Raw genomic sequence first — 57,671 nt, forward strand, 5'->3', positions numbered from 1 at the left:
CGTGGCACCTACATTCTCCTTTACGCGTGCTCCCATCACACTTTGGATACCTTTTTCAGCGACCTGCTTCTCAAAATCAGACAACAGCGGCTCAGGGTAGTTTTGATGGATGGAAGCTTGAAGCTGGATTTCAGCACTCACGCTGTTAACTTCCTGTTCCAAATCCAGCGTATCGGTGGTTGTATTCAAGTGTAAGCCGTTGGTTCCTTGCAGCAGGATGCTACCTGCCGAAAGACTAAGACTGCCTGTGGCTTGAATTTGTATACGTTGGGTGCTGTTCAGGCTGACACCGTTATGGGTATTCATGGAAATGTACAGTGACCCTTCCTGCGCACTCATCGACAGTTCAGAGTTCCCTAAGGAAATTTCTTTTCCTTGCGGGTTCGCAAAGGATTTGACTCCGGGATCGGCAGTTTTACGCTGGTGGCGTTCTGCTGGTGATTCGACCACAGCACCTTGGGCTGCGTGAGATGAAGGGACGGCAACAGTAGATGGTTTCGTCCGTACCGATTGTATGACCATCGCATCATCTTCGTCTGCACTTGGAAAATACAGCTTCACCTGCGCCCCTTTTTCCGGCATGAGATACCACACCTGATTGCCCTCGGCAGAGTAGGGGAACCACTGAGCATCCTTGGGATTTTGCTGATTATCCATATCCAAATGTAATCGAACCTGATTCCGGCTGACCTCCAGTATTTTTCCTTCAATGGATGCACCGATGATGGTTCGATTGTATATTTTAGGCACCTTTAATCCCTGCGACAACGCGCATTCATACGACCAGGTCATCAGGCCACGAATCAACTGGCCTTCACGTTTAGTGATGACATAGGTTTCGTGATTGCGCTCGACTTCATCTCCCAGTTGCAGCATGTGATCCCATTCAAAGGTATACCGGGTGTAATCTCCAATAGTGGCCGATTTCCAGCCGTTCGCCTCCTGATCTAGATAGGGAGCAATTTTGCGCTGCAACGTAAAAGGAACCTCTTTTAAATGAATATGTTGCCTGCCCTGTGGAATACCGATCCAAATTTGCGCATGGTGGGAAACGATATTAGGAACGAGAAGGGCACCTACATGCGAAGCCAGCCGTTTTAAAAAGGTCCAATCCGTCTCCTGATACTGCATGATGAATTGACCTGTCGCTTTTTTCTCAAAAGCTTCATCAATCTTGTCTGAGCCTTTATAATCGGCTAGTACCGCATCTACAATATCTACATACTTTTGATGGATGTGTTGAAAGGAGCGGTTTTTGAGCTGCGTATCCAGTTTGAAGCTATGAGAAATGACGTCGAGATTCACCACGATCTCTTGATGCAGGTGCTGTACATCTACGCAGTACAATTGCCCCATAAATAAAGGGTGTTTCCGTTCCTTGGCATCCGAATACCAGAGTTCGATTTTATCGTCGCTGCTCGCTTTAGTAATGATCGTGTCTGCCTGATCGGCTTCCAAGCTGCCTGTGATCACCAGTCTGGCATGTTCTCCCAGCTCATGACTCATGTGGACGTGTGAAAGTCGCAGCTTTCCATAGGGCCAGATGACATGTAGATGCTGATAGGTAAAGCGGTCTTTCGCTACGATGCTCATCCCTTACTCTCCTTGCTTGATAAAATCAGCCATCCTGTCCGTCATCTGTAATGGAGATGATGCCTCCACCACCCGATCCCGTAGCGGAATTGTCCGTGCTGCCTCCAGCAAAAAAGGAGGATATCGCGTCTGTTACACCTGTGCAGCTACACATTAAGGTCGAATTACTGAGCAGGGCAGGGGCACCCTCGATCAACACATCCTCTTTTCCGCCTGTCCACTTGGACCCAAACGCAATTTCCGGCTCACAGGGAAGACCCTGCTTCAATTTACACAGACCAAAAGCATTGATTTTGCTAATATTCGCTCCACAAATGGCATCTTCTACGTTCAGGACGGGTTTATCCTTAATGTAGACGCCGTGGCTGTACATCGTATTAAGCACACCCGGGTCTGTACCTTGACTGCACTGTAGCTTGGCTCCTCTGACCACATAGGAATGCTCTCCGCTGAGTGCACCTTGGGCCAGTGCCTTAATAAGTAGGGGTAAAAACATATAAGCACCTCCTTGGATAAAAGGTAAACATTTAAGAAAGCTCCGACCATGTCGCGGTGTGCAGCATGGCATAGGTCAAGGGAACCCATAGGGGGGCATCCTCGAGCTTAAACTGGCAGCTCCCGATCACAGCCTTGCCATGCCAGGAGCGCACAAAGGCAATCTGATAATAAGGGGAGGGGGAAACTAGAAAAATAGCTTCATAGCAGCCCATGATAGTATCTTGAATAGAAAGAGCCTTTTCATCCACAAGCTTCATACTCGGTTGTACACGACTCGTTTGCTCAATCATCTGTTGTTGATAGATTTCTATTTGCGAGGGGTCCAGATCCTGCCCACTTTGGTGCAGTCCGAACAGGATTCCGCCCAGCTTGTCTTGAACGATGTAGCTTTTCGATGGGTCCATCGTCTGCCTGGCACGAGCCTCTGGAATGAGAGAATCCGGCAGGGATAGGGTGAGTTGATCCTCGAAAACAGGAAGGGCTTGAAAACGGATTTCCTGCTGATCCGGAAGGGTTAGTGAGCCCTTCAAAATTCCCTCTATCGCTTCTTCAATAGATACCAGCATCCAGCTTTCATCGTTCTCCGCCCCGCTTAACTGCTCTTTCAACGTTTGTTGATAATGCAGCTTCAAAAAAAATTCATCCCAATGCTCCGTCAAGATTGAACCTCCTTATAAGAGTTCTAGCTTCTGTAGCCGAAAACCACGCAAACTTCGACGAAGTAAGCTTTCAGCAGCCTCCAAGCTAACGATGAAATAAGGTTCCTTTACGTTGGACAGTCGAAAAAAATGATGTCCATTCACCTTTTGACTATCCAGCACAAGGCGTTTCAGCGTTTGATCGTGCGGATAAAATTCAGTCTGCTCTGAAATACCATCCACAGAGGGAACAGATGAAATCCAATATAACTCCTGGCGGCCAGGCTCCCGGTTCACGATATACAGCTGTTTAAAACGGGCTTGTGGATTATATAGCTCCAGAATCCGTTTCATCGGATCGGAAAGCAGCGGCTGTGAGGCTGAAAAAGGCAGCCAGTCCGCATACTCCGCATCTTCTGTCGCATGAACATCTAAAACCTGAGCCGGGGGCATGCCAACAAATGGTGTTTTAAAAAGAACCGTATTTACAGGTTCGATCTGGCGCGAAATACGATGATCGTCGACCAGCACATAATAATGGCGCATACACATTCCTCCTTACTCTGTCCACACGATGGATTGACGCTGAGCTTCATTCAGCTTCCAATGCTGTTGGTACCTTCGCGGGACAAGGGTTCCTTGCATCGAAGCCCCCTCAAAATACGCATGTTCAAACGAATGTACATCCGTAAAATCGGCCCCATCCAGATTGGTGTATTCAAAACGAAGTCCGCATAGCCCCGGCACCCGAGCTCCATATTCCCGATGTGGCTGTCCACTGGCACGGCTGAAGCTAGCACCTCTCAAATCGCTATATCTAAAATCCGTGTCGGTCAGTAGGCACCCCTGAAAGCTGCCTCCTTCCAAATTCGCTCGTTGCCAGATGCTCCCGATCAATATGCAGGTGTGAAACTGGCTTTCCCGTAAGTCACTGTGGCTAAAATCGTTATAGCGCAAATCCTTTCGGGTCAGGTGGAGGTGGGGAAGGGAGAGCCGCTTTAGGTTTTCGTAAACATAGGGCTCTTCTTCACTGGATTGCATCAATTGTTCGCTTACATCATCTGGAACAAGCGCTTTCTGATCTTCGACATATAGATTCTCGCTGATATCCTTGTACTCGCCTGTTCGGATGGCTAAACGATCAGCTTTATGAATGGCGAAATACTCAGGCATTTGAACTGCTTCTGCCATTCCTAAGCGCAGGAGGGAGTTCACAAACTGGTGGAAAAAAGGTGCGGATTCCAGCATCAGTCGTTCAACGTCCACAGAAGTAATCGTCCCCATGTATATTTTTCGTTCCTGCTCCAAGGTTTCCAACATGGTACTCATCGGTGCGTAAGCCCATGATGCGTCATAGGTTAGCTTGCAATCGGAATCATCTTCGTACCATTCAGCAGAATAAGCCTCGACTATGTATAGGTAGGATTGCTCCAGCATCTGAGTGCGCAAGAATGAATAGTGGATATATCCAATGTGTTCTTTTTGACCTTGTTGCTGCATGCTTAGAATGCGTATACACAAATCCCTGAACGAATTGTTGAAGTCCGAAATGAGCTGATCCTGACAACGTTGGAACTTGTTTTCCAGCGTATCCAGCTGTAATTCCAGTAAGGGTGTAAAATGATACTCCTTAAAATGGTGTAACGCCGCTTGTTTATCCATCTGCTAGTTCTCACCTTCCGTTAGTTCATCTTAATTTCCGTGCCGGAGAAGGTGGTTTTGTCATCCAGCGTAATAGTGTTACCTTTACCGGATAGCTCGATTTTTCCGGCGGAAAGCTGGATGTTGCCGGAACTCATAACGATATCGGAGGTCGCGCTAATACTCACATTTTTTCCGCTTACAATATCAATGCCGGTTTTATCGTTAATCACAATGGACATTCCGTTACCTGAGATGACGATTTGATCCGGGGCCAGCATGATTTCTTTGCCGTATTTCGTTCGCAGCGTCTTAATGGCCGGGTCAGCCATTCGATCTGGTGCAGGAGCTGCTGCGGACATTGCCGAAGAAGACTTTGCTCCGGCAGACGAAGCAGCAGCAGTCGCATGTCCAGAAGCGGCAGAGGATTTTCCCGTGGAAGGCTGCGGTTCTCTTTTAACCGAGCTGATCGCGTATCCTTCTTCCTCCTTATAACTGGGGAAATAAATACGAATGCTGTCCCCGTCCTCAGGCATACAATACCAGCCCGTGTTATCCGCAGATGCATAAATGGTAGAGTAGGGGAACCAGTAATCCGTGTTCGGATCTTGCTGATCGTCCATATCGAGCTGGGCGCGGACCTTGTCCCCACGAACGCTCCGTACCTTGCCATGAATGGAAGCACCGATAATGGAGCGATTGTAGTCTTTAATAGGACGTAAGCCGCTTCGTGGCGACAGCTTGGCGGTATGGGTCAGCACGCCATCCTTCATCTCCGTTAGCACCTCAGCTACGATCAGCTTATGGCCTTGGAAGGTCACTTCATACCCAGGCTCCAGCAGCTTCTCTGTCTCGACCTCATATTGGATAAAATCAGCATCGCGTACGCCGGGAATATGGTTTTCGGAGGCGGTTTGAAAATCCGCGACCCGTTTGGTGACTTTATAATTGGTGGATTGTATTTCTCCTTTGCTCAGGCCCATAGGCAGGCCAAAATAAAACTTTGGTACGCCATAGCCCACCGCAGGAATGAGTGGAGAGTAGAAGTGAGAAGCCATCCGTTTCAAAAATTGCCAGTCGGTTTCATCATATTGCATGATAAAGGTGCCGATGGGCTTCTTATGGGACACAACATCCATGGCTTCGGCTTTGGAGTAGTCCGATACGATACTTTCGATCAGACCCGTGTAGGTGAGCTTGGGGTTCTGGAAAGAGCGCTGATGCCGCTTAATATCTAGCTCATAGGTATGAGATATGGCTTCGACGGTCAGGTAATGAACGCCGTGAACGACTTTTTCCTCCACATCCAGGGCAATACCTCGAAAAAGGGGCTGTCGATTGCCATTTTTGTCTGTAACAAAAGCTTTGACCTGAGTTTCTTCATCTGAAGCACGTACATACAGCTCGCGCTTTTTCTCCGAGATGATGCCTGTACAGATCATCCGGGCATGGTCATTGACTGTTTTTAAGATTTTAAGCTCATGAAGGCGAACGAATTCATAAGGCATGATTTCGATATGACCGTACGTCACGATATTTTCCATAGGTGTCTCCTTTCCTAAATCCAGCATATGTATTTATCGGTTAAAAGAGAGAGTTAGTTTATAGAATGGCCCATTCGTTGGGGGATTTTCTATGTGTATTTCTGGAAAGCAGAGGATGTATATTCCTTTTCATCGTCTCGACACGTGGATGGTAGTAATAAATCGGAACGCGAAAGCATTGATATGCAAGAGATGGAAAGCAATTTGAAAATGTCCCACGCTCAAGAAATTGTACGAGGGTTGAGTGCGGGAATAGTGCTGACTTCGACTACCTGCGTCACATGCAAAAGGATGGGCTGCTGTCATGCACTTGCGGAGCAGGAGAACAGGCTTATTTGGTGATTGAATTCTATGGTATGGGAACAACCTAATTCCAGTATTAGGCTATTCCCTATGGGGATTGCAAACGTAAAACAAATGGTGAAGCTCATGAAAAATAAGCAGCCCATCCTCGGTTGAGAATGGACTGCTTATTTTCGCTTCTCTACATCGGTTTTCCAGTTCAGATTGCTTATTTAAATAAAGGCAAGACTTTTGCTTGGATTTTATGCAAGAGGAACGATTTTCACGCTAATATGGATCGAGTATTCCGAAGGAGACTTTTCATAAAATCGGAGTCGGGAGATACATTGCCAACAATTTTAATTCTACGCTTTCTAACATCCAGACTTTTCATTTGATCGGTGAGAGCAACGCCGTTAAAGGGTAATCCGTCCGGTAAAGGAACTTCAAATGCGTAATTTTTAGATTGGTTCGTGATGGGGCACATGACGGCAAAACCAGTCAACTCATTAAAAGGTTTATCAGATAGTGTGATTGCGGGTCGTCGTCCAGCTTGTGGATCAAAATCTAGCCAAACCAAATCTCCGCGTGCAGGAATGATCAAATCAATTCGTCTCCCTCGATACCAAGATCAACTTCTTTGTGACGTGGCGAATCTGTTTTAATTTTTGAAAGTAGCATAGACAAATGGTCGCGCAATTCTTCATTCGTTTCTTGAGGTTTTATGAGAGGCCGAAGGATAATTTCTTTTTCAGATGTTACGATCATTTCAACCTCAGAGCCTTCCTCCAAATCAAGATGTTTAAGTAGCTGATTCGGAATACGGATCGCAATGCTATTTCCCCATTTGCTAAGCGTAGTAGTCGTCATGAGGATCATATCCCTTCTCGTTTTATGTTCCAATTATACCCCATCCTTTGCATGATGTATATACATATGATATACATCCGAAAAGAGTTTGATACATATAACGTGATGAGTTTTGTTAAGTTACTAAAGGAAATTAGTATATCATGCACAGAGGCGTAAACTAACTTTCATATCACGCCTGTTGATTAACCAGAATAAGTAATTTGATTCATAGAATCAGAGACACGCTTAAGAAGAACATGCTGAATCTGGATCAGCCATTCCACCGGTAGATTTTGCAGAAGAAAAAGACGAGAAAATCGAGCAAAGGAAAGAATCACATAGTTAAGCCACTGCGAGCGGCATGATCCACCCCGGAACGATAACTGTCCCATTGTTCTAAGGCAGCTACACACCCGTATTGAAGTAAGTGGGTTACTGTGAATTTACGGGCTTTGTCTTCATAATCTGCTCCCTTGGTAACGCTTTGCACTTCTTCCGGTGTCAGAATGGATGGAAGGATGAATGGGATCGTGATAGACTTTTTCATGGAGTCGTCACCTTTCGGTTAAGTTTGTAGGGGTACAAACATTTTACCGAGTTGACGGCTCTTTTTCTACCATTTAGTGGTTAATCAACAGGTGTGCCCCTTGATATACTTTAGCTCGTTATATTAAGTTTCTTATTTTCCGATAATTTTTGCCCTACATTCCATACTGAAATTGTTCTATTTGCTCTCTCTATTATTCTCTCATTGCTACGTATCCACGTACCACATCCGACATCATCCTTTGCTACACTCCTTATATAAAGGAGATGATAACTTGGATACTCAACGGAAACAGCCTAAGGGGGAGGAACATACGAAGCCTTCCGAAAATACAGCCGAACAATATGAGAGCTTGGTACAGCAGGAAGACGAACACATAGAGAGACTTAAAACTTGCACAAAGCTCATTTTGGATGCGCTGGCTATTATTTCTCAAAAGGCAAGCGTACTGCACATGGAAACGGTCAAAGAAGCAGCAGACCATCTTCATATCATGGAACTGGATTTACGCAGAGAACTGTTTAAAGTACGTTTGAAAAAAAGTATTTTGGCAAATAAAATGAAGCAAATCCAAGCATAGCAGCGGAGGGGACGGAATCGTTCTGAAGAAGCGGAGCGTTCGCCTTTGAATCCGGATTTTTACCATTAGAATATAATAAAACAATCTGGGGGCAACAGCGATCGGAAGAATGATCCGTCCACGTAGCGACCTCACATGCACGTACTTGCTCAATCCAGCCCGTAATCAAAATACTCAAATAACCCGACATGACCCTTCACGGTCTACTCGGGTTTTCTCATTTTATAGCCCTATCCTCACCCATAAAATCTCGATCACCCTCCAAGCACCACCGCTCACGTAGTTACACGCACTCCCAACATCATGTATAGTAAAGTTATGGGAAATGAACATGAACCCGCAGATCACGATGCTTAACCGCACTATTTCTATAATGCAAAAATGCAAAAAACGAGGAGGAACGTGATGAACCATCCAACACAGATTCAAAATATGCTGCAAGCCGCGCTGGAGACGGGCGGAGATTTTGCAGAGGTGTTCGTCGAGGACCGTACCAATGGACAGTTAGGAATGACCGGGGGAATCGTGGATACGGCGCTGTCAGGCCGGGATTTCGGGATTGGTATTCGGATCATGAAGAAGCATTTTTCGGTGTACGCCTACACCAGTGACATGAGCGAGCAGAGCCTGATTCGACTAGCCCAATCGGCCGCCAAGGCCATTCGCGGAGGTGGAGCGCCAGGTACACAACCGATCACACTCCATCCCCACGCGATCCCTAATCATCATCCGATTGCCATCATTCCCGACGGCTCACAGAAACGCGCCAAGATCGACATGATGAGACGTGCGCATGAGGCAGCAAGCCAATACGATCCTTCCATTACGCAAACCTCCATTGGGATTAGCAACTCGATTCAGAACGTGCTGATCGCCAATAGCAACGGACTACTGGTGGAGGATACCCGCACGTATACACGCATGAGAATAAGCGCGATTGCGACAACTGGGGAGCATAGACAATCCGGTTTTCGCGGGCCGGGTGCGTATGCAGGGACTGAATTTCTGGAGAGCCTGAATATCGAGGAAAATGCGAGAGATGCGGCCCGTATTGCGACCACAATGGTAACAGCAGGATACGCGCCTAGCGGCAGACTGCCCGTCGTGATTGAGAACGGCTTCGGCGGGGTTCTTTTCCACGAGGCGTGTGGTCATGGGCTGGAATCTACGGCAGTGGCGCATGGAACGTCCGTGTTTGCGAATAAGATTGGGCAGCAGGTGGCTTCGCCGCTCGTCACGGCTGTGGATGATGGAACCATTCAGAACGCGTGGGGCTCGCTGAATATAGATGATGAAGGAGCGCCGACACAGCGCAACGTACTGATTGAGAACGGTATTTTAAAAGGATATCTGATCGACCGCATGGGCTCGCGCCAGATGGGTGTACCTGCGACGGGGTCAGGACGAAGACAATCCTATAAATTCGCGCCTGCTTCCCGCATGAACAATACGTTTATTGCGAACGGAGATTCGACCCGTGAAGAGATCATTGCGAATACGGAGAACGGGATCTATGCCAAATCGCTGGGCGGTGGTTCGGTGAACACCTCGACAAGCGAGTTCAATTTTGCCGTCGAGGAGGCGTATATGATTCGTAACGGAAAAATTGCCGAGCCGGTCAAAGGCGCAACGCTGATCGGAAAAGGGATTGAAACGCTCCAAAACATAGATATGGTCGGCAACAATCTGGATCATGGTCAAGGGATGTGCGGCTCGGTCAGCGGAAGTCTTCCAGTCAACTGCGGACAGCCCACGATTCGAGTGTCCGAAATGACCGTCGGCGGACGGAAGGGGGAATAGGCGATGGATATTCAGCAATTTCAGGAAGCGTTGTTCACAAAAGGTCGGGAAATCGGCTACACGGATATGGAAATCTACTATGTAAATGGACGATCTACCTCGGTTAAGGTACTGAAGGGAGAAATTGACCAATATACCATCGTTGAAAATGGCGGACTTTCCTTCCGGGGCGTCATGAACGGGAAAATGGGCTATGCCTCTACGGAGAAGCTGGAGCCGGACGTGATCGACTTTTTATTGGAGGAAGCACGCAGCAACGCGGACATATTGGAGAGCGAGGAACAGGATGAACTGTTCGAAGGCTCTGCAAGCTACCCTGAGCAGCCTGCCCATGCCGCAGCGTTAGCTGACACGGCTCCTGAGATTCTTATCGAAGCGGCGCTGGAGATGGAGCGTACAGCGCTTGCCGCAGATCCACGGATTGTAATGGCTCGGCACTGTTCGGTCAGCATTCGTGAAAATGAAGTCCTGATTGTCAACACGAAAGGGCTGCACTGTCATCGCCGCAAAAGTCTGGCGACCGCTTATGTCTACGTGATTGCCCAAGAAAATGACGAGACGGTCACCGGGGGCTGGCATGATTATTCCCTGCGGAGTGTGGAGGAAATCAATATTGCAGATGTGGCGCATAGAGCCGTAAAAGAGGCTGTTTCCAAGCTGGGTGCTCACACGATTCAATCGGATAACTATCCGGTCATTTTCCGTCATGATGCCGCAGCACAATTGCTGGCTGCGTATACGTCGGTATTTTCAGCAGAGTCAGTGGATAAAGGCTTCTCACGTCTAGCAGGGAAATTAGGGGAAAAGGTGGCAAGCTCCAAGCTCACGCTGGTGGATGATCCGCTGATGGAAAATGTTCCGGCAGGCAGCACATTCGATGCTGAAGGTAGTGCTACACGTCGCAACGAGCTGATCAAGGACGGGGTACTACGGACGTACTTCCATAACCGCAAGACTGCTCGCAAGGCTGGGGTGCAAAGCACCTCTAATGCTTCCAAGGGCGGCTATAACGGCAAAATTGGTGTGTCTTATCATAATCTGTATGTGGCTCCCGGTTCTTCTACCTTGGAGGATATGATGCGCAAAATGGATCGCGGGTTGATGATCGTCGAGCTGCAAGGATTGCATGCAGGTACGAATACGGCGTCCGGTAATTTTTCGCTGGCTTGTCTGGGATACTGGATTGAGCAGGGGAAGGTGGTCAGAGCGGTGAATCAGATTACCGTATCCGGTAATCTCTTTGACGTGTTACAGCAGATTGAGGAAGTTGGCAACGATTTGTGTTTTACAGGAAGCTGCACCTCACCTTCGCTCAAGCTGGCTGCACTCACGATTTCAGGGTCATAATCACGGGAGCAACCTCCTTTTTTCCATACTCACAGCCTATTACTAATGATCCGATTGCCTGCGTATTACAGGTGCTTGGGACATCGGGGTATGGTAAAGTAGGAGAAAGTTCTTAAAATATTTAAAAAGGGCTTGGTTACAGCACCGCGACAGGGTATTATAGACAATAATATATTCGAAAATAGGTTTTCGAATTGAATTTTTATTGGGGGATGGATATGAGATATATAAGCACTAGAGGTGGAGTAGAAGCCAAGGGATTTATTGATACCGTGCTCATGGGGTTAGCTGACGATGGTGGCCTGATGGTACCGGAGCAGATTCCGGTGGTGTCGGCGGCAACGCTGGAGCAATGGGCCACATTGAGCTACAGAGAGCTGCTGCTGGAAGTTTTTGCGCTGTATATCAATGATGAAATTCCTCGTGAAGATTTGGAGGGACTGGTGGAGCGCAGTTATGCGAGCTTCCGCCACCCGGAAGTCACGCCAGTGAAGAAGCTCAACGATTCCCTCTATATTTTGGAGCTGTTCCACGGACCGACGTTTGCGTTCAAGGATGTGGCGCTGCAATTTATGGGTGAATTTTATTCCTACGTGTCCAAGAAGCAGCATGAGATCATTCACATTTTGGGTGCAACCTCGGGTGATACCGGGGCGGCAGCGATTCAGGGCGTGCGTGGCAAGGAAGGCATTAAAATCTGTATTTTGCACCCACACCAAAAGGTGAGCAAGGTACAAGAGCTGCAAATGACGACCGTTGACGATAAAAATGTACTGAACCTGTCCGTGAAAGGGAACTTTGACGATTGTCAGAAGGTCATTAAGGACCTGTTTGCCGATCTGGATTTCAAAGGTAAGCATCATCTGCGGGCGATTAACTCGATTAACTTTGTGCGTATTTTGGCGCAAACGGTATATTACTTCTATGCTTATTTCCGGGCACAGGAGACTGCGGGTACGAAGAAGATTAATATCAGCGTGCCATCCGGCAACTTTGGCAACATCTTTTCCGGCTTTCTCGCGAAGAAAATGGGCTTGCCGATTCATAAGCTGATTATTGCGACAAATGAAAATAATATTTTGGAGCGCTTCGTGAAGACAGGTGAATATAAGCCGGGCGGCTTTAAAAGCACGTATAGTCCCTCCATGGACATTCAGGTGGCGAGCAATTTCGAAAGATATCTGTACTATTTCCTTGGAGAAGATGCAGCGAAGGTAACTGAATACATGAATACCCTCAAAACCGAAGGACGGATTCTGATCAGTGCGGAAGATTTAAAACGCGTACAGCAGGATTTTGAAGCCCTGGGCGCTTCGAACGAAAAGTGTCTGGAGCTGATCAGCAAATACAAAGCCGAATATGACTATTTGCTGGACCCGCATACGGCTTGCGGTATTGCCGCGTATGAGGCGTATAATGGCGAGGGAGAAGTGTGTGTGACCTTTGCGACGGCGCATCCGGCCAAATTCGACGAAGCGATTCGTCTGGTGGACATTAAGCAGGAGTTCCCAGCGCAGATTGAGCAATTGTTCTCCAAATCGCAGCATCAGCAGGTGGTAGAGCATGACGAAGCGGAAATTGTGCGTCAGCTTGAAGCCTTCTATGTGTAGAAGACAATCACGCTAAGAACGGGTGCCAGGACATCATGATACGATTGAACCCCAAGAAGGCTATGCTCCGTGTGTAGCCTTCTTTTTAATTATTTTCATACTTTTGGATAAACTAGCCACGTAACCTCATTCTGGATGATGGATATAAACCTTATTTTGTTCACATTATTGTACCTTGTGGAGTAAGGTATAAAAACCTCGTTTCATCGTGAAAATCCCCGTAAAACAAGGGATTTTGGCTTGGTAATATGACAAGGAATGATAGATTCATAGAGATATTTAATGAAGGGGCCAAAATTTTTTTATGAGCAAATTAGATGTATTTTTATAAAAAATCATGTATAGTTAACTAAATTTTATGAATACATAAAACCCTACTCTCAAGAACACGGAATGAATCCGTTCTGTTCTCTGGTAGAGGAGTCAAATATAAAGGAGTGTTTTAGAAAAGTGACCATTATCCGTTCAGAGCAGAGTCAACAGGCAGCAGCCGAATATGTGCAGTCCGTTTTTGAGAAGGTTATCGCGCGCAATCCTCATGAGAATGAATTTCATCAAGCCGTCAAGGAAATATTGGATTCGCTGGTTCCGGTACTGGCCAAGCATCCCAAGTATATGCAGCAGGGGCTTTTGGAACGGCTTGTGGAGCCAGAACGGGTCATTACCTTCCGTGTGCCTTGGGTAGACGACGCAGGGAACGTACAGGTCAATCGTGGCTTCCGGGTACAATTTAATAGTGCCATCGGTCCTTATAAAGGCGGAATCCGTTTTCATCCGTCGGTGTATCTGGGAATCGTTAAATTTTTGGGTTTTGAGCAAATTTTCAAAAACGCACTGACAGGTCTTCCGATTGGCGGCGGCAAAGGCGGCTCCGATTTTGATCCCAAGGGGAAGTCAGATAACGAAGTCATGCGCTTTACACAAAGCTTCATGACCGAGCTGTATAAATATATTGGCCCGGATACCGACGTTCCGGCAGGAGATATTGGTGTAGGCGGGCGTGAGATCGGTTATATGTTCGGGCAATACAAACGGATTCGCGGGGGACATGAAGGTGGCGTCCTCACAGGCAAAGGGATTCATTACGGAGGTAGTCTCACACGTACGGAAGCGACGGGTTACGGTTGCGTGTATTTTGTAAATGAAATGCTGTACGCTCAAGGCTCGTCCTTTGAGGGAAAACGTGTGGTCGTGTCGGGTTCGGGTAACGTATCTATTTATGCGATTGAAAAAGCACAGCAGCTCGGCGCTACAGTCGTTGCCTGTAGTGACTCGAATGGCTACATCTATGATCCGGACGGCATTGATCTGAATCTGGTGAAGCAGCTTAAAGAAGTCAATCGTCTGCGGATTAGCGAGTATACCCAAGAGCGTCCAGGCGCAATATATACAGAGGGCTGTTCCGGTATCTGGTCGATTTCATGCGATATCGCACTGCCATGTGCCACACAGAACGAAATTGACGAACAAGCAGCACAATTGATGGTAAGCAATGGAGTAAAGGCTGTGGGTGAAGGTGCGAATATGCCATCCACGCTACAGGCTATTGAAGTATTTTTGGGCAATGGGGTTCTGTTTGGACCAGCCAAAGCTGCCAATGCAGGCGGGGTTGCAGTTTCTGCGCTCGAAATGTCACAGAACAGCATGCGCCTGTCATGGACCTTCGAGGAAGTGGACACCAAGCTGAATGATATTATGAAGAATATTTATGCGAACAGCGTGAAGGCGGCTGAGGAATACGGCGTGCCTGGGAATCTGGTTGTAGGGGCGAACATCGCCGGATTTGTCCGTGTGGCAGACGCTATGCTGTCTCACGGGATCATTTAATGGATGGGATACAGGCTAGGCTGCTGCGGCTGGAAGAGGGTAAGAGAAGCTGAATAGCGTTGTATGAGCTATCACATAAGTAAGTTATACAAGAGGAAGCTGAGTAGTCCCTTGCGGGGTTGCTCAGCTTTTATTTGATAAGAGTCACTTTATTTTTTCACAGGGACTTGATTTGTTCTCCAAGAGGATGTATATTACATGATAGATCAATTATTGATGGATCAAAGGTTGGATTGTTAAGCCGAGTGACATGCTTGAGGGAGGAGAGATTGCTATCACCCAAACATCACCCGAGGCTAACTATATTTTTGAAGCGCTGTGGCTGTTGAACAAGCAGATTAGCTCCAAGTTTGAGCGATGTGCAGGAATTAGCGCATCCAGATTACAGCTGTTGTGCAAGCTGTATCAGGTGGATGAGATCAGTCAGACCTTGCTGCAAAAAGAGGTTGGCATCGACGGTGCAGCCGTAACCCGCCATTTGAAGCAGCTTGAAGCGACATCCATGGTCACGCGGCGCACCAAGCCAGAGGATAACAGGGTTACACTGGTAAGCCTGACCGATTATGGGCGTGAACGTATTGTTACTCTTAAACAGGAACGCTCACAGTTTGTGGATCGGCTGCTCCAAAGCTTCGACGAGACCCAACGGCACCAGTTAGCCGATATGCTGCAAGTTATGAATGGTCATATGTCCGAGATGGACTGACCCCAATTATATTACACCCCTAGGGGAAATAAGGAGGAATTTACATGCCAGTAATTACTATTGAAGCAGGCAAATTAAATAAAGAACAAAAAAGATCGTTGGTCACTGAACTTACCACATCAGCTTCAACCATAATGAATGTACCCGAATCGGCTTTTATTGTTTTGATTAAGGAAAGCGAAAGAGAAAACATTGGTTTCGGAGGAAAATTATTATCTGATCGCTAATGTCAGAAGAAGATTATACGGCTGGCCGGACTGAATCTCAAAGAGAACAGCCCTGGGAAGAAAAATGGAAAATCCAGTATACCAAACGAGGACGCGCAAGGCTAAGAGCGCTACTGTTTCGGGCCGTGATGCCCATGGTGGCGAAGAATGCGGAGTTTAAAGCACTGCACCAATACTTTACCATTTCCATAAGGGCAAAGACCCCGCGTGACATGGGAGGGTAAGCCGTCAAGAGTCAGGAGTGGATATCCCAGGTTCGATCATAGAAGTCGATCCATAGATTGGGAAAAATGTCCCAACTCTATTCCTGTCATCGGCTCTACAAGAAAATAATGACATACTTATATGACTTTTCCAGTGTTCGATATGTCAATGGCTGAAAACCGAAGAACGAGTGAGAAAACATGAGAAAATATTAATTATAGTGGGAGAGATTTGAATGAGTAATACGAACACATCCAATATTGTCAAAACAAATGATTTTAAAGAAATTGCCCTGGGCCGCCGTTCTGTCAAAGTATACGATCCGTCTGTGAAAATTAGCCTCGAAGAAATGACAGAGATTCTGACTGAAGCGACACGCGCTCCATCGTCCATTAACCTGCAACCTTGGCGTTTTCTTGTGATTGACAGCCCGGAAGGTAAAGCAACCTTGGCACCGCTCGCCAGCTTTAATCAACGTCAAGTCGAGACATCTTCGGCAGTGATTGCCGTGTTCGGGGATTTGAACAACTTTGATAATTTTGATCAAATTTTCGGAGAAGCTGTAGAACTGGGCTATATGCCAAAAGATATTAAGGAAATGCAACAGGAGAAAGTAGGAGCTCATTTTGCAGCGCTTGATCCTGCTATAAACAAAGAAACCGTTCTGATCGACGGTGGTCTGGTATCTATGCAGTTGATGCTGGTGGCACGTGCTCATGGTTACGATACGAATCCAATCGGTGGATATGACAAGAGCAGAATCGCTGAAGCTTTTGGTCTTGAGAAAGATCGTTATGTACCTGTGATGCTCATTTCCATAGGTAAAGGAACCAATGATGGCCATCCATCCACTCGTCTGCCGATTGACCAAGTTGCTCAATGGAAATAAAAGAAACGAGTTATCATCTATACGCAATATAGAAAAAACAGGCGAACAAAGGAAGAATCCTTTGCTTCGCCTGTTTTTGTGCTGCTTGGGTGTATTAACTTTCCGACCCATCAGTAGGGTCAGTGGTGTCAGACTGATGGGGGCGAAGTCGCTTGGGCCATGTAATTCGGTGGGTAGTATGGCTAAGCTCCTCATAAAATAAAGGCCCCTTTCTGAACAGGCGTATAACCAGATGCAAAAAGAACGATCCGTCGATGACCAACAGCATCAGGCTGATCAGAACACCCGCCCATGGAGGGACTTGAGGCCAAAGCACGGGTCCACCCAGTACGTAATTCATGCCAAAATACAACCAATACAAGAGGCTGTAGCGCTTCATGAGCTCCCACAGGGAAATACGTTTTCCTGTCCCCGCAAGATGTATCCGCACCAGCCATTTACCTGGGGTTCGTCCATTCGTCAAGTAAGGAATCAGCATGAAGTATACTCCACTGGATACCCAGAAGGCGGCAGGTACACGGAGGTAATCCATAACACCGAGCAGACCTGTCCAGATCATGGAATCCATGAAAAAGGCTACGCCCCGTCTGGTATAGGATACCCGCTTGGTTGTGATGTCCAAATGCTTGTCCAGATGCTCCAGACGCGGGAGGAAACGCGAAAACCACTCGCCCACAAGAAAGCCCAGCATACCGCCCAATGTATTTGCCATCAGATCGTCCACATCGAACACACGATACGCATGGTCAAAAAATCCGTATAGTCCGGTTAGCTGTGTCACCTCAAAGAAGAGGGAAAGGCCAAAGGACAGGATCAGACACCATCCCCACCGCGCACGAAAATAATAACGTAAGAACATACCGAAAGGAGCAGTCATAAGAACGTTAAAAACGACCTGGAGAAAAGCGCGTTCCTTCAGCAAATGCAGATAGCTGGAGGGTTGGGAGGGAGTAACGGATGTCTCCCTTATAATGTCGTGAATAAACTGTAAGGGCATGAGCTGCAATGCGCCTCCAGTTAACGCCGTATTATGACGCGATGCCGGAAGCGGCAAAATGACCAGAAAGAAAGCATTCATTAAGTATAAAAGCAACAGATAAAGTATCAATGCCCTCGTTTTATGGATATAACCATGTCTGCGGTACTGTACGATTAGAAAAGGCAGCGTAAACAGCAACGCGGCAAAAGGAAAGGCGAGAAAGGCGTAAGAAACAGGAAACAGATACGATTTAATCATGAGCTGCTTACGCCTGCTTTCCCCGGAACTTCACCAAAGACCAGATAATCAGGAACGCCATGAAAGCTACGCATACGCTGATACTGATCCGGTTTTGCGGATCAAGCAAGAACAGGAACGCAATCACCCACAGGCATCCGACGGTTATCGCTGTGACATAAGGAAATCCCCATATTTTGAAGCTTGGCTCTACCGGGTAAGATTTGCGCAGCTTTAGCTGCGACAAGCAAATACAGCTCCAGACGAGCAATACGACAAAGCCCGGTACGGCCATCAGAATACGGAACAGTCCGTCTTGAGCAATATAAGCGACCATCGAACCGACAATCAGGATCACGGCACACCATTTGAGACTATTCACCGGAACCCCATTCGAGGATACCCGGGCGAGTGATTTAGGACCTTCTCCGTTGACTGCCAGCGAATGCAGCATACGTGTAGCCCCGTAAATCCCCGAATTGGCGGCAGACAGTACGGCGGTAATCAAAATGAAGTTCATGACATGGGCCGAGCCTTGAAGTCCTGCCGAAGACAGCACCTGTACGAACGGGCTGGTATTCGCATCCAGTTTATTCCAGGGAATCAAGCCGCAAATGATGAGAATCGGCAGCGTATAGAACAACACTACGCGAAAAATAAAGCTTTTAACCACCTTGGGAAGTACCTTTTCCGGATTCTCTGTTTCTGTTAACGTCAGGCCAATCAGCTCAGACCCTCCGTAGGAAAAAGTAACCACCAGCAGCGCTGAGAAAATAGCCAGCCAGCCATTGGGGAGAAATCCGCCATGCTGTATGTAATTGCTAAGATAAGGCGGAGTTTCAGTTGGGATAATGCCGAACAGGATACAGCCGCCCAATGCAATAAAGATGATAATCATGGTAATTTTAATACCCGCAAGCCAAAATTCCAGTTCCCCGAAACCACCGACACTTAGCATGTTGACCACAATAATGAAGGCTGCACTTGCTAAACTGAGTACCCATAAGGGAACACCCGGTAACCAGTATTGAAGGAAACTTCCCGCTGCGATAACCTCAATGATGCAGACGGCCAGCCACATGAAGCAATACAACCAGCCGATGATGAAGGAAAGCCGTTCTCCAAAAGCTTTGCGAATAAAATCCTTCATATTCATGTTGGGATAGACGGTAGCCATCTCGGCAATCGCGCCCATGACGACCAAGAGCAGAAGTCCCGCGAAGACATAGGATAAAATAACTCCAGGCCCCGCCAAGCTGATCGTTTCGGTACTTCCTTTAAAGATACCGGTCCCGATAACTCCACCCATAGCCATAAAGGTAATATGCCTAGGGAGCAGCTTTTTGTGCAAAGTGGCTTCATTTGATTTCAATCCGAAATCCTCCTTCATCAAGTCGATCTTCAGCAAGCCAAACAGGGTTGCTTTAATTAGATTTATACTACATGAAAATATCCAATTAGGAAATGAAAGAAATAGGATTTGGCAAGGAGTTAATCTTACATCATTCTACTATGACAAAATGGAGAGGAATAATGAAGTTTCGCATTGTAGTGAAGGATTAGCTCCGCAATATTCCTTTGGCCCGCACTTGCTTAAGCCAACCAGGAAATTCGTTTAGTAGACGGTCGTACAATTCTGCGTCTGTCACGGAGTCGATGTCATCCAAGGCGAAAAAATCTGCATTATCCACTGCACGACCGCGCAGATTATCCAACTTTTGAAGGACTCCAAAATCGGCATTACCGAGTCCGACGAATTGCCAGAAAATCGGAGTTTTCGAGTACTTGATCAGCAACTTTGATATTTTTTTCGTTTCATACACGCCGCCATCACTGAAAAAGATAATGTAGGTTGGGATTGTTTCATTAGGTACTTCTTTTGTATATTTTAAAATAATATCCGTCATCACTTCAGGCTCATTGTTACCTACTCCTATTCTCCCATATCCAGGTTCTGGGAAAGTTCGTTTTACGTAATTCTCGTAATCCCGTACCGTGACGCTTGGAGCGCGTTGGGCTTTGTCTGCAAAAAACCATACGTCCATTTCACCGTCATCATCCATGCAGGCGGCTACAGCCAATACACGTTCGAAGGCTTTTTGCACGGTTCCCAGTGAGTACAGCTTCCCCATGGAACCAGAAGCGTCTAATACAACCGCTACTCGTGCTTTTTCATGGTCTATCTGTTTCTTTTTCAGTGAAATTTGCACACTCTGTTTCAGTAAATTGATTTTTCCGCTACCGGGAAAGGAAGCCGCCGCCTCCGCTTTGACATTCACAGTATTCGTCGGTGCTGCTGGCGATTCCATTTCCTCCACGGTGACACCATGCGCCTCGGCAAGCGGTTTCAGGCCTCCGTTGAAGCCACGCCCAACTGCGCGGAGCTTGAAGCCTGACGTATGGCGGTATATTTCAGCGAATACGAGTGACGTTTCTTTGGTGGCCTCGGTAATGCTATAGGCGATATGTACCTGCCTTCCCTGAACGGTCAATGTGCAGCCAATCACATCGGCAAAAGTGCCTGGACCATCCAGAGTGGCGGCAAATACACATTTATCAACCCCAGTTCCTTGCAAATCCCTTAAGGCTACAGTGAATTCAGCGGTTTTGTCATTCGGACGCTGTAACCGTACATGGTCATGCGGATCAGCTGGTTGATTGTAAAAAATGAAATAGTCATCTGAGGAAACCTTTCCGTTGGTTCCTACCATAAAACAGCTAACATCCAGCTCGGCTGGCGCATGCTCCCATGTAATTTTTACCCGCACTATTTCTTCTGAGCCCAAAGGAGCATTAGCTCCTGTACTTAATACCATTTTTGAACCACTCATGCTGTCTACCCCCTATGTATTTCAAAATCATTATATTTATACAAATTGTACCATGGAAATCGTTTATTCGCCTTATTTCGAGCAGGAATTTTTGTTCATGGTAGACATAGTAGAAGATGATATGTACTCTTGAATTGCTGCCTCGTTTTATAAAAAAAGATGCCTGCATATGGCAGACATCTGATTTTTCATTCTAAATTAAGCTTTTGGAGATACCAGGATTTTAACCTGATTTTTTTCTTTCAGCAGACCTTCAAAACCTTGCTCAATCACTTCTTCAAGCTTAATACGTTTGGTAACGAGCTTGTCAGCAGGGAAATATCCTTTTTCCATCAAGCTGATGACAGCCGGGAATACATCACGGTAGCCGATAATGCCGGTCATATTACGTTCCTTCATGACAATATTATTCGGTTTGATCGGAGCTTCTTTTTCAAAAATGCTGACGATCATGATTTGTCCACTAATTTTAGTGGATTCAATAGCTTGAGTCAGCACAGGAGGAACTCCAGTGACTTCATAAGCTACATCTACGCCGCCGTTAGTCCGTTTGTGCAGTTCTTGCACAACATCATATGTCTTAGGATCAATCACGATAGCACCCAGCTCTTCAGCTTTAGCTTTACGTTCCTCGGAAAGCTCTACTGCATAAATCTCAGATGCGCCTGAAGCCTTCAAAGCTTCAATAACTAGCAATCCGATAGGACCAGCCCCAAATACTACGGCTTTGTCGCCGACTTTCAGCTGGCTTTGACGAACAGCATACAAAGCAACGGCCGAAGGCTCTACCAAAGCTCCTTGCTCGAAAGACACGCTTTCTGGAATTTTGTGTACCATATGCTCATCAGCTGCGACATATTCAGAAAATCCACCGCCGCCGCCTGCCAGACCGAGGAAGCCCATTTTATCGCAAAGATTATAGCTACCCTGTCTACATGCATTACATTTTCCACACGCAAAAACCGGCTCTACGACAACACGGTCGCCAACCTGAATCTTGGTTACACCTTCGCCGATTTCGACGACTTGTCCAGAGAATTCATGTCCCATTACGATCGGCGCTTTTTCTCCAGTCAAAGGATGAGTAGCATCTTGGGAAATGAAAATAGGTCCTGCTACATATTCATGAAGATCACTTCCGCAAATACCGCACCATTCTATCTTGATTTTTACTTTTCCTGCCAGAGCGGCAGGCTGCTCAATGTTTTCCAAACGTAAATCCTTTACTCCATGCCATCTCAATGCTTGCATGTCTGTCATCTCCTTGACGAATATATGATCTTTAATTGCTATAAAATCGGATGAATTAGGAAACGTTTCCGAAAGATAATATGTCACAATTTTTACACATTGTCAAACCAAATTCATACAAAAAGCACTTGATTTTTGTGTGAATATAATCACTTGTTACTACAGTGCTATATTTGGCTTACCGCTTTGTACAAAGAGATTTTATAATTTTTAGTGGGGCAGCGATGTAGGAGAAAACTACTTCAATTTTTAGTTACTCATTCTATGGTATAATATCAATATAGAGACTTTAATTATGAAAGTCAGAAAACGATTCCGACCGTGAAAGGATTTTGGGCGTGCCAGATCAAAAAAAAGTAACCATAGAGGATGTAGCCAAGCGAGCAGGGGTCGGTATTGCGACTGTATCGAGGGCTATTAATGATAGTGAGGGCATTAGCCCAAGAACGAAAGCATTGATTTTGCAAGTGATTGAAGAAATGGGCTTTACGCCCAACACCTCGGCTCAGAGCCTGAAGGTGCGTCAGACATTCCAAATTGCGCTGGCTGTGCCGGATATTCGTAATGCGATTATTCCCGAGATCGCTTGGTCTGTGGAGCAGGCCGCCAAGCAGCATGGTTACCGTGTTGTACAAATTAATACCGCCGGGAACGCGAGGATGGAGCTTGAAACGGTGCGTGAGGTCAAGAAGCTGCATGTGGACGGGCTAATTATTATGCCGCTGGCGTATCCCAAAATGCTGGTCGATCTGATCAACAAAGCCAGCGTTCCGGTGTCCATCATTAACTATGGCAAAAAGCTGGGCGAAGACGTCAAAGCCGATATCGTCAGTCTGGCCCGACATGAGGGGCGCCTTGTGATGGAGCATTTGCTTAAAATCGGGAGAACGAGAATTGCTTACGCAGGCGCTGCGAAGGATAAAATCGAGGAAAGGTACTTCGCTTATGAACAGTCTCTCCAGCATGTGGACCCTTCACTTGTTTATTTTGGCGATGATTTCTCTTTTGAGACAGGGCTGCGTGCAGCCGATTATTTTTATAGCTTAAAGCACATGCCAGATGCCATTTATGCGGTTAACGATATGGTAGCGATAGGAATTGTGAATCGGTTTAAGGCTTTGGGTGTAAAGGTGCCGGAGGAAGTTGCTGTGGTCGGCATTGATAACAATTTGTGGGCTACAGTAACGACGCCGCAGATCAGCTCTGTTTCCATTATGGGAGAAGAGGTGGCTCGATTGGCTGCGGAGCTGCTGCTCAAGCGGATTCAGGAGCAGACACCGGGCGATTACGAGCGTGTGCAATTCGAGCCTCGTCTGATCGTCAGGGAATCGAGCGTGTCCGTGATTCGCAAGCCTACGGTTGGACGAGACTGAGTAGAGGGGATTTTAGTTTTTTCTGTGTCCGTTTCTGTAGCTTGCAATTGCGGCTGGAGCCGGAATTGGTGGTGTGGTTGTAGGTCAGGTCTCGCTATCGCCATTGTGGCTACGTATTTGCTTTCACGGAGATCCTCAGTTCAAACGTAAGTGAGTGCTACAGAATAAGGTTTATTGGTAAATAGAAAAGAGGGGACCCGGCCGTGGAGAAGGTTTGGAGGCCCTCTTTGACTTAGCAGTAATTTTACCACCCTCGATAAATCCATATAAACTTAATTGGATGAAGGCTGCTATCGTTAGAGAGAAAGCCTTTTGATCTATCGGGATTTGAACTTCCGCGCTATACGCTTCTTGTTTTTTTGACGCCAAATCCATCTTTCGATAAAGTTTTTTTCTTTTCGTTCCTGAAGTGTTTCCTTCATACCCTTAATGAGAAATTCGGATCTGCGCTTGTCATTTCTGCTAATCTCGCGCAGTTCCTCAATAAATTTAGTGTCCATGTCCGCATCTCCGTTAGTTCAGGATTATACAATGTGCTAAGCTAGATTATACAGAACGTATGTTCCTTTTTCAAGTCTATTCCGTGTTTATGAAATCATAGAACGATTTTGTGAAATGGTAGTTCCCGGCCCAAACCAATCAACGTTTGACGTTGCAGCAAATACATAATATCCGAAGTAGTGGCAGACTTCCACCCAGCTATCGTTTGGTCTAACGACCTCTCTTTCGACTTAAGGAACATTTTACAAGACTGTTTCAGGAGTTTGCAAGTTTTGGACTTCCCGGGCAGTATTTTCCGCTCTAAGCCAGCATTTTTTGAGAAATTCTCATTAGATTCTCCGCATCCTCCGAAGACAGAATGCCGAAAATAATTTCAATTTGCCTAGTGGATTCGAAACAAATAAGATGTCCCGAGAGCATAAGCGCAAGAATGAGGACGAAACCAAGCTGGTCTCTTGATAAAATGAGTTACATCACATATCAGGAGGCTATATTTATGAATAGAATACAGTAATTTAAAGCACTTCATACTTCAGAGGAACTGTTTTTTGGGGAATGCGTGGGACTTGTTATCTGCCGTGGCTTTGGTATGGGGAGGACACAGCAACGATTGTCGAGCATGTTTTAAGGACAGCAGATGTGGGAGTCGCAGGGATTAATATTGAAGATTCATTAAAACAGCAAAAGGGACTTCGAGAAGTGGTTCTGCATAGTAACCTTCTGTCCAAGATTAGAGCAGCACTGGATACTCATGGATTTAACGATTTTTTTATAAATGCAAGAACAGATACATATTTGCAAAAGGATACCCCGCTTTTGGAAACGATAGAACGAGCAAATGCGTATGTGGAGAGTGGAGCGAGCGGAATTTTTGTTCCGGGGTCATATCATGGTTGCTTTGTAAAAGAACGCCGAGCAGCTAATAGAGCTACAAGATACTTCACATTTATATGCGTGAGGATGAACTATAGAAAGGACAGAATATTCGATCATGGCTGAAATCAATCTTTTTTTTGAAGAAATGTGGGAGAAAATTATGGCGTGTGATCGTAAATATGACGGGGTGTTTTTTACCGCAGTGAAAACAACCCGAATATACTGCCGACCTTCCTGTCGATCCAAAAAGCCGAAAAAAATTAATGTTGAGTTTTATGATGACATCGACACTGTGGAAAAGGCGGGGTTTCGGGCCTGTAAAAGATGTCAGCCTCATATTGAACATTCACCGTATATCAGGCTTGTCCAGACTGTGGTTACCTTTCTGATCAATCATTATAAGGAAAGACTGGTATTGCAGGATATTGCGGATGATGCTGGAGTAAGTCCCTTTTATCTGGATCGAATCTTTAAACAGGAAACCTCAGAAACCCCGCGTACCTATCTGGAAAAAATAAGAGTAGATAAAGCAGCATATCTGCTTAAAAGCACGGATTGTACCAATCTTGAAATTTGCTATGAGACGGGCTTTCAAAGTCCTTCGAATTTTTATAAGGCATTTCGCTGTTTGAAGCAGTGTTCCCCCAGTGAATACAGGAAGCTGAACAGGTGAATAGATGCTTTAGATATATAGACACAGGAGGTTGTTATCTTTTTATGAGCAGGCAATATGTATTGAATTATGCGTCCCCGATTGGAGAGATAGAAATAGGGGGTACAGATGAAGCTGTCCGTTCTATCATGTTTTCTGATCGGGATACATCAACTACCACGATGCTGGACGAGACTTCACACCCCGTTTTAGAGGCATGCGCTAGTCAGCTTGATGAGTATTTTAAAGGTACGCGCTATGAGTTTACGTTTCCTTATGCTTTTGAGGCTACAGACTTTCAAAAAAGTGTATGGGATGCTTTGGTAAAAGTAAGCTACGGTGAGACGGCGGCCTATAAAGACATTGCCCTTTCGATTGGAAATGAAAAAGCCATTAGAGCTGTAGGCAGCGCCAATGGGAAAAACAAGCTGAGTATCGTGATTCCATGCCACCGAATTATTGGTTCCAACCAGAAATTAACGGGTTATGCGGGGGGCTTATGGAGAAAGGAATGGCTACTCCGGCATGAGAATCAATTCAGGGAACTACATAAGAATATGGAACAACGGCTTGAAAAAAAGTAAGGTTTCATATCCATAATTATCATCAGATGGAATGAACTTCATTTAACCCTATGCTATGATTTACCAAAAAGAAAGATTCAAAAAGGGGAAATAAGGACGAAGTTCAGAAGGATTATATTTTTATTTATGTTTTCTACGATGCTCATGGGTTTGTTTGCTGTAGAAACAGAAAGAGCACATGCAGACAATTCTATGGTACTAAGAGATGGAAAGAAACCTTAATTATTGACAATTTGCACATGTCGTCCTCTGACTACACAGTTGATTACGTAAACAAAACAATAACAATTGCAGCCCATTGTCGAGTCTAAAGAAGATCAAGCTGTAGATGAATCATCCGAGATTCCTTTGTCTATAAATGGCGTTACTTTTAAAGCGATAGTTCCTGCAATCGAGCGTATACAGCTTCCAAAAGTACAACATGGCTAGCTGGCGTAGGAATAGGGACGTAAAAGAGCTTGAGAATTATAGGAAATCACAAAGAGAATAACAGGTAATGAGGAGGAGCATACATGAACTTACCTGAACATGGGAGTAAGGATGTATCGAGCATTCTTGCATTGGAGTTAGAACAGGAGCCTGTCCAATCTATAAACGGTATCCATAAAGTGGAGTCTGATTCACATACGTATTGGCTGATTGACGTTGAATTCAGTGGGTTTACGATGTCGGCTGAAGAGATTTTGCATGTGCATACCGGAACGGGAACCAGGATTTTTCTGGCTGGATACACTCGCGGAGGATCGGATTGCAGATTTGATTTTCAGTATGGATGTGGTACGAACTGTGCAGCCGCTAACTGTTTTTGAGGCGATGTGGAAAAGTGCTGAATATCACGTACCAGACTTGGAGGAACGTTAGTGAATGAAAATGATCTACCTTCTGTGCCGGAGCATTATCTCCAGCAGATTCAAGAATTGGAAGATAGATTAAGCCAGTTTGGCTTTACACCGGGTGAGGAAGTTGTGCCATTTTCACTCATATGAGCCATTAAGGACGGAGAGAGTTCGTTTTAGGAGATTTGTACATGGTTGAAGGAGAGGCAGTGATGAATAATTGGGAATCGGGAATCATTCAGGTCGATGATGAACATGCGATTTATTCTTCTTTAACGGAAGATCAGATGCTAAAGACCGCTTTTTATTCGAAATATTTTCATTCGGTGAGGGAGCTAAGTAATGACTATATCTGGTATCGCTTTGATCAGGTTCCTTTGCTGCGTCGGCATTTTTTCGTGACGGTATGCTTTAAGGATACAAGCCTAATTGTCGTGGAGATTTCGCTCCAGGGCGATGAATTTCCAACTTCGTGGGATAATTGGTCTGAGCGATCTTACATAAAATGAACTACAGCCCTGTGCTTGGTGTTGGAGGTGGGAATGTTGGATGAGTAAGGGAGATGTGTTGTGGATAAAAAGGAAAAAAAATACTTATGAACACATTCTGGTCCTCCAGCGGCTGGAAGCAGGAGCGGGAATCTTTTTCGGGTGAGGATTTTGAATATGCCAAAAGTAAGGGCTTGATGTTCGATCCGATCACCATTACACATAACGAGATTATAAATAGGTTACATGAGCTGCACCAGCAAAAGGGTGCAAAAGAGCGAGTGGCAGCAGCGTTTTTACACAGTCTTTCCACGAAAAAGGTTCATTTACGAAGCGCTTTATCGAGCTGTGAGGATCTGGTTATACTTCATAACATGCTCGAAGCTGTTCAGAACTGTGATGCTCAGAGCAGTGCACGTCAATTGGAAAAGCGCTGGAAGGATGTGTTTCCATCCAGCAAAAACGAGCGTGATGTAATCATGGAGGTGTGGGGATATGCCGGACTGCTGGTCCCACAGGACACGCCTCGTAAACGACTTTTCCTCTTGTCTATCGGACGCTGAGAATGGGATTGTCTTCTGTTGACCAGGACTTGGAAAACGTGGGACGTTCGATGGGTGCAAGTGACTGTTAGGTTTTCCGATATATCACCTTCCCTTTAATTTTCCCTTCTTTTAAAGCTGCCTTTATACTCGGTTTTGCCCGCGGTCTGGGCGAATTTGGTGCTACGCTGATGATTGCCGGAAATATTCCGGGTAAAACACAAACGATTCCAACGGCCATTTATATTGCAGTGGATTGTGGTCATCTTCCTATGGCCTGGGCCTGGACATGCTCTATCATACTCATTTCTTTTATAAGCTTCCCTTTAGCAGAGGGAGGCTTTTTTGTATCTTTCCATAGAACGAGGGATTTCCTGTAGCGCTATAGGACATTCCCTAATGGGAACAGAGATGAATGAATTACATAATGAGAGTAAGCGAATGAACCTTTCCATGGAACTTGCGTTGGGATGATTCATTCTAAAAAGGAGTGTTGGTCATCGATGAAAAAAAAATACAACCTCAACTTTTTTAAACCGATCGAAAGCTATTCGGGAAATTGGTCAATCCTTGAGGAAAAAAATAGAGAATGGGAAAACGTGTACCGTCAGCGTTGGTCTCACGACAAAGTGATTCGGACGACGCACGGAGTCAACTGCACCGGCTCCTGTAGTTGGAAGGTTTTTGTGAAAAACGGCATCATTACTTGGGAGAATCAGCAGATCGATTATCCTTCCTGCGGTGTTGACATGCCGGAATTTGAGCCGCGTGGATGCCCGCGTGGCGCTACATTTTCCTGGTATGAATACAGTCCATTACGCGTGAAATACCCCTATATGCGCGGTAAGTTATTGCGGCTTTGGTTAGCCGCCATTAAGGAGCATACGAATCCAGTAGACGCATGGGCAAGCATCGTAGAAGACCCTAAGAAAGCCAAGCTCTACAAATCGGCTCGCGGAAAAGGCGGGCATGTCCGCGTCGGATGGGACGATGTCCTGCGTCTGATCTCGGCGCAGCTCATCTATACCATTCGTAAGTATGGTCCCGACCGCATCGCGGGCTTTACGCCAATCCCGGCGATGTCAATGATAAGCTACGCTTCGGGAGCCCGGTTCATTTCGCTACTCGGTGGGCAGATGTTGAGTTTTTATGACTGGTATGCCGACCTTCCGCCTTCATCTCCTCAAATTTGGGGTGAGCAGACGGATGTACCGGAATCTTCTGATTGGTACAATGCGGGTTACCTGATCATGTGGGGATCGAACGTACCACTTACCCGGACGCCAGACGCTCATTTTATGACGGAAGTACGATATAAGGGAACAAAAGTCGTATCAGTGGCTCCCGACTTGGCGGAGAATGTGAAGTTCGCTGACAACTGGCTTGCACCACATCCGGGTACAGATGCTGCCGTAGCTCAGGCTATGACGCATGTTATTTTGGATGAGTTCTACAAAGAGCGCCAAGAACCGATGTTCATTAACTATGCCAAACAATATACGGATATGCCGTTTATGATTCTGCTTGATCCACACGAAGGAGTCTGGAAAGGTGGACGTTTTCTACGGGCGAGTGACCTTGGGGATGTATCGCCGCATGCAGACTGGAAGCCAGTCATATATGACGAAGCGGCGGGGGAAATGCTGGTCCCGAACGGTACGATGGGACAGCGCTGGGAGCAGGATAAGAAGTGGAACCTGATTCTGGAACGGGGAGATGGAACAAAGGTTGAGCCCGCGCTCACTGTGGAAGGTCATGGCGAGCAATGGGAAGAAGTCGTATTCCCTTACTTTGATAACGCCGGTAATGGAACGTTCAAACGTGTAATTCCGGCCAAAAAAGTACGCTTGGCAGATGGCTCGGAACGTTACGTAGCAACCGTGTACGATTTGATGATGAGCCAGTACGGTGTCGCACGCAATGACAGCCCTCATAACGCCAAGAATTATTACGACGAAGCTTCGCATTATACCCCTGCCTGGCAGGAGAAGATCACAGGCGTGAAGGCGTCAGTTGTGGTACAGATTGCTCGGGAATTTGCTCAAAATGCTATCGATACTAAAGGGCGTTCCATGATTATTATGGGTGCGGGTATCAACCACTGGTTCAATAGTGACACGATCTATCGGTCCATCTTGAATCTGGTCGTGTTGACTGCTTCCCAAGGTGTAAACGGTGGAGGCTGGGCGCATTATGTTGGTCAAGAAAAGCTCCGTCCCATCGAAGGCTGGTCATCGATTGCCTTTGCAAAAGACTGGCAAGGGGCGGCTCGACAGCAAAATGCTACATCGTTTTTCTACTTTGCAACAGAGCAGTGGCGTTACGAAGAAAGTGGAACAGACACCTTGAAGTCACCGATTGGCGGGGATGTCAGTTACACACATCCAGCAGACTACAACGTGCTCGCAGCGCGTCTGGGTTGGCTGCCTTCTTATCCACAGTTTAATAAAAACAGTCTGCTGTTCGCCGAAGAGGCTGCGCAATTAGGCAAGAAGTCCAACGAGGACATCATTAATCATTCTGTAGAAGAGATTAAATCACGTAAGACACGCTTCGCTGTAGAAGATCCTGGGGCAGTCGAGAACTTCCCGCGTTCACTCTTTGTTTGGCGGTCAAATCTGATTTCCAGTTCGGCGAAGGGACAAGAGTATTTCATGAAACATTTACTTGGAGCATCTGATGCCCTGCTTGCCCGGCCGAACGAAGAACAGAAACCTGAGGAAATCGTCTGGAGAGAAGATGTAGAAGGAAAGCTTGATCTGATGGTTGCACTTGATTTTCGGATGACAACAACTCCATTGTACGCGGACATCGTGCTTCCGGCGGCAACCTGGCACGAAAAAACAGACTTGTCGTCAACAGACATGCATCCTTTCGTGCACCCGTTTAATCCGGCTGTTAATCCACTGTGGGAATCTCGCGCGGACTGGGATATTTACCGCCAGCTTTCCGAAGTCTTTTCGGATATGGCAAAAGAGTACCTACCAGGAATATATAAAGACCTTGTGACTGCACCGCTCGCACACGATAGTATAGGCGAAATTTCACAGCCGATGGGTCTTGTAAAGGATTGGACGAAGGGCGAGATTGAAGCGACTCCGGGTAAAACCATGCCGAATTTCAGCATCATCGAACGCGATTATACTAAGATTCACGATAAATTTATCTCACTTGGTCCGAATTTGGCTACTGGGAAAACAGGTGCGCATGGCGTCAGCTTCTCCGTAGCGGACGAATATGAGGAATTGAAAAAGTTGAACGGAGTTTATTACGATGAGTCCATTAAAGATGGGCTGCCAAAAATCCAGACAGCTCGCCAAGTGGCCAATACGATTCTTCACCTTTCATCCGCGACCAATGGACGGGTCTCGCAAAAGGCTTATGAGCAGGCAGAAGAGCTTCACGGTGTGGAACTCAAAGACATCTCGGCCGATCGGGCAGCGGAAAAGATAACTTTCCAAAGTATCACGGCACAGCCGCGTGAAGTTATACCGACACCAGTATTCACTGGATCGAACAAGAAGGGACGCCGCTATTCACCATTTACAACGAATATTGAACGTCTCGTTCCGTTTCGTACTTTGACAGGAAGACAGCATTTTTATATTGATCATGAGATTTTCCGACAATTTGGGGAATCATTACCAATCTACAAACCGACTCTGCCGCCGATGGTGTTCGGCCCTCGCGACCGGGAAATAAAAGGCGGGCAAGATTCACTCGTGCTTCGTTATCTGACACCGCACGGTAAATGGAATATTCACTCCACCTACCAGGACAACCAGCACATGCTTACACTGTTTCGCGGAGGTCCTACGGTGTGGATTAACAACGAAGACGCAGAGGCACATGATCTTGCTGACAATGACTGGGTAGAGGTATACAACCGTAACGGCGTCGTAACCGCCCGGACCGTTGTCAGCCACCGGATGCCAAGAGGAACGATGTTCATGTACCATGCTCAGGATAAGCACATTCAAGTTCCAGGCTCCGAAATCACGGATACACGCGGCGGTAGTCATAACGCACCGACAAGAATTCATCTCAAACCAACCCAGATGGTCGGTGGATATGCTCAGCTTAGTTATGGATTCAACTATTATGGTCCCATCGGCAACCAGCGTGATGTGTACGTTGCGGTACGTAAAATGAAGGAGGTTAACTGGCTTGAAGATTAAAGCTCAAATTGCTATGGTCATGAACCTGGATAAATGTATTGGCTGTCATACGTGCAGCGTGACATGCAAAACAACCTGGACGAATCGCAAAGGTGCGGAATATATGTGGTTTAACAATGTGGAAACCAAACCCGGTATCAGTTATCCGAAGCGCTGGGAAGACCAGGAATTATACAAAGGGGGCTGGCAGCTCCGCAAAGGGAAACTGGAACTGAAGTCAGGCAACATGCTGTCCAAGATAGCACTGGGTAAGATTTTTTACAATCCAGACATGCCGGAAATGAAAGATTATTATGAGCCCTGGACTTACAATTACGAGCAACTGACCAACGCCGGTGAACAGAAGCATTCACCTGTGGCACGCGCGCACTCTGCGGTAACGGGTGAAAAAATGGATTTGGAGTGGGGTCCAAACTGGGAAGATGACCTGGCGGGTGCGCATGTAACCGGTCCGCTTGATCCAAATATTCAGAAAATCGAAGAAGAGATTAAATTTAACTTTGAGAAATCGTTTATGGTTTATCTCCCACGCCTTTGCGAACATTGCCTAAATCCAAGCTGTGTCGCGTCATGTCCTTCGGGCGCCATGTACAAACGGGACGAGGACGGAATCGTGCTCGTGGATCAGGAAGCCTGCCGCGGATGGCGGTATTGCATGACGGGCTGTCCTTACAAAAAAGTGTACTTTAACTGGCAGACGAACAAGGCGGAAAAATGTACCTTCTGTTTCCCACGTGTGGAAGCTGGCCTGCCGACAGTCTGCTCCGAGACATGTACAGGACGAATTCGCTACCTCGGCGTTATGCTGTATGACGCGGATCGAGTGCTTGAGGCCGCTTCTACGCAGGATGAGAAAGAACTTTATAAAGCACAGTGCGACCTGTTTATGGATCCAAGTGATCCGGCAGTGATTGCTCAAGCGAGAAAAGACGGTATCTCGGAGGACTGGGTTGAAGCAGCGCAGAACTCGCCGGTCTACAAGCTTGCCATTGAGCACAAGCTGGCATTCCCGCTTCATCCGGAATACCGCACATTACCTATGGTGTGGTATGTGCCACCACTTAGTCCGATCATGAATTACTTTGAAGGGAAAGACTCGATTGAGAATCCCGATATGATCTTTCCGGCTATCGAAGAGATGCGCACCCCCATTCAGTACCTTGCCAATATGCTGACGGCGGGCGACACGCAAACCGTGAAGGAATCCTTGCAGCGAATGGCTATGATGCGTTCCTATATGCGTGCCCAGTCCACAGGACAATCTTTCGATGAAAGCCGTCTTGAGCGCGTCGGCATGACACCGCGGCAGACCGAGCAGATGTATCGACTTCTGGCGATTGCCAAGTATGAGGATCGTTTCGTCATTCCGACATCGCATAAAGAAGGATATTCGAATCCATACCGTGCTCAAGGATCTGCGGGTTACGGCGATATCATGGGGAACATGGGTTCAGGCTCTGGATGTGACGGCTGTAGTCTGGCAAGTTCAATGGGGATGGAAGAGCCTTTGAAAACTGGAAAAGAAATGGTTGAAGAAAATTTCTACGGGGGTATTTGGCGTGATTAATGTAACGAAGCTGTATGAATGCAAGCCATCATTCGGGTTTTTCGCCCAGCAACTTATGTACCCAGAAAAGCTGGATTTTCATCCGGCTTTTCTGGAAGCATCGTTTGATCCAAACCATCCGGCATATACGCATGCGAACACCTACTGGTCCCTTATGCAAGAGTTCAGTATGGAAGAGATTCAGGAAATGTATACAGAAACCTTTGATTTTCAAAAAAATTGTGCACTATATATGACTTACTTCAAATTCGAGGATGCAAAAGAACGGGGACAAATGTTGGTCAAGTTAAAGGTACTATATGAGATGTACGGACTTGAAATGCCAGATGGAGAGCTGCCAGATTACCTTCCGCTCATGTGTGAATTTCTGTATGCCGCCGAATGGGCGCAAGATCCGAAGACGACAGAAAACTTCCGCATGCCAATCGCGATCCTGGAAGACGGCACATATCATTTGCTTAAAGCGCTGGAAAAAATGGAAAGCCCGTATTTTCATTTGGTGAAGGGACTGCGCGAAACGCTTAAAGCTTGCGTAGAACAGGAGGCAGCTGCGCAATGATGATGCTAGAGCAGTTTTTATGGGTCATTTTCCCTTATATGTGCGTGGTCGTTTTTATTGTAGGGCATATTTTCCGCTATAGAAACGACCAGTTCAATTGGACAGCAAAATCAAGTGAGTTTATTGAAAAAAAACAATTGATGATCGGAAGCCTTTTATTCCACCTGGGAATTATCCCGGTTATTATGGGTCATGTATCCGGTCTGGGCATACCAAAAACCTGGATGCATGCACTGGGTGTAAACGATCATCTGTATCATATTGGAGCAGTTTATGTTGGTGGAATATTTGGAGTGATGACATTCCTCGGTATGTTGGTTCTTACCTCTCGTCGTTTTACAATACGCAGTGTGCGCCGTTTAAGTACAGCGTCTGATTTGGTTGTAAACGTATTGCTTTTGGCCATTGTATGCATGGGGATGTTCGCGACTCTCGTAACAAATGCGGTACAGCCGGAATTCGATTATCGGGAGACGATCTCGATCTGGTTCCGCGGTTTATTCATATTCCGTGTCGACCCGACACTGATGAGAGACGTACCGATGTCTTTCAGGCTTCATATACTTATGGGCTTTGCGATTTTTGCATTCTGGCCGTTTACCCGGCTTGTACATGTGTGGAGTGTTCCGTTGAATTATGTGCGCAGAAGTTATATTCTTTACAGAAGACATAAATAGAATTAGGAAAGCGGGCTCTGCCTTCTTTCCTAATTCTATTAGGAGAGAGCGATGAATACTAGGATGGATTATCAAAGGGAGCTTGAGCGAATACGCGAACATTTCGGTTATGATTTCATGGCGCTTGCTCTTGTTGAACCGGCCGAATATCAATACGTAATTAAATGGAAAAATGCAGCCGGTAATTTAAATGATCGCTTTAAGCGGATTGTGCTGCAATCCGGTAAGGGCATAGCAGGAATCGTGTTTAAAACCGGGAAATCCGTTTTCATTCCATCTATTTTTCAATATGTGGGGGCAGACAACCTGTTTAACTATCCGATCGTTCAATCCGGTTTATCCAATTGGATAACAGATCAATATCCAGATATGCCGATCAGATCTGTGCGAATTGCGATAAACGAGGAGTACGCGCTGTCTACGGATGTATTACAGGATGGAGACATTGCAGCCTTCATTCCCCCAGTCAGCGGCGGCTAATGATAACGATGATAAACAACTAGAAAGGAGGGGGCGTATGAATTTTCATCCACTGAAAGACACGTTGCAGCGGCCGATCCGTGACCTGCGTATATCGGTTACGGACCGCTGCAATTTCCGCTGTTCCTACTGCATGCCCAGAGAAATTTTTCGTGACGATTACGCCTTTCTTCCCCAAAATGAATGTCTGTCGTTTGAAGAGATTCACCGGCTGACGAAGCTCTTTGTATCCCTGGGTGTAAAAAAGATCCGACTCACGGGCGGCGAACCATTAATGCGCAGGAATTTACCTGACCTAGTCTCCCAAATCCTGTCCATTGACGGAGTGGAAGATGTCGGCTTGACCACCAACGGTGTACTGCTAGGTCAGCAGACTAAGCCCCTCTATGACGCGGGGCTACGACGGCTTAATGTCAGTCTGGACGCTCTGGACCCCGAGCTGTTTGGGCGGTTGAATGGGCGGGGGATTAAGCCTGATGTTATTTTGAAGCAGATCGAATATGCAAGAGAAATCGGCTTTGAAATCAAGGTCAATATGGTAGTTCAAAAAGGCGTTAATGACTCGGAGCTTTTGCCGATGGCCGCTTATTTTAAGAAGCAGGGAATAACCCTTCGCTTTATCGAGTTTATGGATGTAGGTAATGACAACGGATGGAGCTTGAAAAAGGTACTAACCAAAAAAGAAATCGTTGAACGACTTAAGAATGCGTACGAACTGGAGCCGATGGATCGGGATTACTTTGGAGAAGTGGCAAAGCGTTATCGTTATAAAGACAGCGACGCACAGATAGGTTTTATTACTTCGGTTTCTGAATCGTTTTGTTCGTCTTGCACACGTACCCGCTTATCGTGCGATGGCAAGTTTTATACATGTTTGTTTGCTTCAGGCGGATTCGATCTACGTCAGAGGCTTCGTAATGGAGCGAATGACCAGGAATTACTCGATGTAATTACTTCAGTATGGGAACAACGCACAGACCGGTATTCCGATGAACGCACTGAACAGACAGCAAAAAACAGAAAAAAGATTAGTATGTCCTACATTGGAGGTTGACATTTTACACTAATAAAATAGGGTCTACTTGTAGTGACTGCCCTAAAAAAGAAAGCGCAAACATTTTGTTGGCAAATCTTAAATTCGATGTTATTATGATGTTGGGATTGTTACTGAAAAGGCAAAACCCGAGGCATGGAATTAATATTTCCATGTGTTGGGTTTTGCCTTTTCTTTTAGAAATACAAGCTTTTTATCCTGCAAGAAATGTATATCTGGCCCAGCCATAACGCAGAAAGGTGAGTGATATAAAGCCTTACAAGTGCTGAACAACAAAGATGATGACGTCGACCAACGAATCGACATCCGAAAATGATGTCATGGACGTGGTTAACCGACTATATCCATTTGCAAAACGGAATATCAGATCGGTTTGAGAGCACTCAAGATCATTCAGGGAAAACGTAAGGCTTTTGTCTCTTAATATGAATGCGTTTTCACAACACGAAGTTGTAAATCAAATACATTTTAATTTGATTTATGACGAAGGTTTGATCGGCTATTACCGTCTTGTGACCTATCTGAAATTTCGCCCAGCAACTAAATCCTTTTTTAAATTTTTGTGGGATAAGGGGGCAGTTAGATGATCATAACGAAAATATTTAATAATAACGCCATAATAGCCAAAGATTCAAAAAGGGATGAGTTTGTTGTTATGGGTCGTGGTATTGCATTCAAAAAGAGTGCAGGAGAACAAGTAGAAGAGCATTTAATTGAAAAGGTCTTTGTGCTTAAACAGAAGGATGCTTCAGAGAAATTTAAATTATTGTTAGAGGATGTTCCATCAGAATATGTTTCGTTATGCTATGACATCATTGAATATGGAAAAAACATATTAGAGGCACAATTGAGCGATTATATATATGTTTCGCTTACGGATCACATGAACAATGCATTTAAAATGTTCGATGAAGGGTTTAAAAATGCAAATCCGTTAATTTGGGAAATTAAAAAATTTTATCCCAAAGAATTTGGGGTTGGATTAAAAGCACTGGAGTTCATTGAAGACGAAACAGGCAAACGCCTGTCGGAAGATGAAGCAGGCAATATAGCCCTTCATTTAATAAATGCTCAAGTAAACAGCTCCTACAATAAGGTAGCAGATGTTGCTCAGCAAACTCAAAAAATACAGGATATCTTAAATATTATTAAATACTCTTATAATAACACCTTAGATGAACACTCCATCAGTTATGAACGTTTTATTACACATTTAAGATTCTTCTTTCAGCGATTAAATAAAAAAGAAAAAACAGAACTGGAAGACGATTTTTTGTGGAGGCAAGTGAAGGCCAAGTATAAAAAGGCTTACGGCTGTATGCTGAAGATCGAAAAATACTTGAACACGGTATTGTCAGATGAGGAAAAGCTGTATATAACGATTCATATTCAGCGTTTGACCCAAAGACAAAATTGAATAATCCTGGATTGTTACTGGTAAAGCAGGCGAAACCAACCTAGATCGAATTTGATCTATTTGGTTTTTCCTTTTTTATAAATACCATTATTTTGAATAGTTCAATTCCCTCGAAGGCACAATATATAGGCAGTCTATAGTATTGCTGAAACGCTCTCGAGATGGATGCAAAATGCCAAATACAAATAAAGGGGAAGTTACGATGAAGTATGAGACATTAGCAAAAGACATTATCAAAAATGTCGGCGGCAAAGAAAATGTGAATAGTCTAACTCATTGTGTAACACGTTTGCGTTTCAAACTAAAAGATGAAAGCAAGGCTAATACAGAGGTTTTGAAAAACATGGATGGTGTTGTTACAGTAGTAAAAAGTGGTGGACAATACCAGGTTGTTATAGGTAACCATGTACCGGAGGTTTACGCTGAAGTTACTGCTGTAGGCGGTTTCCAGGAAGCGTCTTCAGAAGAAGCATCAGATGAAAAAGTGAGTTTGTTCAATAGATTCATTGATACCATTTCAGGTGTATTTACACCAACGCTAGGTGTCCTGAGTGCCACAGGTATGATTAAGGGCTTCACTGCCTTATTTGTAGCTTTGGGCTGGCTGACCAATACATCTGGTACCTATCAAATTCTCAATGCCTTAGGAGATTGTTTATTTTACTTCTTCCCTATTTTCCTGGGTTATACGTCGGCCAAAAAGTTCAATGCCAACATTTTTATAGGTATGGCCATAGGAGCATCGCTTGTTTATCCAACATTTAATGCTATAACATCAACGGGCAAACCGCTGTACACTTTATTTAGCGGGACCATATTTGAATCTCCGGTATATATAACATTTCTGGGCATTCCGGTCATTTTGATGAGCTATGCTTCAACCGTTCTTCCGATTATCGTATCCACCTATGTAGGCTCAAAAATAGAAAACTTCTTTAAAAAGGTCATCCCTAGCGTAGTGAGAACATTTTTGGTTCCGTTTTTCACCTTGTTAGTCATTGTTCCGTTGGCATTGATTGTAATTGGCCCCCTCTCGACATGGGCAGGTCAACTGCTTGGAGCAGGAACTCTCTTTGTGTATAACCTAAGTCCAATTATTGAAGGTATACTTATGGGTGCTTTCTGGCAAGTGTTTGTTATCTTTGGATTACACTGGGGACTTGTTCCGATCGCACTTAACAATTTGGCAGTGCTCAAATTCGACCCGATCCTTGCTGCAACGCTTGGAGCTTCCTTTGCTCAGACGGGTGTCGTGCTGGCCATTTTATTTAAAACCAAAAATGCAAAACTGAGATCACTTTCCATTCCAGCTGTCATCTCGGGGATTTTTGGTGTTACAGAACCAGCCATTTATGGGATTACATTACCACGCAAGAAACCATTTATTTTAAGCTGTATAGCGGCTGCAGTAGGCGGCGGTATTATAGGGATGATGGGAACGAAAGGATATATCATTGGCGGATTGGGTATTTTCGCCATTCCAAGCTATATCAGTCCGGCAGGAATAGACAGCGGATTTTATGGAGCGGTTATTGGTATCCTGGTAAGCTTTGTATTAGGGTTCTTGCTTATGTTCTTTAGTGGATTTAAAGATGATGAAGTGAAAGAAGGTAAAAAGGAAGATAGTACAACAGGGGCGGAAAAGGGAGAAGTTTTAGTAACACAAGAGACTGTGATTAGTCCGTTAAAAGGTGAAATCAAACCTTTATCTGAATTAACAGACGAAGCCTTTTCGACAGGTGCCTTGGGTAAAGGGATTGCTATTGAACCTTCCGAAGGCAAGGTTGTTTCACCTGTAGACGGCGTATTAACATCATTATTTTCGTCAGGTCATGCGATCGGAATTACAAGTGATCACGGTGTTGAAGTCCTCATCCATGTGGGTAAGGATACAGTCAAATTAAAAGGCAAACATTTTTATCCTAAAGTAAAACAGGGGGATGCTGTAAAAAAAGGTCAGCTGCTCATGGAGTTTGATATGAAAGCGATCAAAGAGGCAGGTTTTGTTCTGACCACACCTGTTATCGTTTCCAATACTGCCAATTACCTGGATGTCATTGAAACAGAGAAGAAGTCGATTGATTTTCAAGAGGATTTATTGACGGTTGTAGTCTAATCCCGATTAAGTGCTGAGGAGGAACTGAACAATGAAAAATATAACTAAGGAATTTCCACAAGGGTTTTTATGGGGAGGGGCTACGGCTGCCAACCAATTTGAAGGTGGATATAATGTAGATGGCAAGGGACTAAGCACCGCTGACGTGATTACAGCCGGGACACATACAACTTCACGAAGAATTACGCCTGTACTGGAGGAAGGAGTGAACTATCCAAGTCACGAGGCTATTGATTTTTTTCACCGCTATCAAGAGGATATCCGCTTATTTGCGGAAATGGGATTCAAGGTCTTTAGAATGTCCATTGCGTGGTCAAGAATATTTCCTAACGGAGATGATACAGAGCCGAATGAGCAAGGCTTACAGTTCTATGATCGTGTATTTGCAGAATTGAAAAAGTACAATATTGAGCCTTTGGTTACAATCTCACATTATGAAGCACCATTTCATTTAACCCAAAAATATAATGGTTGGTCAGATCGCAGAGTCGTCGATTTTTATGTGAGATATTGTGAGGTGCTTTTTAACAGATACAAGGATGTTGTGAAATACTGGTTAACCTTTAATGAAATCAATATCTTAACCTTGTCTTTTGGCGCGTTCATGGCTGGAGCTATGATGCCGGAGGGGAATGGAGAGCTTGCCCATGCTACAGTGAAGGATGAGCAGGTTCTGTATCAGGCTTTGCACCATCAATTTATTGCCAGCGCGAAGGCAGTAAAGCTGGGTCATGCAGTCAACAAGGACTTTAAAATCGGCTGTATGATTGCTTATATGTGTTCGTATCCACTTACATGTCATCCTGATGATTTACTGCTGGCCCAACAAAAGGATAACTTGAGCAACTTCCTATGTTCCGATGTTCAAGTAAGAGGAGCTTATTCCGGATTTGCTAAGCGATATTTTAAAGAAAATAATATTGATATTGCCATGCAGGAAAATGATGAGAATATCCTTAAAGAAGGCTGTGTGGATTTCTATACCTTCAGTTATTATTCATCTACCTGTGTCAGTGCCGATCCCAACCAGGAGAAGGTGGGAGGGAATTTATCCATGGGATTAAAGAATCCTCATTTGAAAGCAAGTGCTTGGGACTGGCAGATTGATCCACAGGGATTAAGATGGTCCCTTAATAACATTTATAACCGATATGAAATCCCGTTAATGGTTGTTGAAAATGGTCTCGGTGCCGTAGATACAATGGAAGCAGACGGTTCAATTAACGATGATTATCGAATTGACTATCTGAAGCAGCACATTGAGCAAATGAAAGAAGCGATTGCTGATGGGGTAGCCTTGATAGGCTATACTCCGTGGGGATGTATTGATCTGGTAAGTGCAGGAACCGGTGAAATGAAAAAGCGTTATGGCTTCATTTACGTTGATAAGGATAATGAAGCCAACGGTACACTTTCCAGATCCAGAAAGAAGAGCTTCTATTGGTATAAGAACGTAATTGAAACGAATGGAGAGCAGCTGGATTAAATCTTAGTGTCTGATTTGCGAGTGGAGAGAACCCAAAAACGGGTCTAAAAAAATATATACAGCCAGCGCGTGCCGATGCTCTATTGGTACGCGCTATTCATGATAAGGCCGGAAGAATTCGTAAAGCAGATACGACTCTTTATGTTTCGAAGAGTGGCGGGAGAAACCGGGTTACCCATGCAGCGAATCTAATGGGGTACTAGCTGAGTTCGCATTTATGTGCGGGCTTTTTGCCTTTATTCTCATATTGGGCTAATATTATTGATAACCGTTCTCAATCGAGATATCTGGATGAAGGAATATATTTGAGGTGAATAGTTGTGAATTCAAATTCGTTATCATTAATATATCAGCACTATTTAGAAAAAAATCCATTTAGACAGCAGAACGAACATACCTATTTAATTTTACCGGAAGCAGGGCATGGACAGATTAACCGCGTTACAACTTACAGCGGAATTGAAATTGTGTATTCGCATATTCAATATCACGAACCGTACCCTACCAGCTTTGCTTTCAACGGGCAAATGATTGAACTACAGTTTGCGCTTTCCGGTCAACGTCATGTGGATGTGGCTGGTCTGGACTATACACTTCCGAAGGGGCAAGGGGCACTTATTTTTTTGCAGGATTTCAAAGCCTGGTTTCATCCTCCATTTAATGAGCAATATACATCATTTGCACTCGGCATTCCTGTTTCGTTGTTTAATTATGCGGCTTCACAGTTGGTCGCTCATCGGAAGCTGACTATTGATTTTAATCAAATTCTTAAAGGGGGCGTATTTAATCATTTTGGTTTCGATCTGGATCATAGAATTATAGCGATGATTGAGCATTTGATAAAAGACCTGAAAAATGAGCATAGATCCCCTCTGCTAATGGAAGCAGCCGCATTAGAAATTTTGAACAGGCTGATGATTCAACTATTTGATTTAACACCTATGCCCGAAGGTTTGTCCAGAGAAGATGTTAGAAAGCTGCATATGGCGCGACAGGTACTTGAATCCAGCATGGTTGATCCTCCCTCACTGATCACATTATCCCAAAAAGTGGGACTTAACGATTTTAAATTAAAAAAGGGGTTTAAAGCCTGCTTTGGAACTACTGTATATGATTATTTGCGACAAATTCGTCTCGACTATGCAATGAAGCTGCTGCGCAATCAAGAAAGTAATGTGACAGAAGCCGCGATGGCTGTAGGATACAGTAATGTGAGTGCATTTTCAGAGCAATTTTTTCGCGAATACGGAGTGAAGCCATCATCCATAAAGAAAGTATTTTAAAATAAAAATCCGTTTAACCGTAGAATAATCCGTATATAGGCAGTAGGGTTGTGCGATGACTCGTATACTTCTGCATAGAGAGAATCGATAACAGAGGAGTGTACGAGGATGAATAGAATAAAAGGGAGCATCTTTTTTAGTGTATTTGTGGCTATGCTAGGGCTCATGCTCATTGCTCCAATTATGCCGCCCCTCATTCGTGAATTAGGATTAAGGGAAAGTCATTCCGGGTTAATCATTTCGCTGGGCTCCATTACCATGGCCTTAATGGCTCCAGTATGGGGAAATCTGAGTGATGCCAAAGGACGAAAACCTGTAATCCTGATTGGGTTCATAGGGATGTGTGTAAGTTGCTTGCTGTTTACGCTTACTCTTTTTGGCGGGTTAAATGGATGGCTCAGCGGGTGGCTGTTATTAGTCCTGCTGATTGTTACACGCGGTTTGATAGGCGGGTTTATCCCGGCGGTATTGTCATCTTCCCAAGCCTATATGGGAGATGTGACGGAGGGAGAGGATCGAGGTACTGGGATGGCTATCATTAGCGCAGCCAATGGGCTTGGACTGGTATTTGGACCCGCTATTGCAGGCGCCTTTACTTTAATAGGGCTGTTATGGCCCTTATATTTTGGGATCGTGATTGCCGCAGTTGCATTTGTAGTGGCCCTGCTGGCGATTCCCGGTGCAAAACCCGTTATTCAGCAAAAGCCGGCTCGGATTAACCCGTTTCAGTCTGGACTACGGATGTATTTGTTTACAGGTTTGGTTACGATGATTAGTATTGTGACCATCCAGGTTATAGGCGGGTTTTATTTTCAAGATCAATTAGGTCTTTCATCCGAAGAGACAGCAAGAGTCGTTTCCTTTGGGCTCATGTTTTCCGGGGCAGCCATGTTGATCGTACAGATCGTTCAGATGAAATGGCTTAAATGGCAACCCAAGCCGATGATTTTGCTTGGTTCTCTGTTCCTTATTGCTGGTCTGCTGTTATTTCTCATGTCAATCAGCTTGGTAGTCTACTATGTAGCATTCTTTATGTTTGGTATAGGTACGGGCTTACTGATGCCTGGATTTATGGCCGGCGCTTCTCTTGCTGTCAGTAAAGAACAGCAGGGGGGAGCCGCTGGCTTAGTGGCTGCTGTTCAGGGCATTTCTGCGATCATTGCTCCTATTTTGACGACCACCTTGTACCGGGTAGACAAGTATATTCCCTTTATGCTTATAGCGGTTTTGGTAGCTGTTATGGCTATCATTATGTTGGGGGTAAGCAAAGGAAAAGGTACTAGAGAGCCCGTAGATCAGTAGAGCCGCAGAGATGTAACCAGTCATTTGATAAAGGTCCTTTGTCCTGTTGGATGAAGGGCCTTTGTGCTTTTATATACAACAATATGGCAATGCTATACTGCGATACTGCTTTACTGTAATATTGTCATGTTTTTAATTTTTTTCATTAATATATAACATTTAAATGACGTGATGAGTCATTTTAGTGCGTGAACGACAAAATTCGTCATTTTTTTTAGTTATTCAGGACGTAGTACCTTATCCTGTTCCTTAGTACAATTAATCAAAATAACAAGTGATGAAAAGAAAAGTAACAGATAAGTGAGGGATTACGGATAAGGGGGGACAGGCTGTGGCCGTTTACACACTACGTCGATTGATTCAAATGATTCCGGCACTGCTTGGTATTATCGTCATTACATTCATTATCTCGAGAGTGCTTCCAGGTGATCCTGCCGTGATGCTTGCGGGGGAACAGGCTACACCTGAGACGATTGAAAATATTCGCAGCAGCATGGGACTGGATCAACCGAAGTACATTCAATTCTTTCATTATGTAGGCGGGTTGTTCCAGGGTGATTTAGGACAGGCTTACCACACTGGGCAATCGGTGGCGAGTGATTTTGCTACCCGCTTTCCGGCAACCATTGAGCTGGCACTAGCAAGCTTGGTTATCGCGATCCTGGTGGCAATCCCGATTGGGATTTTGGCCGCAACCCGAAAAGAATCCATTGTTGACCACATTTCGCGTGTGTTTTCCCTAATTGGGGCTTGCATGCCCATCTTCTGGATCGGACTGTTGTTCATTTATATTTTTTATGCCAAATGGGGGATTGCTCCGGCGCCAATGGGCCGAATCAGCGGTGACATCAATCCACCAACAAACATTACGGGACTTTATGTACTCGATAGTTTGATGACCGGCGATTTTGTAGCATTAAAAAGTAGTTTATCCCATTTAGTCCTGCCTGCTGTATGCCTCAGCACAGGTACGATGGCGATTGTGGCACGAATGATGCGTTCCAGCATGTTGGAGGTCATTGGGCAGGATTTTGTCCGTACGGCCAGAGCCAAAGGTCTGCGTGAGGGAGTAGTCATTTACAAGCACGCGCTGATTAACGCTTTTATTCCGACACTTACTGTACTCGGCTTGCAGGTTGGCTATCTGATTGGCGGGGCGGTTATTACGGAAACCATTTTTACCTGGCCGGGAGTCGGCAGTTATGTGACGGATTCCATTTTGGCCGCTGATTACGCGCCCATTCAAGCTTTTACCTTGGTGAGTGCGCTGATTTACAGCTTTATCAACCTTGGAGTCGACCTGGTTTACGGATTGATTGATCCGCGTATCCGGTACGAATAATGACACGAAGCAAAAAAGTAAGGGGAGGTACTCGGATGAGCACTGCAAGTGATTTGGTAGCAAAAGCGGCTGTACCTCAGCCCAATGCAGCCGCTATACCGAAAAGAAAGACCTTTTGGCGATTGTTGTTTGGCAACAAGCTCGCTTTAATCGGATTCATCTTTATTGTGGGATGGACGCTGATCGCGATCCTCTCATCATGGATCGTACCACATGATCCTTATGTAACCGACCCGGCGAACAAGCTGCTGCCGCCAAGTGCAGAACACTGGTTTGGGACCGATAATTACGGACGTGACATTCTCAGCCGTGTGATTTATGGAGCGCGAATCAGCATATGGACCGGGATGATCGCCGTGTCGATCTCATTTATCATCGGCGTACCGCTTGGAGCCATCGCGGGCTTCTACGGCGGTCGAATGGGCAGCATTATTATGCGGTGTATGGATATCCTGCTTGCTTTCCCATCGCTGGTACTGGCTATGGCGATTGCCGCAGCCATGGGGCCAGGACTGATGAGCGCACTTATCGCCGTGGGGATTGTAGGCATACCCGAATTCGCCAGACTGATTCACGGACAAACCATCTCTCTGCGGGAAAAGGAGTTTGTTGAGGCCAGCCGGGCCATCGGTGTAACGAACGGAACGATCCTGTTTCGCCACATTTTGCCGAATGCACTTGCTCCACTGCTTGTGAATGCAACCCTTGGAATGGGCTTCGCCATCCTGACCTCTGCCAGTCTCAGCTTTCTGGGACTCGGTGTCAAGCCCCCGATTGCCGAATGGGGGGCCATGATTTCAGAAGGGCGAGCGTATATCATTTCCGGTGAGTGGTGGATTGTGACCTTCCCAGGTCTTGGAATTGCGACGGCTATTTTGGGCTTCAATTTGCTTGGAGACGGTTTGCGGGATGTGCTTGATCCTAGACTGCGCTCTAGCAAATAAAAATAAATAGATCATCTAAAGGGGAGAACGTAAGCTATGTTGAAAAAAGGTCTTTCTCTAATTGTCGTCTTGTCTACGTTGCTTTGGACGGCAGGCTGCGCAAGCAATGCCAACAGCCCATCCGCTTCATCCGGAGAGAAGGGCGCAGAAGCTTCAGCCCCGCCAAAAGCAATTACACTTGCTTACTCGGAGGGCGGGTCAACCATGGACCCTGCTGAAGCAAGTGACCTTACATCGGACACCCTTGTGCTTGCGCTCTATGATCAGCTTGTGACCTACGGTCAAAAATCTACGGATAGTGGTGAAGTCGCAGATACGGAGACAATCAAGCCCATGCTGGCTGAGAAATGGGATGTTTCCGCTGATAACATGACCTATACAATGCATCTGCGTAAAGACGTTAAATTCCAAAGCGGTAACCCGCTGACCGCCAATTCTGTGCTGTATTCCCTGGAGCGGCTTAAAAATTCCGATTCCGGTAGCTTCCTTTATGGTATGAGCTCTATCAAAACCGCTACAGCGCCGGATGAGCACACCGTTGTCATTACATTGTCCCAGCCTAATCATATGTTCCTGCAAATTCTGTCCTTGTATAACTTCTCTATCGTGGATGACGTGCTTGTCAAAGAAAAGGGCGATGGCGAGTATTTGAAAACTCATGCGGCAGGCTCCGGTCCGTTCAAGCTTGAAAAATGGGACCCTGCGACAGAAGCCGTCTTTAATGCCAATGCCAGCTACTGGCAAGGTGCGCCAAGCCTGAGCAAAGTAACGATGAAGTTTACCAAAGAAGCTTCTAACCGTGTATTGCTGCTGGATAAAGGTGACGTCGACATGGCGGTTGAGATTCCTGCCAAGGACGTCGCGAAGCTGGAAAGCAACACCGAGCTGAAGGTTCAATCCAATGCAAGTAACCGGATTTTGTATTTCGCCATGAACAACAAAGTAAAGCCTTTTAATAATCCAAAAGTACGTCAAGCGATCTCTTATGCCATTCCTTACGACCAATTAATCGACGATGTCATGTACGGTCAAGCGAAGCAAATGAAGAGTGCCGTAGCGAGCAACACACCGGGCTACACCGATGCAGGTTACGACTATAAGTATGATCTGAACAAAGCGAAACAACTGCTTACCGAAGCCGGTTATCCTAATGGCTTTAGCTTTGATATGACCCTAGGCTCGGGCTTTCAGGACTGGGCGGATGACGCCGTATTGATTCAAGCTGAGCTTGCCAAAATTGGCGTAAAAATGAATGTTGTCAACGTTGCTCGTGCACAGTTCCTTGAACAACAACGAGAAGGCAACCTGACATCATACATCTCCAAATGGACCTCCTTTGTCAATGACCCGGGTTATCATCTTGGATTCCTGATGTACAGCGGTGGTTCCTCGAACTATATCCATTACGCTAATCCAGAAGTGGATAAGCTGTGGGAGCAAGCAGGCAAAGAGCAGGATGGAAATAAACGAAAAGAACTGTATGGCAAAGCACAAGAACTTATCAATCAAGATTCGCCTTGGTCGTACCTGTATGAATACAATCGGGTTGTTGGTATGGGCAAAGACGTCACTGGATATGTTTACTACCCGGATGAAGTGATCCGATTCTACTCATTGAATAAAGAGTAAGTTGCTCATCTTACCCTGATGCCTTCGGCTCTTACAGCCGAAGGCTATCATTTTACACTTGAAGTATGAAGCTGATCTGTATGGAAAGTCAGGGTTCAGTTAGCGATATGGAAAACGTGAAGGGGTTGTATGGAAATGACAGATTGGAAAGCGTTAGTTCTTGATGAAATAGAAAAACGGCAGGATGAACTGCTTGAGCTTTGCTCGCGGTTAATTCAGTTTCCCTCGGAAAATCCTCCAGGTGATTCGCGTGAAATTAGCCGGTTTATAATGGACTACCTTAAAGAAGCCGGGATTGAAACAACTGTACATGAATCCGGGCCCAATATGTGGAATCTTATTTCCAACTATGGAACTGAATCCGTAGATGGAAAAAAACTGATCTTCTGTGGACATACGGATGTTGTTCCGGCCGGGGATCGCACTCGCTGGGATTTTGACCCGTTTTGTGGCGAAATCCGTGACGGATATTTGCTGGGTCGTGGCGCTTCGGACATGAAGGCGGGCTTGGGCGGATTAATATTTACAATGGCGCTGTTATCCAAACTCAGTGTACCGCTGGAGGGCGCATTGTCGCTGCTGGTTGTTCCAGACGAAGAAACCGGGGGACATCTTGGGGTACCTTGGGTGCTGGAAAGAAAACTGATTGAAGGAACGGCTGCTGTGATCGCAGAGCCTTCAGGCCCGCAAAACCCGACGATCGGTCAAAAGGGAAGCTGCTGGTTTGAGTTTACCGTAGAAGGCACGCCAGGTCACGGCAGTCTGCAACCGATCGCAGGTGAAAGTGCTATTTTGAAAGCAGCCAGAGGAATTGAAGCATTGCAGCAACTGTGGGATATCAAACCTAACATTCCGGAGGAAGTCAAAGAGATTATTGAAATTTCCAAGCGTTATGTCAGCGAACGGGAAAACCCGGCTTATGGGCAAGCCTTTGACCATGTAACAGTGAACATCGGTACGATCCAGGGGGGCACCAAGGTCAATGTGGTTGCCGACCGTTGTACGGTACAAGTGGATTCCCGCGTTCCTTTTGGTGTAGACCATCAGGATGTACTGGCTAGAGCGAAAGAATTGCTTGCTAGTGTAGGCATTGATGCTGAACCTAAGCAGTTTGGGTTTTTTGGTAACGCCAACTGGACCCCACCAACCGAACCGATTGTGCATGATCTTGTGGATTCCATCGCTGAGGTGAGCGGTAAAGAAGCCTATGGCGTATTGCAGTGGGCAACCAGTGATGCACGTGCATTCCGCAAATATAATATTCCGGTATTGCAATATGGACCTGCCGACCTGGGAACCATCCACAACTTCAACGAAAGAGCTCCGGTATGGCAGATCCTTCAATCCGCGAAAGTGTACGCCTTGACGGCGCTTAAATATCTGAACACTACAAAAACTGAAGCTTAAGGGGAACTGGACGTATGATGAAACAAGTTTACGAGGTATATGATCTTTTGGACAGCCCGTCCGCCAGCGGGACGGAAGTAAAAGCTTATTTGGAGCAACTGGGTCAAGCGGATATCAGCGTCACAACTGTTCAGGGTGAAAAAGGCTCTACGGATTTTATCAAAGTGGTTATTGCCGGGAAAAACGGCCGTATTCGCGGTGGCAATTGCCCAACTCTGGGTGTAATTGGTCGTCTTGGCGGACTTGGAGCACGTCCGGAAATGATCGGATTTGTATCGGATGGCGATGGCGCGGCAGCAGCGATTTCAACAGCAGCCAAGCTTTTGTCTATGCAGTCCAAAGGTGATGTGCTGGACGGCGACGTGATTATCTGTACGCACATTTGCCCGGATGCACCTACCCAGCCGCATGATCCGGTTCCATTTATGGATTCGCCGGTAGATATTTTGACGATGAACCAGTATGAAGTGACGCCCGAGATGGAAGCCATTCTGTCGATTGATACCACAAAAGGGAATCGTGTCATCAACCATAAAGGGATTGCTATTTCCCCAACCGTACGCGAGGGCTACGTGCTGCGGATCAGCGAAGACCTTGTCGATATTGTGCAGACCGTAACCGGCGAGCCGTGTGTTACTTTTGCCGTGACCACACAGGATATCACACCTTATGGCAACGATCTGTATCATATCAACAGCATTTTGCAGCCAGCGGTGGCAACCTCGGCTCCGGTTGTGGGTGTAGCGATTACCGCAGCCGCCCCCGTACCAGGCAGTGCAACGGGTGCAAGCCATGAAGGCGATATTGCGCTGGCTGCCAAAGTGGCTGTCGAAACAGCCAAGGCCTATGGACGCGGACAATGCTCTTTTCATTCGGAAAAAGAATTTCAACATATCACAAAGCTGTACGGTAACATGAAGCATTTGCAAACGATGGGCAAGTCCGAATAAGCTCATTCCTTTTAGATAAAAACGTGAAGATTCATGATGGACAAGGAGGGGGAAGAGGACATGGCACAGTTGCTTGAAGTAACCAATCTCCGCACAGAGTTCAAGACTGCGGCGGGTACGATCCGGGCAGTGGACGGCGTTGATCTGTCGGTTGGCAAAGGGGAAACACTCGGGATTGTTGGGGAATCCGGGTGTGGCAAAAGCATCACTTCCCTTTCCATTATGCAGCTTCTCCCCAAAGGGCTTGGGAAAGTAGCTGCTGGTGAAGTACGGTTTAATGGCGAAAACATACTGGATTACTCAGAACGGAAAATGCGTTCCATTCGAGGCAATGAGATGGCTATGATTTTCCAGGAGCCTATGACCTCGCTGAATCCCGTGTTCAAAATCGGTAAACAAATTGCTGAATCTGCCAGATACCATCATGGTGTAAGTAAACATAAAGCCAAAGCCATGGCCGTGGAGATGCTGACAAAAGTCGGTATTCCACGCCCGGAAAAAGTAGCCGTTTCTTATCCGCATGAGCTCTCGGGGGGGATGCGCCAGCGGGTTATGATTGCAATGGCCATGGTCTGCAATCCGAAGCTGCTGATCGCGGATGAGCCGACCACGGCACTCGACGTGACCATTCAGGCGCAAATTCTGGATTTGATGCGTGACCTGCAAAAGTCCGAAGGAACTTCCATTCTGATGATTACCCATGACCTTGGCGTTGTAGCTGAAATGTGTGATCGGGTGGTTATTATGTACGCCGGGCAGGTGGTGGAAGAAACGGATGTCAAAACGCTTTTTAAAGCTCCCAAGCATCCATATACACAAAGTCTGTTAGCCTCATTGCCGCAATTAAACAGTGATCAGGAGCGTTTGGCTTCCATTCCGGGCCAGGTTCCCAATCCGCTCGATATGCCAGCAGGCTGCCGCTTTGCACCACGCTGTCAGTTTGCCAAGGAAATTTGCCTTGCAGAGGACCCGGAGCTTATGGAAGTGGAGCCCGGGCACAAAAGCCGCTGCTTGCTACAGCAGGAGGGATATCATGAGTACACTGCTTGAAATACGTAATCTAAAAAAACACTATCCGATCAAAAAAGGACTTTTTTCCAAACAAGTGGGAGCAGTCAAAGCGGTGGATGGTATTAACCTGACTGTACAGCAGGGTGAAACCCTAGCAATCGTGGGGGAATCCGGCTGTGGAAAATCTACAACCGGTCGAGCAATCCTCAGATTGATTGAACCAACCGATGGAGAGATTCTGTTTAACGGTACGGATATACGGAAGCTAAATAACGAGCAACTACGCAAATTCAGAACGGATATGCAGATGGTGTTTCAGGACCCGTTTGCTTCACTTGATCCCAGATGGACAGTACAGCAGGTGCTGGAAGAACCGCTCATCACCCATGAAAAGTTGAGCAAAATACAGCTCAAAGAGCGTGTAGAAAACCTGCTCGAGGTGGTCGGGTTGTCCCCTTATCACGCTCATCGTTACCCGCATGAGTTTTCGGGTGGTCAACGTCAGCGGATCGGCATCGCAAGGGCACTGGCGCTCAATCCTAAATTTATCGTGTGTGACGAGCCGGTCTCAGCGCTCGATGTGTCCATTCAGGCGCAGGTGCTCAACCTGATGAAGGACCTGCAAAAGCAGTACGACCTGACGTATATGTTCATTTCCCATGATCTGTCGGTCGTCAAATTTATTAGCGACCGTGTTGGTGTGATGTACCTGGGCAAGCTGGTCGAACTCGCTCCCACCCAAGAAATGTTCAAGGAGCCGCTGCATCCGTATACGAAGGCATTGATGTCTGCGGTACCTGTAGCTGATCCGGAAGCGGAGCGGGACCGGATCGTACTCAAAGGTGATGTGCCGAGCCCGGAAAATCCGCCCAGCGGCTGCGCGTTTCACAACCGCTGCCCGGCAGCCATGGACATTTGCAGCAAAGTACAGCCAATCTTTGCTGAAGTTGCACCGGGTCGGCAGGTAGCCTGCCACTTGTACCCGACTTCCACGCCGGAACAAGCGATAGTCGAACAGGCGTAATCTAGCTAAAAAAGAATAAATATACTTTATAGTAAAAAAAGCCTGAATTCCGTACCCAACGGATTCAGGCTTTTTTCATGAGTGCTGCTTTGAAACGTACATATTTTTCTAATAGATCCATTTTAAGATTTAATATATGAGGTTGAATTTCAACACCTGTAAATCAAGCATACAACATGCAGGGATACAACATTGCGCAAAGTCTATGGAAGCGTTTTAATTTGAGTATAGAACTACAAAAGAAGACATCAGGGAGGAAATAACAATGCTAAGAGTGAAAGCGCTTAGATGCGAACATTTAAATAATCCGGTTGGGCTGGGCTGTCTAAAGCCGCGCTTAAGCTGGCAGATCGAATCTGACAAAATATATATTTCCCAAAAAAGGTTCCAGTTGCAGGTATCCATAAATCCCAATTTTGAACTGCTGCTCTGGAATCATTTTGCTTATTCGGATCAATCCATTCTGTTTCCATATGAAGGCCCTCCACTGGAATCAGGACAAAGATATTATTATCGGGTAAAAGTATGGGCTCAGGGAGCAGGGGACACAGAAGCAGAAGAATCGGAATGGAGTGAGTTCGGCTTTTGGGAGATGGGGTTGCTCCATGAGCAGGACTGGAAAGCACAATGGATCACGGTGAAGGAGCGGAGCATAAATGAAGAGTTTCAGACACGCGCTCCTTTTGCCACTTCCAAGTGTTTTTCAGTTGAGGGAAAAGTGAAAAAAGCAGTCATTTATGCTACAAGTCTGGGTCTGTATGAACTGGAGTTAAATGGACAAAGAGTGGGAGATGCCTACTTTACCCCGGGCTGGACGGATTATAACGATCGTGTCCAGGTGCAAGCGTATGACGTGACTTCGGCCATTCAAGAACAAAATAACCGAATCACAGCAACGGTAGGAGAAGGCTGGTATAGCGGTTATTTGGGCTGGCAGAAGCGCAAGGACACCTACGGGAACACGAATGCATTGTTATTTCAAATGAAGATTAGTTATGAAGATGGCCGTTCCGAAGTCATTTGCTCTGATTCTTCCTGGGAGGAAACGAGCTGTGCCATTTTAATGTCGGATATTTATAACGGTGAAATCTATGATGCCAGACTTGAGCAGCGGACACCCGAACATAGCTCTTTAACCGAACGGAAAATGATGCAGGTTGTCCCGTTCCCATTAAGCCATCTGGTTGCTCAGGAGAATGAGCCCGTCCGTGTGATGAACCGATTGAAGCCAGTTGAGCTTATTCGAACCCCCAAAGGTGAGCTTGTGCTTAACTTGGGTCAAAATATGGTAGGCTGGCTGGAATTTAAAGTTGAAGCGCCTGAAGGTACGGTTTTGAAGCTGGTTCATGGTGAAGTGCTGGATCAGCAAGGGAACTTTTACAGGGATAACATCCGTGATGCAGCGCAGCAGATTACGTACATTTGCAGTGGGAAGGGGAAGGAGATATTTCGGCCACATTTCACTTTTCAAGGCTTTCAATATGTGAAGCTTGAAGGCTTTCCGGATGACGTTACAATTGAAGATTTTACGGGTGTTGTTCTGCATTCGGATATGGAGAATATCGGGGTGTTTGAGACATCCGATCCGAAGCTCAATCAATTACAGCACAATATTGTGTGGGGGCAAAAGGGGAACTTCCTGGATGTGCCAACCGATTGTCCGCAGCGCGATGAGCGATTAGGCTGGACCGGGGATGCACAGATTTTTGCCAGAACGGCCAGCTTCAATATGAATGCGGTTTCCTTTTTCCGAAAGTGGATGAAGGATTTGGCTTATAACCAGTTGGAGAATGGGGCAGTGCCTTTTGTAGTGCCGGATGTCCTCAAAGGAACCTTTGCCGATAATATGGACAAAACGACGGCAGCATGGGGAGACGCGGCGGTTATATGTCCGTGGACCATGTATCAATGCTACGGGGATAAGCAAATTTTAGCTCAGCAGTATGACAGTATGAAAGCATGGGTGGATTACATCCGCGCCCAGGGGAACGAAGAATATCTTTGGGATACCGGCTTGCAGCTTGGAGACTGGCTGGCGCTGGATAGTGAAGAAGGAAGTTATTTTGGGGCGACCGACGGAACGCTGGTGGCAACGGCTTACTTTGCCTATTCGACTCATATTTTGGCGCAGACGGCCAAACTGCTTAATCGTTATACCGATTACAACACATATAAAAGCTTACATGAGGGGATTCAAACTGCTTTTACAAACCGCTACTTCGATGACGCTGGTCAACTGACCTCCAATACTCAGACTGCACAGATTGTTGCTCTGCACTTTGGATTGGTGCCGGACAAGTATAAAAAGCAAGTGATCCAGGAGCTCGTACGGCTTATTGAGAAAAATGATATGCATCTGGATACCGGCTTTGTGGGTACACCTTATCTATGCCTGGTTTTGTCCGACAATGGCTATACGGATGTAGCTTATAAGATTTTATTCCAAAATGATTATCCTTCATGGCTCTATCAGGTTGAACGGGGGGCAACGACCATGTGGGAGCATTGGGACAGCATCAAAGTGGATGGCTCGTTCTGGAGTACAGATATGAACTCGTTCAATCACTATTCATACGGCTCAGTTGGAGATTTTATGTACCAAAATATTGCCGGAATAGATGTGGTTGAAGCGGGTTATAAGAAATCACGGATAGCTCCTAAACCGCCTGCTAATCTTACTTCGGCCCACGGGAAACTGGAAACGCCATATGGTGCGCTGGAAGTTCATTGGGAAATCGTGGATGAAGAAATGCAGATGACGGTTCGCGTTCCGCATAATACGACGGCTGAGATTACACTTCCGGGAGTTATGGAGCCGGATGCATTACAGCAGACTATTGTCATGCAATATCCGTCGATACAGAATCCGCCTGTTTATATACCACAGGAGCTGGCTGGGAGAATGGGGATTGCAGGTGAACAGGAGATTTTCCAAAGGAACGGAGATCATGAAATTACGTTTACGGTCGGTTCAGGGAAGTACGTTTTCCAGTACAGATACTGCCAGACTACCCAAGTTCCTGCACATGCAACCAGAGGCTAAATAACATAGACTAGAGGTGAGTAACTTGATGAATATCAAAAACAAAGTATTGTTTAAAACGGCGTTGCTGTCCATTTCGTTAGTCCTGACATCAGCGAGTGCCATTTCGGCTATCATACCGATGATGCTGAATCAATTATCAGGGGTTTCCAGTTCCTTGATTGAAAGCGTAGTTACGATTCCATCCTTCACGATGATGCTGTTTGTGCTGTTGAGTGGTCCGATCTCTTCCCGATTGGGCAAAAAAAATACAGTCATGCTAGGACTTTTGCTCGTGGTCATCGGCGGAATCCTTCCTATGCTCACGACTAACATTACATGGATTCTCGCGTTGCGGCTGGTATTAGGTGCAGGTCTCGGGATGTTCAATTCGCTGGCCGTTAGCTTAATTAGTGATTTTTTTGAAGGGGACGAACGTGCCCAATTAGTAGGCTTTCAAAGCGCCGTTCAAGGGCTCGGAAGCAGCCTAGCTACATTTGTGGCAGGACAGCTTGCCTTAATTGATTGGAAGTTTGCCTTTTTATGCTATGCGATCACCATTCCTGTTGCGCTGTTATTCTTTTTTATCATTCCCGAACCAGAGCGTGTGGAGCCTACAGCGGAGCGTTCAACAGGAACGGGCCACAAGAGCGGCGGAGTATCCATACCTGTACTTGGATTAGGAGCTGTACTCTTCCTGTTTATGACCTTTATCATGATTGTGTATACCAAGACAGGTATTATGATTGCTGAAAAGAATATGCCTAATCCTGGTTTTTTAGGAACCGCGTTAACGCTGTTTTCCTTGGCAACTATGATTGCAGGTTTCTTGTTTGGTAAAATATATAAATGGTTTAGAAATTACGCACCCTTTATCTCCAGTCTATTAACAGCAACAGGTTTTGTAATGCTGTGGTTTGCTCAGAATGTTACCATGGTTACCGTTGCCATGCTTATCATTGGCTTTAGCTTTGCGCTATTTATTCCTTATATCTTTACCATACTAACTAAAATTGTGCCTAAAGGCAGTGAGACGATTTCCATTTCAATTGCAATGGTAGGCTCCAATTTGGGAGCGTTTGCTTCACCTTATGTCATCAAGTTAGTTGGCATGCTGTTTGGAAATGAAACCGCCTCATTTTCCTTCCTCGTTTCTGCAATTGTGTTTACGATTGCTGCACTCATCTGTCTGGGAATCGCTATTAGAGGAAAAGGCAGTAAGGCTCAGGCGACAGTTCACAGTTAATGAGAGTCATCAGGTACAGGCAGTTTTTTCAACGGGCGGAGAACCGCCCGTTTTTCCATCATATAGTGAAGGAGGAGCCGGTGATCATGAACCTTCATGAGTTGGACCAGTTGCTAAGAACCAAAACGGAAATTGAACTTTTACAACAACAAAACCATCAGGTTATTAATGATCTCTCCGAAGAATCGGAGGACGAACGATACTATGATATCAATCAGAACATGTATCGTATGCCCGCTTTGTTTTTCTTTGGAGAACATGATATTTATATTAGCAAGCACAATAGATTTGCTCCGATGCTGGAGCATATGCATGAATTTATTGAATTAAACTATGTCTATTCAGGTAAGTGCAATCAAATCATAGCAGGCAAAGAAATTCAGCTTTGTGAAGGCCAAGTATGTGTTCTGGATAAGGATGTGCCGCACAGTATCGCTCCTTTGGGAGAAGACGATATCCTTATTAATATCTTGCTGCAAAGAGAAACGATTTCTTCCCTGTTCCTGCAACGGTTATCCAAGAAAAAAAGTCTGATTGGCGAATTTCTCGCCAACTCTGTCCTCCAGCATCAGCACCATAATCACTTTATTATTTTCGAGTCGCAATATAATGAAAATCTTCAATATATACTACGTAGAATCTTGATTGAATATTTTTCCAGACAAGAGGATTCGATGGAATTGGTCAAGGCTTATTTGCAAATTATTTTTGGAGAATTGGTCCGTGTATTGGAAAGCGAGCATAATATTCATTTAAACCAGCAGGAAAATAATATTGCATCTATTCTGAATTACATGGAAGAGCATTATCAGCATTTAAGTCTGCAACAGCTATCTAATCATTTTAATTACAATCGTACGTATTTAAGTAATAAGTTAAAAAAAGTAACTGGTCTTACTTACACTCAGCTTATTGCCAACATTAAACTCAATGCAGCCTATTCTCTGGTAGTGAACACCAACCTGCCGTTCGAAATGATATTTAAGCAAGTTGGATATAACAGCATGAGTTTTTTCTATAAAAAATTTAAAATGGCTTATGG

The 57,671-nt window shown here is 45.7% G+C and carries 50 protein-coding genes and 3 pseudogenes (1 of these 53 running past the window's edge); 39 read left to right on the forward strand and 14 right to left on the reverse strand.

What is annotated here, in order from left to right:
* From ACIFQM_RS12215 to ACIFQM_RS12255, 9 genes are all read right to left on the reverse strand, one after another.
* Window positions 1-1,593: contractile injection system protein, VgrG/Pvc8 family (locus ACIFQM_RS12215; RefSeq protein WP_430065646.1), on the reverse strand; the 1,593-nt coding region annotated here is incomplete at its 3' end.
* Between the two features lie 25 nt (window positions 1,594-1,618).
* Window positions 1,619-2,089 (reverse strand): DUF4280 domain-containing protein, encoded by a 471-nt coding sequence (locus ACIFQM_RS12220; RefSeq protein WP_430065648.1) that lies wholly within the window; start codon window positions 2,087-2,089, stop codon window positions 1,619-1,621.
* Window positions 2,090-2,120: 31 nt separating this feature from the next.
* Window positions 2,121-2,750, reverse strand: coding sequence for a hypothetical protein (locus ACIFQM_RS12225; RefSeq protein WP_430043480.1), 630 nt, complete (start codon window positions 2,748-2,750; stop codon window positions 2,121-2,123).
* Window positions 2,751-2,762: 12 nt separating this feature from the next.
* Window positions 2,763-3,275, reverse strand: coding sequence for an imm11 family protein (locus ACIFQM_RS12230; protein ID WP_430043478.1), 513 nt, complete (start codon window positions 3,273-3,275; stop codon window positions 2,763-2,765).
* Window positions 3,276-3,287: 12 nt separating this feature from the next.
* Window positions 3,288-4,391, reverse strand: a complete 1,104-nt coding sequence (locus tag ACIFQM_RS12235) for a pentapeptide repeat-containing protein (RefSeq protein WP_430043476.1) — start codon at window positions 4,389-4,391, stop codon at window positions 3,288-3,290.
* A gap of 20 nt (window positions 4,392-4,411) precedes the next feature.
* Window positions 4,412-5,914: a hypothetical protein gene (locus tag ACIFQM_RS12240; protein WP_430043474.1), complete on the reverse strand. Its 1,503-nt coding sequence runs from the start codon at window positions 5,912-5,914 to the stop codon at window positions 4,412-4,414.
* Window positions 5,915-6,479: 565 nt separating this feature from the next.
* Complete coding sequence (locus ACIFQM_RS12245; protein WP_430043471.1) at window positions 6,480-6,800, reverse strand: type II toxin-antitoxin system PemK/MazF family toxin; 321 nt, start codon at window positions 6,798-6,800, stop codon at window positions 6,480-6,482.
* A complete protein-coding gene (locus tag ACIFQM_RS12250) occupies window positions 6,797-7,099 on the reverse strand; it encodes an AbrB/MazE/SpoVT family DNA-binding domain-containing protein (protein WP_430043469.1) in 303 nt (100 codons plus the stop codon). The genes ACIFQM_RS12245 and ACIFQM_RS12250 overlap by 4 nt, the downstream gene beginning before the upstream one ends.
* 283 nt (window positions 7,100-7,382) lie before the next feature.
* Window positions 7,383-7,595, reverse strand: a complete 213-nt coding sequence (locus ACIFQM_RS12255; RefSeq protein WP_430043468.1) for a hypothetical protein — start codon at window positions 7,593-7,595, stop codon at window positions 7,383-7,385.
* A gap of 274 nt (window positions 7,596-7,869) precedes the next feature.
* On the opposite strand from ACIFQM_RS12255, the gene ACIFQM_RS12260 reads away from it, so the two are divergent.
* From ACIFQM_RS12260 to ACIFQM_RS12300, 9 genes and pseudogenes are all read left to right on the forward strand, one after another.
* Entirely contained in the window at window positions 7,870-8,175 is a 306-nt protein-coding gene (locus ACIFQM_RS12260) for a hypothetical protein (RefSeq protein WP_430065650.1), read from the forward strand.
* A gap of 405 nt (window positions 8,176-8,580) precedes the next feature.
* A complete protein-coding gene (locus ACIFQM_RS12265; RefSeq protein WP_430065652.1) occupies window positions 8,581-9,975 on the forward strand; it encodes a TldD/PmbA family protein in 1,395 nt (464 codons plus the stop codon).
* A 3-nt stretch (window positions 9,976-9,978) separates the two neighbouring features.
* Entirely contained in the window at window positions 9,979-11,322 is a 1,344-nt protein-coding gene (locus tag ACIFQM_RS12270) for a TldD/PmbA family protein (protein ID WP_430043462.1), read from the forward strand.
* Between the two features lie 218 nt (window positions 11,323-11,540).
* On the forward strand, window positions 11,541-12,932 hold the full coding sequence (gene thrC / locus ACIFQM_RS12275) for a threonine synthase (RefSeq protein ID WP_430043459.1): 1,392 nt from the start codon (window positions 11,541-11,543) through the stop codon (window positions 12,930-12,932).
* A gap of 450 nt (window positions 12,933-13,382) precedes the next feature.
* On the forward strand, window positions 13,383-14,759 hold the full coding sequence (gdhA, locus tag ACIFQM_RS12280; RefSeq protein WP_430043458.1) for an NADP-specific glutamate dehydrogenase: 1,377 nt from the start codon (window positions 13,383-13,385) through the stop codon (window positions 14,757-14,759).
* Window positions 14,760-15,009: 250 nt separating this feature from the next.
* A complete protein-coding gene (locus ACIFQM_RS12285) occupies window positions 15,010-15,465 on the forward strand; it encodes a MarR family winged helix-turn-helix transcriptional regulator (RefSeq protein ID WP_430043455.1) in 456 nt (151 codons plus the stop codon).
* A gap of 44 nt (window positions 15,466-15,509) precedes the next feature.
* Window positions 15,510-15,692 (forward strand): 4-oxalocrotonate tautomerase DmpI, encoded by a 183-nt coding sequence (gene dmpI, locus ACIFQM_RS12290; RefSeq protein ID WP_354454040.1) that lies wholly within the window; start codon window positions 15,510-15,512, stop codon window positions 15,690-15,692.
* A gap of 6 nt (window positions 15,693-15,698) precedes the next feature.
* A pseudogene (locus tag ACIFQM_RS12295) lies at window positions 15,699-15,874 on the forward strand (transposase); the annotation flags it as partial.
* Between the two features lie 257 nt (window positions 15,875-16,131).
* Window positions 16,132-16,785, forward strand: a complete 654-nt coding sequence (locus ACIFQM_RS12300; protein WP_430048163.1) for a nitroreductase family protein — start codon at window positions 16,132-16,134, stop codon at window positions 16,783-16,785.
* A gap of 94 nt (window positions 16,786-16,879) precedes the next feature.
* Here ACIFQM_RS12300 and ACIFQM_RS12305 read toward each other — a convergent pair whose 3' ends face one another.
* From ACIFQM_RS12305 to ACIFQM_RS12320, 4 genes are all read right to left on the reverse strand, one after another.
* A complete protein-coding gene (locus tag ACIFQM_RS12305; RefSeq protein ID WP_430043451.1) occupies window positions 16,880-18,022 on the reverse strand; it encodes a VanZ family protein in 1,143 nt (380 codons plus the stop codon).
* A 7-nt stretch (window positions 18,023-18,029) separates the two neighbouring features.
* On the reverse strand, window positions 18,030-19,373 hold the full coding sequence (locus tag ACIFQM_RS12310) for an amino acid permease (protein WP_430043448.1): 1,344 nt from the start codon (window positions 19,371-19,373) through the stop codon (window positions 18,030-18,032).
* 187 nt (window positions 19,374-19,560) lie between these two features.
* Window positions 19,561-20,832, reverse strand: coding sequence for a VWA domain-containing protein (locus tag ACIFQM_RS12315; protein ID WP_430048169.1), 1,272 nt, complete (start codon window positions 20,830-20,832; stop codon window positions 19,561-19,563).
* Between the two features lie 198 nt (window positions 20,833-21,030).
* Window positions 21,031-22,083 (reverse strand): 2,3-butanediol dehydrogenase, encoded by a 1,053-nt coding sequence (locus ACIFQM_RS12320; protein ID WP_430043446.1) that lies wholly within the window; start codon window positions 22,081-22,083, stop codon window positions 21,031-21,033.
* 338 nt (window positions 22,084-22,421) lie between these two features.
* Between ACIFQM_RS12320 and ACIFQM_RS12325 the strand changes: the two genes are divergently transcribed.
* On the forward strand, window positions 22,422-23,456 hold the full coding sequence (locus ACIFQM_RS12325; protein WP_430043445.1) for a LacI family DNA-binding transcriptional regulator: 1,035 nt from the start codon (window positions 22,422-22,424) through the stop codon (window positions 23,454-23,456).
* Window positions 23,457-23,773: 317 nt separating this feature from the next.
* Here the strand turns inward: ACIFQM_RS12325 and ACIFQM_RS12330 are convergent, their stop codons facing one another.
* Window positions 23,774-23,956, reverse strand: coding sequence for a hypothetical protein (locus ACIFQM_RS12330; protein WP_430043443.1), 183 nt, complete (start codon window positions 23,954-23,956; stop codon window positions 23,774-23,776).
* Between the two features lie 589 nt (window positions 23,957-24,545).
* Between ACIFQM_RS12330 and ACIFQM_RS12335 the strand changes: the two are divergent.
* The 29 genes and pseudogenes from ACIFQM_RS12335 to ACIFQM_RS12475 all read left to right on the forward strand — a co-directional run.
* Window positions 24,546-24,839: pseudogene (locus ACIFQM_RS12335) on the forward strand (isocitrate lyase/phosphoenolpyruvate mutase family protein); the annotation flags it as partial.
* Between the two features lie 109 nt (window positions 24,840-24,948).
* Window positions 24,949-25,506 (forward strand): bifunctional transcriptional activator/DNA repair enzyme AdaA, encoded by a 558-nt coding sequence (locus ACIFQM_RS12340; protein ID WP_430043441.1) that lies wholly within the window; start codon window positions 24,949-24,951, stop codon window positions 25,504-25,506.
* A 44-nt stretch (window positions 25,507-25,550) separates the two neighbouring features.
* Entirely contained in the window at window positions 25,551-26,069 is a 519-nt protein-coding gene (locus ACIFQM_RS12345) for a methylated-DNA--[protein]-cysteine S-methyltransferase (protein ID WP_430043439.1), read from the forward strand.
* A gap of 512 nt (window positions 26,070-26,581) precedes the next feature.
* The gene (locus tag ACIFQM_RS12350) at window positions 26,582-26,878 is read left to right on the forward strand and encodes a hypothetical protein (protein WP_430043438.1); all 297 of its coding nucleotides are present in this window, start codon (window positions 26,582-26,584) and stop codon (window positions 26,876-26,878) included.
* A gap of 51 nt (window positions 26,879-26,929) precedes the next feature.
* A complete protein-coding gene (locus ACIFQM_RS12355; protein ID WP_430043436.1) occupies window positions 26,930-27,055 on the forward strand; it encodes a hypothetical protein in 126 nt (41 codons plus the stop codon).
* A 41-nt stretch (window positions 27,056-27,096) separates the two neighbouring features.
* Window positions 27,097-27,414 (forward strand): hypothetical protein, encoded by a 318-nt coding sequence (locus tag ACIFQM_RS12360; RefSeq protein ID WP_430043434.1) that lies wholly within the window; start codon window positions 27,097-27,099, stop codon window positions 27,412-27,414.
* A gap of 86 nt (window positions 27,415-27,500) precedes the next feature.
* A complete protein-coding gene (locus tag ACIFQM_RS12365; protein WP_430043432.1) occupies window positions 27,501-27,956 on the forward strand; it encodes a hypothetical protein in 456 nt (151 codons plus the stop codon).
* Window positions 27,932-28,315 (forward strand): annotated as a pseudogene (locus ACIFQM_RS12370) (molybdate ABC transporter permease subunit); the annotation flags it as partial. The gene ACIFQM_RS12365 and the pseudogene ACIFQM_RS12370, both read left to right, overlap by 25 nt.
* Before the next feature lie 123 nt (window positions 28,316-28,438).
* Entirely contained in the window at window positions 28,439-32,113 is a 3,675-nt protein-coding gene (locus tag ACIFQM_RS12375) for a nitrate reductase subunit alpha (RefSeq protein WP_430043431.1), read from the forward strand.
* Complete coding sequence (gene narH / locus ACIFQM_RS12380; RefSeq protein WP_430043429.1) at window positions 32,103-33,680, forward strand: nitrate reductase subunit beta; 1,578 nt, start codon at window positions 32,103-32,105, stop codon at window positions 33,678-33,680. The genes ACIFQM_RS12375 and narH overlap by 11 nt, the downstream gene beginning before the upstream one ends.
* The gene (gene narJ, locus ACIFQM_RS12385) at window positions 33,673-34,239 is read left to right on the forward strand and encodes a nitrate reductase molybdenum cofactor assembly chaperone (protein ID WP_430043427.1); all 567 of its coding nucleotides are present in this window, start codon (window positions 33,673-33,675) and stop codon (window positions 34,237-34,239) included. The genes narH and narJ overlap by 8 nt, the downstream gene beginning before the upstream one ends.
* Window positions 34,239-34,916 carry a respiratory nitrate reductase subunit gamma gene (narI, locus tag ACIFQM_RS12390; RefSeq protein WP_430043484.1) on the forward strand — a complete coding sequence of 226 codons (678 nt, stop codon included), beginning with the start codon at window positions 34,239-34,241 and terminating at the stop codon, window positions 34,914-34,916. The genes narJ and narI overlap by 1 nt, the downstream gene beginning before the upstream one ends.
* A 51-nt stretch (window positions 34,917-34,967) precedes the next feature.
* Complete coding sequence (locus ACIFQM_RS12395; protein WP_430043424.1) at window positions 34,968-35,396, forward strand: MoaD/ThiS family protein; 429 nt, start codon at window positions 34,968-34,970, stop codon at window positions 35,394-35,396.
* Between the two features lie 37 nt (window positions 35,397-35,433).
* Window positions 35,434-36,450 (forward strand): GTP 3',8-cyclase MoaA, encoded by a 1,017-nt coding sequence (moaA, locus tag ACIFQM_RS12400; RefSeq protein WP_430043423.1) that lies wholly within the window; start codon window positions 35,434-35,436, stop codon window positions 36,448-36,450.
* A 583-nt stretch (window positions 36,451-37,033) separates the two neighbouring features.
* On the forward strand, window positions 37,034-37,867 hold the full coding sequence (licT, locus tag ACIFQM_RS12405; RefSeq protein ID WP_430043421.1) for a BglG family transcription antiterminator LicT: 834 nt from the start codon (window positions 37,034-37,036) through the stop codon (window positions 37,865-37,867).
* A gap of 202 nt (window positions 37,868-38,069) precedes the next feature.
* Entirely contained in the window at window positions 38,070-39,983 is a 1,914-nt protein-coding gene (locus ACIFQM_RS12410) for a beta-glucoside-specific PTS transporter subunit IIABC (protein WP_430043418.1), read from the forward strand.
* A 31-nt stretch (window positions 39,984-40,014) separates the two neighbouring features.
* Entirely contained in the window at window positions 40,015-41,469 is a 1,455-nt protein-coding gene (locus ACIFQM_RS12415) for a glycoside hydrolase family 1 protein (protein ID WP_430043416.1), read from the forward strand.
* A gap of 320 nt (window positions 41,470-41,789) precedes the next feature.
* Window positions 41,790-42,752: a helix-turn-helix domain-containing protein gene (locus tag ACIFQM_RS12420; RefSeq protein ID WP_430043414.1), complete on the forward strand. Its 963-nt coding sequence runs from the start codon at window positions 41,790-41,792 to the stop codon at window positions 42,750-42,752.
* Window positions 42,753-42,860: 108 nt separating this feature from the next.
* Window positions 42,861-44,054 (forward strand): MFS transporter, encoded by a 1,194-nt coding sequence (locus tag ACIFQM_RS12425; RefSeq protein WP_430043412.1) that lies wholly within the window; start codon window positions 42,861-42,863, stop codon window positions 44,052-44,054.
* 331 nt (window positions 44,055-44,385) lie between these two features.
* A complete protein-coding gene (locus ACIFQM_RS12430) occupies window positions 44,386-45,396 on the forward strand; it encodes an ABC transporter permease (protein WP_430043410.1) in 1,011 nt (336 codons plus the stop codon).
* Between the two features lie 35 nt (window positions 45,397-45,431).
* The gene (locus ACIFQM_RS12435) at window positions 45,432-46,340 is read left to right on the forward strand and encodes an ABC transporter permease (RefSeq protein WP_028542289.1); all 909 of its coding nucleotides are present in this window, start codon (window positions 45,432-45,434) and stop codon (window positions 46,338-46,340) included.
* A gap of 36 nt (window positions 46,341-46,376) precedes the next feature.
* Window positions 46,377-47,969, forward strand: a complete 1,593-nt coding sequence (locus ACIFQM_RS12440) for an ABC transporter substrate-binding protein (RefSeq protein WP_430048188.1) — start codon at window positions 46,377-46,379, stop codon at window positions 47,967-47,969.
* Window positions 47,970-48,104: 135 nt separating this feature from the next.
* The gene (locus ACIFQM_RS12445; RefSeq protein WP_430048190.1) at window positions 48,105-49,376 is read left to right on the forward strand and encodes a M20 family metallopeptidase; all 1,272 of its coding nucleotides are present in this window, start codon (window positions 48,105-48,107) and stop codon (window positions 49,374-49,376) included.
* A 14-nt stretch (window positions 49,377-49,390) separates the two neighbouring features.
* Window positions 49,391-50,326 carry a DUF1177 domain-containing protein gene (locus ACIFQM_RS12450; RefSeq protein ID WP_430043403.1) on the forward strand — a complete coding sequence of 312 codons (936 nt, stop codon included), beginning with the start codon at window positions 49,391-49,393 and terminating at the stop codon, window positions 50,324-50,326.
* A 60-nt stretch (window positions 50,327-50,386) separates the two neighbouring features.
* Window positions 50,387-51,376 carry an ABC transporter ATP-binding protein gene (locus ACIFQM_RS12455; RefSeq protein ID WP_430043401.1) on the forward strand — a complete coding sequence of 330 codons (990 nt, stop codon included), beginning with the start codon at window positions 50,387-50,389 and terminating at the stop codon, window positions 51,374-51,376.
* Window positions 51,360-52,361, forward strand: coding sequence for an ABC transporter ATP-binding protein (locus ACIFQM_RS12460; RefSeq protein ID WP_430048193.1), 1,002 nt, complete (start codon window positions 51,360-51,362; stop codon window positions 52,359-52,361). The genes ACIFQM_RS12455 and ACIFQM_RS12460 overlap by 17 nt, the downstream gene beginning before the upstream one ends.
* A 265-nt stretch (window positions 52,362-52,626) precedes the next feature.
* Window positions 52,627-55,404 (forward strand): family 78 glycoside hydrolase catalytic domain, encoded by a 2,778-nt coding sequence (locus ACIFQM_RS12465; protein ID WP_430048195.1) that lies wholly within the window; start codon window positions 52,627-52,629, stop codon window positions 55,402-55,404.
* Window positions 55,405-55,432: 28 nt separating this feature from the next.
* Window positions 55,433-56,629, forward strand: coding sequence for an MFS transporter (locus ACIFQM_RS12470; RefSeq protein ID WP_430043396.1), 1,197 nt, complete (start codon window positions 55,433-55,435; stop codon window positions 56,627-56,629).
* A gap of 86 nt (window positions 56,630-56,715) precedes the next feature.
* Window positions 56,716-57,671, forward strand: the 5' portion of a protein-coding gene (locus ACIFQM_RS12475) for an AraC family transcriptional regulator (protein ID WP_430043394.1). Its footprint extends 43 nt past the window's final position; the window shows 956 of its 999 coding nt (coding positions 1-956); the start codon lies at window positions 56,716-56,718; its stop codon lies off the right edge, out of view.

Origin of the sequence: Paenibacillus sp. NRS-1782, from assembly GCF_050467685.1 — a bacterium.
Taxonomy (GTDB): domain Bacteria; phylum Bacillota; class Bacilli; order Paenibacillales; family Paenibacillaceae; genus Paenibacillus; species Paenibacillus terrae_A.

What these genes read in the sequence shown, in the direction of transcription:
- ACIFQM_RS12230 (WP_430043478.1), bottom strand. Translation starts at nt 3,275, where the DNA reads ATGCGCCATTATTATGTGCTGGTCGACGATCATCGTATTTCGCGCCAG.
- ACIFQM_RS12465 (WP_430048195.1), top strand. Translation starts at nt 52,627, where the DNA reads ATGCTAAGAGTGAAAGCGCTTAGATGCGAACATTTAAATAATCCGGTT.
- ACIFQM_RS12360 (WP_430043434.1), top strand. Translation starts at nt 27,097, where the DNA reads ATGGTTGAAGGAGAGGCAGTGATGAATAATTGGGAATCGGGAATCATT.
- ACIFQM_RS12255 (WP_430043468.1), bottom strand. Translation starts at nt 7,595, where the DNA reads ATGAAAAAGTCTATCACGATCCCATTCATCCTTCCATCCATTCTGACA.
- ACIFQM_RS12305 (WP_430043451.1), bottom strand. Translation starts at nt 18,022, where the DNA reads ATGATTAAATCGTATCTGTTTCCTGTTTCTTACGCCTTTCTCGCCTTT.
- ACIFQM_RS12395 (WP_430043424.1), top strand. Translation starts at nt 34,968, where the DNA reads ATGAATACTAGGATGGATTATCAAAGGGAGCTTGAGCGAATACGCGAA.
- ACIFQM_RS12240 (WP_430043474.1), bottom strand. Translation starts at nt 5,914, where the DNA reads ATGGAAAATATCGTGACGTACGGTCATATCGAAATCATGCCTTATGAA.
- ACIFQM_RS12220 (WP_430065648.1), bottom strand. Translation starts at nt 2,089, where the DNA reads ATGTTTTTACCCCTACTTATTAAGGCACTGGCCCAAGGTGCACTCAGC.
- dmpI (WP_354454040.1), top strand. Translation starts at nt 15,510, where the DNA reads ATGCCAGTAATTACTATTGAAGCAGGCAAATTAAATAAAGAACAAAAA.
- ACIFQM_RS12375 (WP_430043431.1), top strand. Translation starts at nt 28,439, where the DNA reads ATGAAAAAAAAATACAACCTCAACTTTTTTAAACCGATCGAAAGCTAT.
- thrC (WP_430043459.1), top strand. Translation starts at nt 11,541, where the DNA reads ATGAGATATATAAGCACTAGAGGTGGAGTAGAAGCCAAGGGATTTATT.
- ACIFQM_RS12445 (WP_430048190.1), top strand. Translation starts at nt 48,105, where the DNA reads ATGACAGATTGGAAAGCGTTAGTTCTTGATGAAATAGAAAAACGGCAG.
- ACIFQM_RS12285 (WP_430043455.1), top strand. Translation starts at nt 15,010, where the DNA reads ATGCTTGAGGGAGGAGAGATTGCTATCACCCAAACATCACCCGAGGCT.
- ACIFQM_RS12425 (WP_430043412.1), top strand. Translation starts at nt 42,861, where the DNA reads ATGAATAGAATAAAAGGGAGCATCTTTTTTAGTGTATTTGTGGCTATG.
- ACIFQM_RS12320 (WP_430043446.1), bottom strand. Translation starts at nt 22,083, where the DNA reads ATGCAAGCATTGAGATGGCATGGAGTAAAGGATTTACGTTTGGAAAAC.
- ACIFQM_RS12440 (WP_430048188.1), top strand. Translation starts at nt 46,377, where the DNA reads ATGTTGAAAAAAGGTCTTTCTCTAATTGTCGTCTTGTCTACGTTGCTT.
- ACIFQM_RS12265 (WP_430065652.1), top strand. Translation starts at nt 8,581, where the DNA reads ATGAACCATCCAACACAGATTCAAAATATGCTGCAAGCCGCGCTGGAG.
- licT (WP_430043421.1), top strand. Translation starts at nt 37,034, where the DNA reads ATGATCATAACGAAAATATTTAATAATAACGCCATAATAGCCAAAGAT.
- ACIFQM_RS12435 (WP_028542289.1), top strand. Translation starts at nt 45,432, where the DNA reads ATGAGCACTGCAAGTGATTTGGTAGCAAAAGCGGCTGTACCTCAGCCC.
- ACIFQM_RS12460 (WP_430048193.1), top strand. Translation starts at nt 51,360, where the DNA reads ATGAGTACACTGCTTGAAATACGTAATCTAAAAAAACACTATCCGATC.
- ACIFQM_RS12350 (WP_430043438.1), top strand. Translation starts at nt 26,582, where the DNA reads ATGAACTTACCTGAACATGGGAGTAAGGATGTATCGAGCATTCTTGCA.
- ACIFQM_RS12315 (WP_430048169.1), bottom strand. Translation starts at nt 20,832, where the DNA reads ATGAGTGGTTCAAAAATGGTATTAAGTACAGGAGCTAATGCTCCTTTG.
- moaA (WP_430043423.1), top strand. Translation starts at nt 35,434, where the DNA reads ATGAATTTTCATCCACTGAAAGACACGTTGCAGCGGCCGATCCGTGAC.
- ACIFQM_RS12300 (WP_430048163.1), top strand. Translation starts at nt 16,132, where the DNA reads ATGAGTAATACGAACACATCCAATATTGTCAAAACAAATGATTTTAAA.
- ACIFQM_RS12415 (WP_430043416.1), top strand. Translation starts at nt 40,015, where the DNA reads ATGAAAAATATAACTAAGGAATTTCCACAAGGGTTTTTATGGGGAGGG.
- ACIFQM_RS12235 (WP_430043476.1), bottom strand. Translation starts at nt 4,391, where the DNA reads ATGGATAAACAAGCGGCGTTACACCATTTTAAGGAGTATCATTTTACA.
- ACIFQM_RS12365 (WP_430043432.1), top strand. Translation starts at nt 27,501, where the DNA reads ATGAACACATTCTGGTCCTCCAGCGGCTGGAAGCAGGAGCGGGAATCT.
- ACIFQM_RS12410 (WP_430043418.1), top strand. Translation starts at nt 38,070, where the DNA reads ATGAAGTATGAGACATTAGCAAAAGACATTATCAAAAATGTCGGCGGC.
- ACIFQM_RS12470 (WP_430043396.1), top strand. Translation starts at nt 55,433, where the DNA reads ATGAATATCAAAAACAAAGTATTGTTTAAAACGGCGTTGCTGTCCATT.
- ACIFQM_RS12330 (WP_430043443.1), bottom strand. Translation starts at nt 23,956, where the DNA reads ATGGACACTAAATTTATTGAGGAACTGCGCGAGATTAGCAGAAATGAC.
- ACIFQM_RS12450 (WP_430043403.1), top strand. Translation starts at nt 49,391, where the DNA reads ATGATGAAACAAGTTTACGAGGTATATGATCTTTTGGACAGCCCGTCC.
- ACIFQM_RS12455 (WP_430043401.1), top strand. Translation starts at nt 50,387, where the DNA reads ATGGCACAGTTGCTTGAAGTAACCAATCTCCGCACAGAGTTCAAGACT.
- ACIFQM_RS12345 (WP_430043439.1), top strand. Translation starts at nt 25,551, where the DNA reads ATGAGCAGGCAATATGTATTGAATTATGCGTCCCCGATTGGAGAGATA.
- ACIFQM_RS12270 (WP_430043462.1), top strand. Translation starts at nt 9,979, where the DNA reads ATGGATATTCAGCAATTTCAGGAAGCGTTGTTCACAAAAGGTCGGGAA.
- ACIFQM_RS12340 (WP_430043441.1), top strand. Translation starts at nt 24,949, where the DNA reads ATGGCTGAAATCAATCTTTTTTTTGAAGAAATGTGGGAGAAAATTATG.
- narI (WP_430043484.1), top strand. Translation starts at nt 34,239, where the DNA reads ATGATGCTAGAGCAGTTTTTATGGGTCATTTTCCCTTATATGTGCGTG.